We start from the raw sequence: 50,342 nt of genomic DNA on the forward strand, positions 1-50,342 counted from the left end.
TCTAACTCATACTCTAACGATGGTATTACTAATATCAGTGCTTACCGTTCGGGCGGTATCGATTTATTCAATACGCCAAACGTTAACGGTGGTACGCCAGGTTACGAAGTTCCACAAGATATGTATGATGAAGTTGCAAACACAGTTATTGGTTCAGGTGATTCATCTGTAAACGCTGTTGACCCTGATTTCGAAATGCCATCAGAGTGGAAATACTCAGTGGGTGCAACATACACAACTGAAGATGAGTACGTATTCTCACTAGATTACTTATTCACTAAACGTAAAGATGCTGCATTCCTAGAAGATATCGCGTTACAAGATTCTGGTGAAACAACGTTTGATGGTCGTCCAATTCTTGAGTCTAAAGAAGGTCGTCGCGGTGACTTATTACTTACTAATGTAAGTGGCGACAGCGGTGAGTCGCATGTTATCTCTGCTGCGATGAGCAAACGCTTTGATAACGGCATTAGCTTACAACTAGCTTACGCTTACACTGACTCAACAGATGTTAACCCTATGACAAGCTCGGTAGCGAGCTCAAACTATGGTAACTTAGCGACATACGATCCGACTAACCCGGGTGCACACACATCTGATTACGAGATCCCACATCGCTTTACTATGACATTAGGTTACACAACTGAGTTGTTTGATGGATACAACACACGTTTCAACCTATTCAGCGAAACATACAAAGGTCTACCTTACAGCTACACGTTTGATGATAGAGACAATGATGTTTGGGGTGATAACAACTCAAACGGTAGTCGTCAGTTAATGTATATCCCTGAAGTGAATGACCCGAACGTTGTTTACAACATGACACCTGAAGAAGTAACTGAGTTTAACCAATGGATTTCTGCTCAAGGCCTTGAACGCGGTCAAATCTCTGGTCGTAACCGTCAAAATGCAGATTGGTTCACTAAAGTTAACTTCAAGATGACTCAAGAGTTACCTGGTTTCATGCCTGGTCACAAAGGTGAAGTGTTCTTCGTTATCGATAACTTAACAAACATGTTAAACGATGACTGGGGCGTACTTAAGAAAGGTAGCTTTGTTGGTAACAGCATGGTAACTGTAGACCTTGATGACCAAGGTCGTTACGTATATTCAAACTTCAACCCTAACAATGGTAAAACTGCAACACAAAGCAGCGCATCAGTTTGGGAAATGCGTGTAGGTGTACGTTACACATTCTAATAACGAGTTAACCTTGTTATAAAACAAAAGCCCGCCCCTACTGGCGGGCTTTTTACGTTTGGAAGAAAGTGAGCGAGTTACAGGTTACTAGGGGAAAGTTAGCAAGGAACAATAGTAAAGTTAGAAAGTTACTAGTAGCAGCGATTTTATGTCGCGTTTGATGGCTGGGGGCTGATGTTAAAAGCGATCCAGCATTGTTATGTAAGTCGTCATTTATGGCGACAAATCTTTAAACTTGAATGATCACGGACTAATGCCCGAACTACCCTGATATGAAAATGCAGGCCAATTTGACCTGCACACAAAGTTTTATTTAAGCTGCGTAAACCGCAAGTGGATGGGTTGTATTGATTGAAACATGCACAGCATCACCCGGGCGCACTATCACCTCATGGCTCACACGGCTTGTCACCACAGTATCGCATGCAAGTTTAACAGCGCATAATCGGCTGCCACCCTCATAACGTACCCAGGTCACTTCACCGTTATTTGTATTAGCATTATTAATTAGATGAACATCATCAGGGCGCAACAATACATCAACCTTTGCTGCATCATGATCTATTTTGATTGCTGGTGCATTGCCTATATCTGTTGTGGCTGTATCACCTACACAATTACCGGCAATGAAACTTGCCTCACCTAAAAAGCGTGCCACAAAACGATTACTTGGCAAGCTAAAGCAACGCTCAGGAGTATCAATTTGCTGAATTATCCCCTCTTTAAGCACCCCAACACGGTCACCGACAGATAAGGCTTCCTCTTGGTCATGGGTCACCCAAATAGCGGGAACACCTGCAGCCTTTAATGCATTTCTAATATCCCATCGAAGAGTATCTTTTAGAGCTGCATCTAGGTTAGATAATGGTTCATCAAGTAAAACAAAGTCTGGTTCATGAGCAAGAGTTCGAGCGAGTGCGACACGCTGCTTTTGACCACCAGATAAGGTTGCCGGCTTTTTATTTCGAAATGCTTCAAGACCTAGTAGCTTTATCCAATGATCGGCTTTAGAAGTATCGTTAAGTCTAAAGCAAATATTCTGTTCAACAGTTAAATGTGGAAAAAGGGCAAAATCTTGAAACACCATTCCTACTTTACGTTTTTCCGGGGGAACTTTTAGTTTTGGCGTAGCTCGCCATGAACCTAAATTTATTTCGCCTTCGCTAATAGGAATAAGCCCAGCTAACGCTTGTAAAATTGTACTTTTACCACAGCCAGTTGGACCAACTAGCATGAGGATCTCACTTTCCCCAAGTGATAAGTTAAGTTCACTTACCACACGATTGCTACCATAATCGATAGACAGCTTACTAACTGATAGCATTAAACTGATCCTTAATGTTCTAATTGACTGCGCTTTTCACCAGAGAGCATTATAGCCAAGCCGCATGCTGATATCACTACCAACAATAAACCAGGAATAGCAGCACGGCCAAAGTAACCGGCTTCATAAACACGCCACAAATATGTTGAAAGGGTTTCAAAACCCGTTGGGCCAAGTAAAAGTGTTGCTTCAAGTTCACGCATTGATTCTAAAAATACCAAAGCAGCACCAGCGATAATACCACGCATAGTTAGGGGTAAAGTAATTCGCATAAATGCTTCACGAGGGCTGGCACCCAATACTCGTGCTGATTTAATTAAACTTGAATCTAGATGCTCAGTACTGGTTCTTACAGAGCCAACTGCAAGCGGCAAAAAGCGCAGCACATAAGCAATTACTAATAGAGCTAAGGTTTGATAAAAGAGTGGCAACTGTAGACCGCCATATACCAATGCCGTTCCCATCACAATACCCGGAATACCAAATCCAAAATAAGTTACACGCTCCATAATACGCCCTGCTTTACCGCTTAAGGCAGCATGAGCAACAGGTACAGCAACAACAACAGCAACGATAGCAGCAATACCCGATGCATAGGCTGAATGCCAAGCAATACTGAAGTCAAAATCTGCAACTCCATCACGGGCAAGCCAAAGTGAAAAAATTGCCAAAGGTAAACAAATCGCAAGTAGCAATACTGGTAAAAATGTCAGTAACATCGCAACTTTTTGACCATTGGATGGAAATAACATCAATGAACGTCCATGGCGTTCTGAAGCTGTTTTAATTTGTGACTCGATAAACAATAAAAATCCAACGATAACCATGAGTTGTAGCGATAACATTGCCGCACGACTCAAACCAAAAGCGTTGTATTCTACATAAATAACCCGAGTGAACGTATCTAAACGCATCATCGCCGGTGTACCAAAGTCTGATAAGGTATAAAGCGCAACCAGTAAAGAGCCTGCCGCTATACCATTGATAACCCGAGGTAAAATAACTTTAAATACACTCATTGTCATCGACATACCTAAAGTACGTGCAGCATTAACCATGCTGGCATCTAAGCTAAGTAAAGATGATCGAGTTGTTAGCATTACAAAAGGAAACGTATACAGGGTCATTACAATGGCAGCGCCTGTTAGTCCATACATAGGCGGCGTTTCGAAGCCGAGCAGCTGATTTATCTCACCACCGGGGCCAAATGCAGCATACAAAGTAAACGCTCCAATATAACTTGGAATTGCTAGTGGAGCGGCAAACAGAACAAGCCACAGCTTTTTAAAAGGAAGTTGAACATAGGCACTAATAAACGCCAGAGGTACGCCAATTAAAATAGAGCCTATTACCGTTAACACCATAAGTGATAAGGTGTTACCAAGAATTTTTAAGTTATGACTATCAAATACAGCAGTCGCATCACTTGCTAAAGTGATCAGAATATAAACTGGCACTAACGCCAAAAGCGCTGCAAGCAGCGCCATCGGATAAGAAGCAGGTATGCGCATTATAAAACACCGCTACTGCGCATAAGGTCGAGTGTTGGCCTTAAATCTGCCAATTGAGTTAAATCGATTTTCGGCGGTGACACATCCGTTAATGCTGGTAAGCCAGCTGGTTGTTCAATACCTTGGATCAGTGGAATTTCATAGGCTTCACGGGCTAAGTAACTTTGTACTTCAGAACTTAGTAAGTAACGCATAAAATTCATCGCATTAGGGTTATCTGTTAACGATAAAACACCTGATGCATTAACTAAACAACCGGCATCTTGATTGGTAAAAGCAAGATCAAGATTAGCGTCTGGTTTACCTGACTTAAGTCGTAATGTGTAATAATGGTTTGCAAAGCCAATATCGACTTCACCACGTTCAACTGCCATTACTACACCAAGCTCACCAGCATAGGTTTTCGAACGTTTTTGAACCTTTTTAAGCCACTTAGCGGTTTTATCTTCACCTTCAAGAATACGCATAGCCGTTACGAATGATTGAAAAGATGCGTAAGCAGGTGCCCAACCTATTGATAAATCGCTGTCAGCAATTGCCATGATACTGTCGGGGATATCATCTTTGCTCAGACGCTTGGTGTTATAAGGTAGAGTTCGAATACGCCCGGTAACCGGTGCCCAACCAGGGTAACGGAATTGTGGCTGTAACTGTGCTGCTAAATCACTTGGTAATGGTTTAGCCAAACCCGCGTCGGTAATTAAACCAATCGCACCTGAGTCAACAGCCCAAAATAAATCAGCACGTTTAACTCCTGCTTTCGCTTCAGCGACAATCATATTGCCAAGCGCAGCCGTTGGGCCTCTACGAATTGATAAATTCAATTTTGGATTATTCTTTTCGATCGACTGCAGTACGTTTTCGTACAAGCCGCCTTCGCCGCGGCCTAAATATAATGTTAAGTCACCCTCAAGGGCGGGTAAGTCTTTTACAGAAACGGGGCTTGCAGCACTGGCTGCGAAGGCACGAGAAAGAGGTAGTGGCATTGCGCCTACTACCCCGAACGCAGCAAGTCCTTGAATAAAGGTTCTACGCTTCACTAAAATACATCCTTACGAGCTTTTTCGGCTTCTTCTAGTAACACCTTAGCGCGATCTAGCTTTTCTTGCATATCAACAACCACTGCACGTACTTGGTCAACAGACCCTTTATCAGAAATCGCTTTTGGCAGGGTTACATTAAAATCTTTTTCGAGCACTTCGACTAACTTCGCATCTTTTTCGATAAGTGTACCTTCAACACCTTCGAATAAATGCAAGTAAGTATCATGTACGATTTGTGTTGCTTCGTCACTTAAACGCTCTGCGTACTTTGCAACAACACGGTCTAATTTGTGTTTGATTTCATCGATGGTAGCACTTTGCGTCATTTCTTCTGAAGCAGTCGCTTTTACAGCTTTTAACAAGCCTTTTTGCTGGAAATCAGCGGCAAGTTTAACAGCCCCTAAACCTTGCCACAAGGCAGCATTCAACGCCTTTTGATGAGTGCGTACTTCAGCAGCAGGTTTTTTATCATCAATAGCCATTTTGATGCCATAAATACTTTGCCAAATTGATGCATAAACCGGTACATAGTTTGTTTCAATTGCACTATGGAACTTTACTGATTCCCAGTATTCGATTAGGTCATCACTTTTTACAGCTTTAGCACCTTTGCTTTCGTAATCACTCACCATAACATCGACTTTGTTGATCATCCATTCAACGTCATCAGAGTAATCTTTTAAATTTTCTTTTAGATGATTAACGTGCTCACCAATTGGGCCATTTGCCAATACAGGTTGGGCAATAAAAGTAGATGCTAATACTAGGCTTAAACCTAGTGTCTTCACGGTGTTTAACGCTAATTTCATAACAGGAGACATCCAAATTGCTAATTGTAAATGATAGCCATTATCATATACGTATCGATTCCCTAAATCAATTGCTATAATGCATTGATTACAGATTTACACATTTTTATTTAAGTAATTGGAAAGCTTACTAAGAGTGTTCATAAATTGTTTAATTTCTTGGCTATCTAATTCACTCACTAAACTTGCTTGCCATTCGTTTGCTAACGGAACAATTTGTTTATGCAAACCTACTCCTGCCTCTGATAACGATAACAAGTTTGCGCGTTTATCAGTTGGGTTCGCTTTTGCTGCGATCAGGTTTCTTGTTAATAACGACTTTACTGCACGGGACACCGTTGACTTATCCATTTGTGCCATATCACACAACTGTTTAGCAGTGCATTCACCATATTGAGCCAGGTTCGCGATTACTCGCCATTGTGGCACGGTTAAATCAAACTGCTTTTGATATAGCTCACTAAATTGCTCACTCATCTGCATTGCAATATTGGTTAATGAGTAAGGTAAGAACTGCTGTAAATCGAGCGTTGGGTGTTTGTTTGTTGTCATGGCTTCACTACTGTCAAAAATTATTTACACAAGTAAATTCAGTGCAGTTTGAATTTAGTCTCACATGAGAGTATCTTACCTAAAACCTTTCAGGAGTCTAGTGATGAATAACGAATTACAATATATGACAGGCTTTGGTAATGAGTTCGAAACCGAAGCATTACCCGGTGCATTACCTATAGGTCAATTCAGCCCTCAAAAAGTAAAATACGATTTATATGCTGAACAGTTCAGCACAACAGCATTTACAGCGCCGCGTGCTGATAACCGCCGTACTTGGTTTTATCGTATTCGCCCGTCAGTAGTACAAGGTGATTATACACCTATAGACAAAGGCCTTATTCGTACCGCTCCTATTACAGAAGTCCCAACGCCGCCGACAATGCTACGTTGGGATCCAATTGAAATTCCTGAGCAGCCAACAGATTTTATTGATGGTTTGATTACCATGGCAGCTAATGGCAGTGCAAATGCACAAACAGGTATAGGTATTCATATCTATGTAGCCAATAAATCAATGCAACACCGTTACTTTTATAATGCTGATGGTGAAATGCTGTTCGTACCACAACAAGGTGAACTATTACTAAGAACTGAGTGTGGAAAACTAACAGTCCGAGCTGGTGAAATTGCCGTAATTCCTCGCGGGATTAAATTTGCTGTTGATTTATTAACGGACACAGCCCGCGGCTATATTTGTGAAAACTATGGCCATGCCTATATTTTACCAGAGCGCGGTCCTGTAGGAGCTAATGGTTACGCCAATGACCGTGACTTCCACTACCCTGTTGCGGCTTATGAGGATGTAGAGGGAGACTTTGAACTAGTTGCAAAGTTTAATGGCAATATGTTCCGCTGCGATATTGGTCATTCTCCATTAGATGTCGTTGCATGGACAGGTAATAGTGCACCATACAAGTATGACCTTGCTCGATTCAATGTTATGAATACCGTGAGTTATGATCACCCAGATCCTTCAATCTTCACCGTACTAACGTCACCATCGGGTACAGAAGGTGTCGCAAATATCGACTTTGCTATCTTCCCTCCTCGTTGGATGGTGGCTGAAAACACATTCCGTCCACCTTATTACCACCGTAATATTATGAGTGAATTCATGGGGCTTATCGAAGGCGTATACGATGCAAAAGAGCATGGCTTTGTACCTGGGGGTTCAAGTTTACATAATTGTATGTCGCCACATGGTCCAGAAGCAGATGTATTTGAAAAAGCTTCAAATGCCGAACTTAAACCACAACGCTACGAAAACACCTTGGCATTTATGTTCGAATCGCGTTACGTTATTTCACCAACTAAATATGCTCTTGAAGGTAAAGAGCGTCAGCCTAACTATACTGACTGTTGGCGCACTATTAAAAAACATTTCACAGGTAAACAGGACGCATAATGAAACTTTATAGCTATTTTCGTTCATCAGCCGCTTACAGAGTTCGCATTGCTCTTAATTTAAAGAACATTGATCACGAGTTGGTCACCGTTAATTTATTAAAATCAGAGCAGCAAAGCGACCAGTACCTAGCAAAAAACCCACAAGGGTTATTACCGGCACTAGAAACTGATCAAGGTGTGCTTGCACAATCGCTGGCTATTTTAGAGTGGCTTGAAGAAACACACCCAGAAACACCGCTTTTAACAGGTGATGCATGGCAAAAAGCCCAGATCCGCAATTTATGTTATGCCGTAGCGTGCGATATCCACCCTATCGATAATTTGCGAGTATTAAAGTACTTAGCTAATGATCTTGGTGTTGATGAAGAAGCAAAAACGACCTGGTATAAGCATTGGGTAGAAGTTGGCTTTGAGAGTATCGAAAAGTTACTTGATGAAGCGAACACTTTTTGTGTTGGCGACAAACCAACACTTGCTGATGTCTGTTTAGTGCCGCAAGTATTTAATGCCTTACGCTTTAACGTTGATATGAGTAAGTACCCAAAAATCGCCGCAGTTTATGAGCATTGTAATAAGCTAGATGCCTTTATTGATGCGGCTCCTCAGAACCAACCTGACGCAATCTAATTCGTTGTTATTAAAACTAAAGGCCCAATCATTTTGGGCCTTTTTATTATCTAATTTTTATCTCAGTGCTGAATTAATAACACTCACGTGATTGATCAAATCTAGCCCTAAATCCGTTAAATAGCCGCCATCAGGGCTATCAGTAATGCCTTTGTCATAAAGACGTTTTGCAGCATTTTTTACTGTTTCTTCTGCATCAGAGTGGATTTTAATGCCTTGCATTTGTGAGTCGCGGGGAAACTTAGCAAGCAGGGTTAATTCGTCAATCATATTTTTATTAAATTGCATGTGTTCACCTTTTTATTATCACGTCATTGTGCTTTTATAGAATACAGTCATAAGCTTAGTGTAGATACAAAAAACTGCACAATGAGAGGTGTATTTTGTTTAGAAAGATTTTAATCTTAACTACCTTGTTTATTTTATTGTTTTCACAATTCGTTTTAGCAAAGGATAAAGCATTAGTTGTGCTAGATGGCCAAGAAGCACTTAACAACCACAAAGTGTGTTGGTATGAAAATAAGCGTTACACCGAAGGCGCTTATATTGCTGTTGGCGATATAACGTTAATTTGTGCAGCCAAACAGCCAAATTTTTCAAACAGCGACTTAGCGTGGTTAAGACTGGATAAAAACGGCGATATTGTCTATCCAAAACGAGGCAAGAGTATAAACGTCAATTAGCTTAAAGACGCTAGATACGTTACTATTACTCAGTTTAGAAATAACCAAAGATTAAGCATGGACAATCAACCAAATAACCCTTTGCACGGTATCAAGCTTGCCGACATCGTAACCCAACTTGAAGAAAAACTTGGCTGGGAAGGACTAGCTGAGCATGTTGATGTGCGCTGTTTTCAAAATGACCCAAGTGTTAAATCAAGCTTAAAATTTTTACGTAAAACACCTTGGGCCCGTGAAAAAGTTGAACAACTATACATTGATACTTTCTCCTCTCAAAAGGCCGATGATGACGCACCTTTTGAATGGAAAAGTATTAAAAAATAACTGTTAGGTTTCGGCCATTATCACCGAAAGTGACTTCGGTGATACCTCTACCACCAGCTTTTCTGCTGTTTTAACCTCACCATCAATCACATAACTTATGTCTTTTTCTGCACTTACAGAAACTCGTTTAGCATTTGTATGATGGCTATTAATGGCAAAGCTTGTTTGCGTTATGCTTGAAAATACTAATTCAGCAATACTTAATGTACTGGCTTTAGCCTCTGAGTTAGGCGTTAACCAATTAACATCAAGTAAACCATCATTATGATCTGGCTGACCTGCTGATTGAGCCAACAATGTAGTAAACGGCGCTGCATTTGCAATGATTAAACTATTGGTATTTATAGACTGAGGTTCATTGTCGTCTAATGTAACTGTATAATCTTGCGCTTCATGTTCGCTTAGTGCCTGCCAAAATCCTTGTAAATAAGCTAGTTGGCCGGACTCATTTTTAGCATCTCGATGCGCCTTTTCAATCATTTTCTGTTCAAACCCAATTCCTGCTAATAACAGCATTCGCTCGCCATTACACAAAGCGGTATCGATCCGACTTGCCTGTCCCTCAATAATAAGTTCACAAGCTTGTTCAACTGGGATTAACTTAGATTGGATCCCCATTAATACATGAGCTAATGCATTAGCAGTGCCTAAAGGAATAATGCCTAACTTACAGTCGGTATTGACTAATACACTGGCTACTTCTGTCACTGTACCGTCACCACCACATGCGATAACAACATCGGGATTTGTTTCTATAGCCTCTTTAGCTAATTGAATACCGTCCACTTCTTCTGTTGTAGTGTGTACAGTTAAATCATAATATTCACTTAACCTTGCGGTTATCTGCTTTTTCTTTTCTTGCCACAGCTTTGTACCAGAGACTGGATTAGCAATTAATACAGCTTTGTTTTTAATTAGTAAATCGCCTCGACGATGACGTTTTATTAAGTGACGAAGTTGGCGCTTGTTTAAATTAGCAGTTTCTCGAGTTTCTTTGATTTGCTCCAAAACAGTATGAACATCTGCATCTTTATCTTGGCTTAGTAAGTATGCAGCCATAACAAACACTGAACGTCCGCGACCTAATGCGCAATGTACAACAACACGTCTATCAGCCTTTACTTGATGGTGGATCCAGTTAATTGCTTGATGTAATTGCGCACGAGTTGGCACACTGTGGTCTAAAACGGGGATATTCAAATAGCGAATATTTTCTTGGGTCGATGACCATTCAAGGCCATCAAACTCACAGGTAACATCTAAGATTGCTGTAATCCCTAACTCTTTCATGGTGTCAATATCTGATGGAAAGAGCCTGCAAGCTAAAAACAGATGTTCATTTATTTGTTGTAAGGGAGGCACTTTATCATGCTTACGAGACCAAGCATTGTATATTTGAGCCCCTAGTAAAAAGGGAATAAACGCCCAACGAATATAAATTGGTATTACACCGTTTTCACGCTTTCTGAAAATTCGCGCAATGTTAAAAAAATAAGCGCCACTGACTAGTAGTAGCGACAATGCAGCCCAATAAAAAAATAGCGCAAAATAAACGAGCTCAACTCGAATAGCCACGATTATAAAAATAATTGCCAGCGCAAGATAGCTAATTGCTGCCCACATAGTCACTCCTTGTTATTTTAATCATATACATTAATGCAAGTTTCTTTCCACACAGCAGATAAGCCCTAAACAGGCACTTTAGATGAAAAAATAAGCTCTTACCTTTATTTCCTATCAATAAGTTTAGGACATTTTTTCATTATGCTATGAATAACTTACACATTTTTGTACTTAACTTGATTTTCTGAGCTTGAGAAAACAGATTTCTATTTAAAGTGCTATATGTTGAACTTGCAAACACAACTAGTTGGCAAAAATGATTAAATATCAACGCGGATTGCTATCAATGTGATGAAAGTGAATGCGTAATAAAAAACTTCACAGAATCACTTTAACTGAACAGGAGTAACGGAATAAATTACCTTGCAGAGCTTAATCTATTCCCTTATCAAATGGTAATAGAAGCGTTTTCATCGCTGGACGAAGTGCTTTTAAAAGCTCACTGATGTTTAAAGAAGGATTAAGCATTTTACGTAGTAGTAAGCCCCCCATCACAGAAAACATCACTTCAATACGGGCATTCACTTCTTCAAGTGCGGTACCTTGTAACGGCCCTCTTTCACCAACTAACAATTCGCGCATTGAGTCACGGGCGTGGCTATCTGACTCACGCAGTAAGTTAGCGACTTTTTCATTGCGCGCAGCTTCTGCGAGCATTTCTAAATCAAGCGCACCTTGATTTAAATCGGTATGGCGCTCAACACCTCTATCGAGTCCATCTAGCAACACGGTGACACGATCGCCCGGCTTATCTGCAAACTCTTTAAAGATTGAGAACATTTCTTCCATATCACGTTCAACAATCGATTCTATAATCGCTTCTTTACTAGCGAAATAATTATAGATATGGCCTGCACTCATGCCTGCTGTTTTAGAAATTTCAGCCATTCCCGCGCCATGATAGCCCTTACGTCGAAAACAATCCGCTGCAGCACAAAGCACTTGATTACGTCTTGCCTCAGCAAGCGCAGGGTCATTGTGTCTTTTCGTTTTTTGCGTCATGGTTTCTCCAAGCTCTTTTGAAATGGTTAACTTTTACTTAAACAAGGTTTACAGGATCTTAATATCACAGGAGAGTCAAAACAACTAAGATCCTGCAAAACCTTAAATAAATTATGCTTTTGCTGTTTTAATGCACATTTTTTTGCGCATTCCAGCCACCACCAAGTGCTTTATACAAATTAATTTGGCTAGCAAGATACGCTTGTTTACCCAAAATTAACTGTTGCCCAGCACTGTACCAATTTCGTTGCGCATCCAATACTTGCAAGTAACTGTCTGCTCCTTTTTGAAAACGCGCATCTGATAAAGTAAAAGATAACTCATTACTTTGGTACAAATCGTTGAGTGCATCTAGCTGATGCATATAACCTTCACGGTCAGCAAGGGCATCAGATACTTCTCTAAATGCTTGTTGTATGGTTTGCTCATAGTTAGTAAGCGCCATTTCTTGTTGTGCCTTTGCAACATCGAGATTGGCTTGATTACGACCCATATTAAAGATAGGTAAGTTAATCGATGGTACAAAACTCCATGTACCTGAGCCCGAATCAAAAAGATTACTCAAATCAGCAGAGGCCGTCCCGGCATTGGCGGTTAAACTTATACTCGGATAGAATGCCGCTTTTGCCACACCAATATTTGCATTAGCTGCCAGTAAATCATGCTCAGCGGCCTTAATGTCTGGTCGTTGCGTCAGTAACTCTGACGGCAACCCCACTGGCACATCCGGCAAGTTCAGTACATCATCTATATTTTGATTAGGTAGTAAATCAGCAGTGACGGTTTTACCCACTAGAAAATCGAGAGCATTTTTATCACGCTTTAGTAAGCGCTGATAGTTTGCAATATCGACCTTAGCGGTTGCTACTGTACTTTCCAGTTGCGATAGCGTTAACTGAGACGCAGCACCAAGAGCAAATGTTTTACGGGTTAGTTCTAAAGACTCCTGCTGAGACTTTAAAGTCTCGTTTGCAAGCGCCAAAAGCTCTTTGTCCGTCGCATAGTTAAGCCACGCATTCACTAATTCCGAAATCAAGCTAATGCGCACACTGGTTAAACTGTATTCAGCGGCATAGAGGTTTTGTAAAGCTTGCTCTGATTGGTTGCGCACTTTGCCCCAAAGATCAATTTCGTAAGCAGTTAAACCAACAGTCGCTGAATAGTTTTCAGAAATAGTCGCTTGACCAGTACCAGATAAATCTGCCGGAAGACGCTGACGGGTTCCCGCTGCATTTAAATCAATGCTTGGGTAAAGCGCAGAATCTTCAATCTGATACATTGCTCTTACCTGCTGCACATTAAGTGCAGCAGTTTTAATGTCTTTGTTGTTTTCAAGCGTTAGCGCAATCAGCTGTTGCAGCTGAGCATTAGTGAAAAATGACTGCCAATTAAGTGCATTGATATCACCTGCAGTACCTTGAACATCATAGTTTTGAGCAACGGGTAATTCACGTTGCTCCATATCTGGCGCCATATTACAGGCAGATAGCATAAGTGCAGCAACAGACACTGAGATAAGTTTAGCTTTCATTATGCCTGCTCCTCTTTGGTTGACTTTGTTTTGCCAGGGAATACACGGCGCACCAATACAAAGAACAATGGCACAAACAACACCACAATGGTCGATGACGCAAGAGTACCGCCAATAACAGCAATACCTAGTGCGTTTTGTGCACCCGATCCCGCACTTGATGCAATTGCAAGTGGTAGTACACCACACACAAATGCCATTGATGTCATAAAGATTGGACGTAAACGAAGGCGAATAGCAGCAACAGCAGCATCGACAAGTTTCATACCCTCATCCATTTTATGAATCGCAAACTCTACAATTAAGATGGCATTTTTTGATGCCAGACCAATAGTGGTTAATAGACCCACTTGTAGATAAATATCGTTTGATAAGTTAAATACAAATGACGCAATCGACGCACCAAATACCCCAAGCGGTACAATGAGCATAACCGCTGCAGGAACTGACCAGCTCTCATATAACGCCGCTAAACATAGGAATACAACCAATAATGAAAGTGCATAAAGTAATGGTGCTTGACCACCGCTTAAACGCTCTTCATATGAAATACCTGTCCATTCGAACGCCACACCTGGCGGTAACTTCTTAACCATTTTCTCAACTTCGGCCATCGCTTGACCTGTACTATAACCCGGTGCAGCAGCACCTTGGATTTCCATCGCTGAAAAACCGTTATAACGCTCAAGACGCGGTGAGCCATAAGTCCAATAAGATTGAGCAAACGCAGTGAATGGCACCATATCGCCATTGGCATTGCGCACGTACCATTTGTCTAAATCTTCTGGCACCATGCGTGATTCAGGCGTACCTTGTAAATACACTTTTTTAACACGACCACGGTCAATAAAGTCATTTACATAGCGACTACCCCAAGCCGTTGATAACGTATTATTGATATCTGCTTGAGTCAGACCTAATGCTTCAGCTTTGGCTAAGTCAATATCAAGCTCCAGCTCTGGTTTATCTTCTTGACCATTTGGGCGCACACCCGATAACACAGGGTTTTGTGCCGCCATACCTAAAAACATGTTTCGAGCTTCAAGTAGTTTGTCATGTCCTAAACCAACACGGTCTTGTAGGTATAAAGTAAAACCATTTGCAGTACCGAGCTCAACAACCGCTGGCGGTGGGAAAGCAAACACAAATGCTTCTTTAATGGTTGAGAAGTATCCCATGGCTTTACCAGCAACAGCGCCTACTGATAAATCAGGGCGTTGACGTTCATCCCAGTGTTTCAAGCCAACAAAGCCGATTGCTGCGTTTTGCCCAGAACCTGCAAAGCTGAAACCTGTTACCGTAAAGATAGATTTAACCGCTTCTGATTGATCTTCTAAGAAGTGGTGTTCCATCTTTTCAACAACTTTTAAGGTTTGTTCTGTTGTTGCTCCAGCAGGTAGGCTTACTTGGTTAAACAAAATCCCTTGGTCTTCATCTGGTAAGAATGCCGATGGTAACTGTGAGAAAATAAACACCATGCCACCCACGATTAAACCGTAAATAAGTAAATAGCGTTTACTGTGTTTGATCATACGAGACACAAAACCTTGTGTACCCGAGTTTGTTTTATCAAAACCACGGTTAAAACCAAGGAAGAAACGACCAAATAAAGATTTATCGTTATGTACATGACTTGGTTTTAGCATTGTTGCACAAAGGGCCGGTGTTAGAATTAACGCAACCAGCACTGATAAACTCATTGCCGTTACCAAGGTGATTGAGAACTGCCGATAAATAACACCTGTAGAGCCCGGGAAGAACGCCATAGGCACAAATACTGCCGAGAGCACCATGGCAATACCCACAAGCGCGCCTTTGATTTCATCCATTGATTTACGTGTCGCTTCAAGAGGAGACAAGTTCTCTTCTGTCATAACACGTTCAACGTTTTCAACAACAACGATCGCATCATCAACCAGTAGACCAATGGCAAGGACCATAGCAAACATGGTGAGAGTATTAATTGAGAAGCCAAACACTTGTAAGATGGCAAACGTACCTAGCAATACAACAGGTACTGCAATGGTTGGAATAAGTGTTGCTCTGAAGTTCTGTAAGAATAAGTACATTACCAAGAATACCAGCACAACAGCTTCAATTAGAGTGCTAACTACTTTCTCAATTGAAAGTGATACGAACGGCGTTGTATCGTAAGGTACAACCGTAGTTAAACCTTCAGGGAAGAAAGGCTCAAGTTCAGCAAGTGCCGCTTTTACGCCATCAGCTGTATCAAGTGCATTAGCACCACTGGCAAGCTTAACACCTAAACCTGATGCCGGTTTGCCGTTAAAACGAGCGACAACACCATAGTTTTCACCGCCTAATTCAACATCGGCAACGTCACTTAAACGAACAACCGAGCCATCAGCATTGGTTTTTACAAAGATATTTCTAAATTGCTCAGGTGTTTGTAAGCGGCTTTGCGCAGTCACTGTTGCATTCAGTTGTTGGCCACTCACTGCTGGCAAGGCACCAAGTTGACCTGCTGACACCTGTGCATTTTGGGCACTGATTGCAGCGCTAATATCAGCAGGAGTTAATGAGTACTTAAGTAATTTAGCTGGATCTAACCAAATACGCATTGCATATTGAGAGCCAAAAAGTTGTACTTCACCCACCCCGTTAACACGAGAAATAATATCAAGTACGTTAGATGAAACATAATCACCGATATCGATGTTGTTCATGCTACCGTCTTCAGATACAAAGCCTACAACCATTAAGAAGTTACGAGCCGATTTTGCAACCGAGACACCTTGACGTTGTACTTCTTCTGGTAATAAAGGTGTTGCAAGCGACAATTTGTTTTGCACTTGAACCTGTGCGATATCAGGGTCGGTATCTGCACTAAAAGTTAACGTTAAAGTCGCAGAGCCGTTCGATTCAGAGGTTGACGACATGTAGAGCAAGCCATCGAGCCCTTTCATTTTTTGTTCAATAACCTGTGTAACCGTATCTTCTAATGTACGGGCCGACGCACCAGGGTATGAGGCTTGAATACTAATTGCAGGCGGTGCAATTGATGGATACTGCGCAACCGGCAAACTTCTAATTGCTAAGATACCTGCCAGCATAACAACGATAGCAAGTACCCATGCAAATATGGGCCGATCAATAAAAAATCGTGACATTAAGTTTCTCCGTTACTGGCTGTTAGCTACTGATTCTGCTGGCATTGCGTTTACTGGGGCACCTGGGCGGATTTTCTGTAAACCTTCAACAATCAGCTTATCGCCATTATTTAGGCCATCTGTCACTAACCAGTTTGAGCCTACAGTACGGTCAGTTTTCAGCACACGTGCTTCAACGGTGTTATCTTTACTTACGACCATGGCAGTAGGTTCACCTTTGGTGTTTCTGCTCACACCACGTTGTGGTGCTAAAATCGCATCACTTTTCACACCTTCAACAATCACTGCGCGAACATACATACCCGGTAGAAGTAATTTTTCAGGGTTAGGAAATTCAGCACGTAAAGTCACAGAGCCTGTACTTGGATCAACGGTTACTTCAGAAAATTGTAATGTGCCTTTGTGTTGATAAGTGCTGCCATCTTCCATTATTAATTCAACTTTTGAATGTAAAGCGGCATCTTTATCAAGCTCACCTGCGGCGATAGCTTTTTTCAAACGTGTTAGTTCACTGCTTGACTGTGTTAAATCAACATAGATTGGATCAAGCTGAGTGATAGTAGCTAATGCTGTTGCTTGATTAGCGCTAACAAGGGCACCGGCAGTGACATCCGATTTACCAATTTGACCACTAATTGGTGCTAACACTTTGCTGTAGTTTAAATTAATTTCAGCGGTTTTAAGCTGTGCTTGAGCAGTCAATAAGTCGGCTTTTGCACTTTTGTATGCCGCATCCGCTTCATCATAATCTTGCTGACTGACAGCTTTGATATTCAATAGCTCTTTATAGCGTTCAGCTTTTGCTTTGGCATTAGCAATACTTGCTTGAGCTTTAGTAATAGCGGCTTTGCTGGTAGCGACCTCTGCTTCAAATGTAGATGGGTCAATTTGATATAAGGCTTGGCCCTTTTCTACTTCAGCACCTTCAACGAACATACGAGACTGAATAATACCGTTAACCTGTGGACGAATTTGCGCGATACGTGAAGCAGCCACACGACCTGGCAATTCTTTAGTTAGCGTAAGTGGTTTGCTTTGCATCTCAATAACACCAACAGGTACAGCTTGAGCTGCCTGCGATTGCCCTTGAGCCGATTCTGATTGGCCGCAGCCTGATAATAAAACAGCACCAGCCAAAGCTGACACTGCAAAAAATGGAATGCGAGAGCGCTGCATGTGTAGTTCCTTAATTTAGAGTGAACGATCATTCTAAACTAAAAAAGGCACAGATCAACCACCTTTAAGTATCTTTACATTAAATATTTTGCTTGCTTTGCAGTGTGTTTTTTGTGCAACAAATAAATTGCTAATTGAATAATTTAGCAGCTAGTTAAGAAAATCATTTTAAAACTATCAGTTAGAACTGCTTATTAGTCACCTAAGCACATCCCCATAGCCCGGGCACTGCTTATTAACGAATGCTCTAAAGGGATAACACGATATTCAGAAGTTGCGGCTTTTAAACTGATTGGTTTAATTTCACCCTCTTTACTTACGGGGATAAAACCAAACTGGCCTTTCTTAACAAGTTCGAATGCTTGCACCCCAAACTCTGCTGCAAGCACCCTATCAAACGCATTGGGTGTGCCACCACGTTGAATATGCCCTAACACAGTGACCCTTACATCAAGGTCAAGTGCAATACGGATCTGTGAGGCTAGTTGCTCAGCAATTCCACCTAGCACTGGGTTTTCGTAGCCAAACTCACTTGATTGTTTACTTACAACACTTCCTGCAACAGGTTTAGCTCCCTCTGAAATAACGATATTTGCAAATCCATGGCCATTATAAAAACGTGATTTAAGTTTTGCTTTAATCGCTTCAATATCGTAGGGAATTTCAGGAATAAGTGCTACTTCAGCGCCTGCTGCAATTGCTGAATGTAAACAAATCCAACCCGCATCACGACCCATAACTTCCGTCACAATCACGCGATTATGACTTTGCGCAGTTGGTATTAATCGATCAATGGCTTCTGTTGCAGTGTCAACGGCAGTTTGAAAACCAATTGTGTAATCAGTGCCATATAAATCATTATCAATGGTTTTTGGCACGCCTACGATATTTAAGCCATGCTCAAATAAATGCTGAGAAATTCTGTGAGAACCATCGCCCCCGATATTAATGACTGCATCAAAACCCAATTGTTTAACAATACTTATTAACTCATCTGAACGGTCAATAAATACTTGCTCGCCTGCTATCTCTGCAGGAAATGCGGTAGGATTCCCTTTATTAACTGTTTCTAGAATTGTGCCGCCACGAACATGAATACCGGCCACTACTTCACTAGTTAAGTGAATAATATCATTTGGCTTTTCAAGAACACCACAATAAGCTCTTCGGCTTCCATATACCTGCCAATTGCCATCATGTTCGGCTGCTTTAACCACAGCTCTGATCACCCCATTTAGCCCAGGGCAATCACCCCCACTTGTTAATAGCAGTAATTTTTTCATTCTATGACCAACTTCGTTCACTGATTAATTAGAGATTAGCTTATATGTTGAACTTTCGCGTATGACTTACATCAACTAAAGTTCGGTTTTTTATTATTAGAAAACAGCGCCACAAAAATTATTAATAATAGATACTTAGGCAAACTTGCAAGCAAAGTCGTATTATCAAAAATTGCAGAAAAGGTATTAAAAGCAAAATATAAATGCAGTGCTAAAAAAGGTATCAGTAATATAAAATATGAATACGCTTTGTCTTTTAGGTAGAGCCATTTACTTAATAATAAGAACACAAAAAGTAATGCTATTAGTGGGATACCTAACGTAACAATATCAATCACTGTTAAAGCAAATTTAGGTGACAAATCATAAAGAGGTGTAAGAATTTCGCTAGGGATCGCTAAAGCTGAGCCAACCCCTACTACTGGAATAGATAAATAAGCAAACAAACAGCCAAAAATAAATAAAAGTAGTAGATTATATTTCATTAACTCATTCCATGATTTGTTCGTTATTAGTGTTACGCTAACTAATAACGAACAAATAATCTACTACTTTTTCAGTGCTTTATAGTGTTAAAAGGATTTAACACTAAAGGCTAGATTCTCTACAGCACAGCCCGTACTACTTTTATTAACACGGTAGTAATGCGTATCTTCAGTAGCATTTAAATCGAGTAGAAACTCATCATGCTGGGCTACAGCTTGTTGTTCTTGAGTTAAACACATAGCTTGCACAAGCGAGCGCAATTTAGCATCAGAGAAAATAGTGCCAAAACGCTGCATCGGTAATCGCGGAATTTTAATACTAGGCAGTGCATTATCAACAGTTCGCTTCGCAAGACTAAAACCATCCTTTGTTACATCAATAACCGCACCTGCAGGCCAATAACTGATTGCTCCTTTGTTTTTAGCGTCTGATTGAACATGTACTACACCACTTTTACCAATCACCGTCATTAATGCGGTTTCACCTGCTCGAATTGATACAAGCGCCGTAGTTTCATCAATGCCAAAACCATGTTTTTGCCCTGAATCTGCCAGTAATCTAGCCAAACGCATGGTTCTGTTGCGCTCGCTAAAATGAGTATCTAAAACCCCATAAGTAAAGCTACCTAGACCGCCTTGTTTTTCATAGGTTAATGAATCTGCTGAAAGGCTATTATCACATTCATTTTTACAGCGCTCACTCGGTGGTGAAACAGCAAATGCTCCAGCTCTTAATGCTGCTAAACTAGTCCCATTAGAAATCATAGGCACCGAACCATAAGCATTCATACCACCACTTTGCACGGCTGTTCCTGCACTTGTGCCAACAAGTAATGGCCTTTGTAAAATTGCATGGGTCCAAGGGTATTGCTTGCCGTTATCATCAAAAAGCACCTGTCTGGTTAAGCTCTGATCACCACCGTTAAACATAATGCCCGTTGCGTTTTCAATCTGTTTAACTAAATGCTCTACCCCTTGATCACAAAGCGCTTTTTCGGCCTTAATTCGGTCAGGGTAAATAGTCTCACGGTTAAAAACAGCCATTGTCTCAGTACGTAATGCATCTAAATTCTCACATTGCTTACTGGTAATCGCTCTTGCTAAAGCGGGTGTTAAAGGTAACCACTTTGATTCGACACCATTAAAGCTTAATAATCCTTCATAAAAATCTGCTGATTCATAAGGGTCTCTGCTTGAAGCTGTAACCGCTAAAATGGTTGGTGATTCATCCGTTGTTTTTAACGAAGCAGACACAAAGTCTAAAATATCACTTGCTGCACTTTCATTGTTATCCGGTACACTAACTTGCTCTTTTTGTCTTGTAGAATCGGCTGTTAACACAGGAACTTCGAGACTATCTAGCACTAAGTTATACTCTTTATCTGTTAACGCGTTCAATAACGTATTATCTAAATCACGCCATGCCCATAAAAGATCACTTTTAGTGTTCACATCAGACTGTTGACGTGCAATCTGTGCTAATACCTTAAGCGTTTGCTGGCGATTTTTTTCATTATTTGTTGGCCAGTTTGTCTTTATTGCAGATAAAGCATCATTATTTAATCGAAATTGATTAGTTTGTTTACCACTAATCTGTTTATTGGAAAGGCAGTTTTTAGGGCTCATACTTGAGCAGGTTGTCAATGCCCCACCAATTAAAACTAACGTTTGCTGTTGCTCACTTGCATTAACTTTACTGCCAAATGACGCGAAAACAACACTAAATACCCCAAAAATAAACCCAATGTGGTATTTAGCACTTTGCTCCTTAAGGATGTTCATATTGTTACACTCTTGTAAAAAAATATTAGAAAATTACTTGCACAGCTTTTTGTTGCTTGCTATAAAAAAAAGGAACATTTAAAACGCGAGTAAGCTAGCACTGTATTACTAGCTTTGTCAAAAGACCTTACGGATTGGAATTATGTTGAAAAACGCATTATCGCTTTGCACATATTTCTACTCTCCACACTACCTTTCGGAGTGGTTTGACGAGTAGCCACACCTCACTTCCTGTGAGGGGCTAGTTGTGTCTATAACCCACTGCCCTGTCTAAAAAATTATAACAATTATTCAAAACGACACGGTTTTGCCGTGTGTTTTTTAAGACAAAGGTAAATCAATATGTTTCGTCAGTTATCAATTGCTGTAGCAATCAGTGCTGCGCTGTGCCCAGTACAAGCTGTGTATGCTCAAAACGACCAACAATCAGAAAAAATTGAACGAGTAGAAGTAACAGGATCACGAATTAAAGGGGTTGATTTAGAAGGAACCATCCCGCTTACAGTGCTTGACCAAGATGCAATCAAGCGCTCAGGAGCGAACACTATTCATGAATTATTAAAAGATTTATCCGTTTTTAAAGGCGGATCCGGTACCTTTTCAACATCTGAAAGTGGTGGTACATCAACCTCAACGCCTGCGGGTCAATCTGCTGCCAGCCTTCGTGGTATGGGGCCCTCAGCTACATTAACACTGATTAATGGCCGTCGTGTTGCGCCGAGCTCGTTCGCATCAGGCACTGAAAATTTTGTTGATGTGAACTCAATTCCACTTGCCGCAATCGAGCGCATTGATATTCTCGCCACTGGTGCATCGGCAATATATGGGGCTGATGCTGTCGCTGGTGTTATTAATTATATTCTCAAAGATGACTTTCAAGGAGCTGAAGTAAACACTTCTTACACTAATAGTTTTGACAGTCATGACGAAGGTAAGAAACAACTTAACTTAGTTTACGGCACGAATATAGGTGAGAGTAACTTAACGGTATTTGCTGATATTTACGACCGCAATGCCTTTAAAGCGACCGACAGAAGCTATACCGCAACCCCAAATTTAGTGAATGGTTACTCATACTTACCCAAACTTGAGAACTCGCCAAACATTTATTACTACAGTAGTCGAGATGGCAATGAGCTACCTGCGCCAAACTGTAAAACAGAACTTGTTACGACTGAGTATGGGGAGCAAATTTGTGCTTACTATGCTAACCAAGATGATTACCTAGAAACCCCATTTGAAAGCCTATCAACTGGCTTTATGTTTAACAGCAACTTAGGTGATTTAGATTGGCATACCGATTTCTTCTATAGCCAAACTAAATCAAAAGCGTATTCATCACCAGCCCCTATCAATCAAATAAGCGACGAAGACGGCCCTTATATTATTGAAGATGCGTTATTTATTTATGATAACGCTGACGGCAGTAACGAGCTGATAGACCAGCTTTATATTGATCCATTTACCACTCAAGCGGGTCGAGATGTGTATGGCTTTGCATTTGATGCGCGCTTTAATTCACCGCGAACGGTTGAAGTCGAAACCAAAAACTTTCGCTTAGTCAGTAGCCTTGCCGGTTATATTGGTGATTGGAGTTGGGAGTCAGGTGTAACATTTTCTCGTTCTAAGTCAGAGCAACAAGCAATTGATGGTATTTATAACCGCTACCAATTTCATGCAGCTATCACTGGTGAATTATGCTCTGACGGATCATTAGCTACATACGATGGAACACAGCTCAATTGTGCACAAGGTCAGTTAATGCCGTTCTACAACCCGTTTTTACAGGGGGATAGTAATAACGATGCAGTGCTTGATCTTGCAAAGGCAAACCCAAGTAGAAGCGGTGAAAGTACAGTATACGGTTGGGATTTAAACTTTAATGGCGATTTATTTACGTTTAATGAGTTACCCATTTATGCTGCATTTGGTATTGAAGCTCGACGAGAAGAATTAAAAGATATTCCATCGTTAGACTCACAAGCCCGTCCTGAAAATGGTTATTTGGTAGATGTATTTGGTTTCGGCTCTAGCTTGTCTGAAGCCGATCGTACTCAGTACGCTGCATTTTTAGAGTTGAATGTGCCACTCACTGAGCAGCTAGAGCTGCAAGTCGCTGGTCGTTACGATCATTACGATGATTTTGGTGGAACGTTTAACCCTAAAGTTGGTTTAAGCTATCGTCCTTTAGATTCTCTGATCATTAGAAGTTCTTGGTCAACGTCGTTTAGAGCACCTTCATTAACTCAAGCTGGCGTAAAATTACGTACCACACAATCACGCTTCGATTGCGGTGCTAATCAGGCTGTTGCAGATTTATATTGTATGGGTGATGGCACCGAGGTCAGTGTTAACAGCCTAGAACTCGGTAATCAAGCACTCAAAGCCGAAGAGTCTGAAGCGCTCAGCATTGGCTTTGCATGGAGCCCATCTATAAATACTAACTTAACGGTTGATTATTGGCATTTTGATCACGAACAAGTTATCGATACCAATATGACTGCAGTGCTAGATAGAGCTATAACAGATGCTTCTCTTCGTCACTGTGGGCTAGTACCACAAGGTCAAGAAGGTATTTCGTACGAGGAGCAGCTGTGTGAAGTAACCGATAATGCTGGACTCAATATCGAAAGTGATGGCGCTAACCTTTCAGAGATCCTCACAAACTATATTAGTGAGTTTAACCCGCGAGAAGATGAGCTATTCCTGCCATTATTTAGAGACCATATTATTCCTCTTGAAAATACCGGCACCCAGACATTAGCAGGTATCGATTTTAAATTTGATCATCGATTTAATTTTGCAAAAGGCAATTTAACACTCGCTTTCGATGGTACACACTATTTAGAGTTTGAGCGAAATAAACCTGGCTCAGATGCAATCGAAAAATTAATCGGTACTTATCGCTACCCTGAAAATGTAGGCAGATTTTCTATTGATTGGGAAGCTGAGAGTTATTACTTAAATCTCGGTGCCAATTATACCAGTAGTTATGAGGATGATATCGAAGGGCTGCGTGGTCGTGAAATAGACGAACTAGAAGAGCTTGGAGAGCTTAACGAGGAGTTAAAACGTGACGTTGATGACTGGTTAGTATGGGATTTATCAGCTGGCTATTTTGTCAATGATGCATTATCAATCCGCGCTCGTATTGATAATATCTTCGATAAAGAACCCCCTAAGCTATATGGCTCAAGCCGCGGGTTTGATTCAATCAATCATAATGCATATGGCACTCGCTATACGTTGAGTCTGAGCTATCGCTTTTAACATTAATGTGGGCGGCTCTATGTCGCCCACATTGCTAAGTTTGTGTTATTAATAACTCAAACTCGCGGCTCTCAGTGTTAATCTTTCTCAGCAAGGGCTACAATACCTTGCTTTTCTCACATTCTTCGAACAATCGTTAAGTGACTTTATGAAAAACAAACAGTTTGCGATGCCTGATGCGAGCATCATTTTGTTATGCGTCGCAGTCATCGCCTATTTAGCCAGTTTATTTATAACACCCGGTGTGTTTAATGCCGAACAAGATAGTCACAGTGTTGAATTATCACAGTATCAAAAAGCAACAGAACATACACCACCTGCCCTTTTTGCAGAAGGAGGAGGCATTGGTCTAGCCAATGTATTGTTTGAAGGCTTAGTCTCTGGTGACAAATATGGTGCAGCCATCGGGGTAATGGCATTTATTTTAATCACAGGTGGCGCCTTTGGCGTTATTTTAAAAACGGGTGCGATTAATAACGGCATTATGGCGCTGATTAATAAAACACAACACGTAGAGTGGATATTCATTCCTTTGCTATTTGTGCTTTTTTCATTAGGAGGCGCAGTATTTGGTATGGGTGAAGAAGCCATCGCCTTTTGTATTGTGTTATTCCCCATTATGAAACAACTTGGTTATGATGCAAAAGTAACTGTATTAACAACTTATGTTGCGACACAGATTGGCTTTGCTACCTCTTGGATGAACCCATTTAGTATCGCAATTGCTCAATCAATTGCAGAGATCCCGGTGTTTTCTGGTGCAGGATTCAGAATGGTTGCGTGGCTGGTTTTTACCTCATTTGGCCTTCTATTTACTATCCGATATGCTAATTCAATCAGATCGGCAAAGAACCTAAGTGCTCAAGAAAATAACAAGTCAATTAGCTTAGACAGCGCAGATAAACTTATCTTAATAACCTTTATTGCAGGTATTATTTGGGTTATTTGGGGTGTTATGGCAAGGCAGTATTATATTCCTGAATTAGCTGCGCAGTTCTTCTGCTTAGGTGTAGCTTCTGCTGTTATTGCTAGTCTATTTAAAAAACAAACAGCAAATGAAAGCGCAAATGCATTTAAAGAGGGTGCCAAGAACTCCTGCCAGCAGCGCTTTTGGTTGCTTTAGCAAAAGGCGTTATTTTAATACTTGGCGGTAGCGATTTAACATCGCCTTCAACTCTAAATACTTTGCTTTACTATAGTGCCACCAGCATCTCAGTTGTGCCAGATTATATCGCCGCTTGGGGTATGCTATTATTTCAAAGCGTGTTTAACTTTTTTGTATCTTCAGGTTCAGGACAGGCAGCAATCACAATGCCGCTAATGTCACCACTGGGTGATCTATTAAATATCTCACGGCAGATTGTAGTGCTGGCATTTCAATTAGGTGATGGACTAACCAATATATTTATTCCCACCTCAGCAAGCCTTATCGGCTGTTTAGGCATTGTTAAACTTGATTGGAGTGAGTGGGCAAGCTTTATTTGGCGTTTTACCTTAGCGCTATTTGGCCTTGCTAGTTGCTTTATTTTTCTCGCACATTTTATTAACTATCAGTAAAAGATTTAATTATGTTAACACTTATAAAAGGCGCAGATATTTTCGCTCCTTCGCCGCTTGGAAACCAAGATGTTTTAATCGCGGGCGGAAAAATCGTAGATATACAGCCTGAAATTAATATCGAAAATTATCATGGTGTTACCATCGTTGATGGATCTAATTGCATTTTAACTCCGGGGTTTGTTGACTCTTTAGTCCATATAACAGGTGGTGGCGGTGAGGCTGGTTTTGCTAGCAGAACACCTGAAATGAACCTAACAGATGCAACATTGCATGGTACAACAACGGTTATCGCTGCCCTTGGTACTGACTCAAGTAGTCGAACCCATAGTAATTTAATTGCAAAAGCAAAAGCACTTAAAGAACGAGGATTGAATGTTTTTTGCCATACAGGTTCATATCACTTACCTGCTAAAACACTGACTGGTTCAATAACGAATGACATTATGTATATTGAGGAGTTTATTGGTGTCGGTGAAGTCGCCATTTCTGATCATCGCAGTAGTCAGCCTACGGCTCAGCAACTTGCTGAACTAGCCGCTGAAGCAAAAGTGGCTGGCATGTTAAGTGGCAAAAAAGGCACGGTTAGTATTCATGTAGGTCCAGTAGATAGTCACTTATCTTTATTACATGAGATAGATAGCTTAACTGATATTTCGCTTAGCCAGTTTTATCCTACGCATATGAATCGTAATCTAGCTTTACTCAATGCGGGCGTGGCGTTTTGCAAAGCGGGTGGCACTATCGACTTTACCACAAGCACGACAGAGTATGATCTTGCCCATGGTGAATATTCAGCCGCGCAGGCACTGGCTTACTGCCTTAAAAATAATGTACAACCGACTAAGCTCACCATGAGCTCTGATGGGCATGCAAGCTTACCTATTTTTGATGATAACTTTAATCTATTAGGTCTTGAAGTTGGTAAAGAATCAACATTGCATAGCTCGTTTGTAGAAGCCGTTCAAGAATATGGTGTATCGGTTGAACACGCATTAATGGCTATTACCTCAAATCCAGCTGATGTGCTTGGTATTAATAAAGGTAGAGTGACTATCAATGCAGATGCAGATCTGGTGTTACTTGATAATGCATCACTGCAGCCCATTGAGTGTTGGTCAAATGGCGTACACATGGTGCATCAAGCTAAGGCAATAGTGAAAGATACTTTTGAATAAAGGCTGCATGAGCAGCCTTAATTGCTTTCTTCTGAAATTCGAGTAACTAATAGTTGCTCGACCTTCACTCCTTCAACATCAACCACTTCAAATTTAAACCCGCCAAAGTGTATAAACTCGGCGCGCTTCGGAAGTCGCTTCATCGTATAAATAAGGAATCCGGCAACAGTTTCATAATGTGATTGATCAGGAAACTCTTCTATCTCTAGCACTTTAGCAAGCTCAACCACAGGTGTCAGGCCATCCACTAACCAAGAAGTGTTATCACGTTGAATAATTAACTCTTCGCCCTGATGACTGATCAAATCACCCATAAAGCCTTTCATTAAATCTTTAACAGTGACAATGCCAACCATTAGTGCATATTCATTAACAACAACAGCAAATGGCTCAGCTGCTTTTTTAAAGGTATTTAACGCTTCAGAAAGACTGAGTGTTTCTGGTAAGTAAAAAATATCACGGCTGATTAACTCACTATCTATCTCAGCAGTTTGCCCTTTAAGTACTTTACGAAGGATATCTTTTGATTCAACCGAACCAATTAATTTGTCTAAGCTACCATCACACACTAAAAAGTGATTATGCGGGTGCTCAATAATTTTGGTAGCGACTTCTTGGGCATCAGCTTTTACATCAAAAAATACAATTTGATCACGTGGAGTCATCACACTCGATAAAAACCGGGCCTCCAAATCAAACACATTGCCTATTAACTCATATTCCTGTTGCTGCAGGCTGCCATATTCAGCCCCAGCATCCATCATAGCAACGATGTCTTCAGTGGTAACAATATCTTCTCGTTCAGCCGGAACTTTAAAGGCGCGTAAAATTAAGTTTGTAGTGCCATTAAAGAACACAACAAATGGCGTTAATGCAAAGGTAACCCAGCGCATTATAGACACCACATTGACAGCAACAGCCTCTGGCATAATCATCGCTAGGCGTTTAGGCAGTAAATCTGCAAATAAAATGAATAATGAGGTTATGCTAAAAAACGAAATCAAAAAGCTAATTTGACTTAGTAACGGGCCTTGATAAATCATCCCTAAAATTTGTTCAATATAAGGTGATAAAGCTTGCTCACCGACAATACCACCTAAAATAGCAATCGCATTCAAGGCAATTTGTATCATCGCAAAAAATGCCCCTGGCTGCTCTTGCAACGTTAATACTGCCTGGGCTTTTTTATTGCCTTCGTCGACCATGACCCTTAATTTTATCTTACGTGATGCAGCAATAGCTATTTCGCTCATTGCAAACAACGCACTGATCAAAATTAATATCATAATAACGAGTAAGTCACTCATTGTGGCTCCTAGTAAAAAGCATTCAGACTGTTGAATGCAAACAACTTTTTGCTCACTTATGCTGTTTAGAGTTTAGCGAGAATGGTCAAAAAGCAGCTGATTATAACTGCTTTATAGCAATCAACAAGTGCTATTTTAAATCACTGGAAACAAAGGCTTTATTGAGCTTATCTAAAGTCACTGGGTCGATATTTCCGTTACAAGCAAAGTATAAATCAGCGCGTGCAACAGGTAGCTGATAAACAGGCTCTAGAAAAGAAAGGCTTTGATCATTTTTACTTTCAAATTGATATTGTTGGTCACTTAATACCACTAAATCAACAGTTGTACGACGACTCTTAAGAATGTCGTAAATATTTTCAAAGCTATCAAGCAGGATTAACTGTTTATTTTCATTAAAACCCTGCTCTTTTAAATAAACATGGGAGTAGTTATTTTTTAGAACTGCAGTACGATATTTTTTCGCATCATCGAGGTTATTGATACTCAGCCGATTTGATTTAAATGCATAAAAAGATGCTGAAAAGCCTTCAAGTTTATGTATCCACTTAAATTTTTTCTCTCTGGAAGGAATACGTGCTAATGAAAAAATACACGTGTTTGCGTCACGTAAAGCAGCATTGTATGTAATTGACCAAGTATTAATTGATATGTCGTACTGCATCCCTGATTTTTCGAGGGCAGCTTTAACTTTGCCCACGACAGAGCCAACTAACTCACCTTGTTCGTTCTGATATTGGAAGTTTGGAAAGTTTTCAGTTACCACTGTTATTGCTGCAAAACTAGGTTTAGCAATAATAAGCAATAATAAGCAATAACAAGGCTAGAGATTTCCACATCGCAGACAAACCAAATTTATAATTATTTTTTATAATAATATAGCGTGTAGTTAGGAATAATGGAATGTTTTTAAGACTAAGGAATGACTAAGGGGAGTAACACACTCCCCTGTTGCATCAAGGCAAATTACTTGTTCATCGCAGCAATTAAAAAGGCAGAAATTTTTGCACCTTCTTTAAGCGTTGTTTCAGAACTCGTTTGACCAATCAAAGAGCTGTCTGTAAATGGTGCAATTTCCATCATATCAGCCCCAGTAATTGGAAACTCATCAGCTAAAGCAACCAAAATGTCTAATGCATGCTGTGGTGTTAAACCACCGGCTTCAGGTGTGCCTGTCGCAGAAGCAAATGCTTCGTCTAGTGCATCAATATCAAAGCTCACATAAAGCTCATCAACCTTATCTGCTTTAAGCTGAGCAATTACTTCTTCAGCAACAGCTTTAGCACCGCGCTCAATAATTTCATGTGCCCAGTGCTGCTTAACACCAAAAGTCTCTTCCCAGTGCTGTTTCGGTTTACCACTTGAACGAATACCAAATTGAATAAGGTTACGCGGTGCAGGTAGATACTCAAGGATATGTGTACACCATGAACCAAAACATAAATCGATACCTAAGCGCTCTACAAGTAAATCAGTGTGGGCGTCAAAATGGATAATTGCAGTGCGTTTACCTGCATCACGCTTTGCTTTTAAATACGCTTTAGTTAGCGGATAACTGATTGAATGGTCACCGCCAATCCCGAAAATACCTTTATCTGGGTAGTTGGCATAAAACCCATCACAGACATCTTCAGTGATAGACAATGGTGATACATGGTATTCGCTGTTTTCATCAGCATAGAGTGCTTTTTGACAGTTTGTGATTGTAGCTTCGTTTAGGTATTTATCATGCAATAAATGCGGAATAACACGAACGTCACCTAAGTCGAACGCACGAGCCTGTGGCTGTTGATCAATTAAGGTAGAACGTAAAAATAACGGGCCCCAGTTAGCACCACGTAAAATACCCCCACCACAATCAGAGCTGATCCCAAGAATCACAGCTTTATGTTCTGAGTCGGCTAGTGTCTCTAATGACTCTTTCCAAAGAACGTCTACGTTCTCTGTCTGACCGTATAATTTTGTTCGTAAGGCATCTTTACGTTCTTTCGCTGTATTTACCGTAAAAACACCATCGCCTGGTGGGCAAAGACATTGACTTAGTTTTTCGTGAAATGCTTTTTGTGTGTTACTCATTTCTACTCCGCTGCTAAATAACTGCATATTCATTCGTAATCGTTAAAATTACGCTTTCTCATAATCTAGAAACCGCGATGCAAGCATCACATTTATCATGAGAAGAAGGAAAAATTAACCTCTTGAAATTTATAGTTTATTATTTCTAAAGAGACTCATTATGGGTGCTCAATAACTCAATGAGCGTGGTATTTTGGCAGGTATAACATGCACGGAGGGAAAGTCAAATTTTGCAGCAACCTATTAGATTGCTGCAATAGATTTATATTCAAGCTAGGTGAATACTCATTATTCGTAACCCCTTGGCTTCTTAGTTTTTATTACCGCAATGTAAGCATGCCAACTCGCGTAGCTTAATAATGGCATAATAACAATGAAACCTGCCGTTCCAGTTACAAATCCCAGAAATACCATGAATATTATTAAAGCAGCCCAAACAACCATTGCGCCTACATTGGTTTTTACTGCATTCATCGATGAGATAACCGCCGTCATTATATCTACGCGTCTTTCCATCATTATCTGCGGGGTAAATGCTGAAATAGCAAAGACTGTTACCAGCAAAATGCCGCCAACTATCGAGCCAAGCGTAAGAAACGCAGATAGCTGTTCAAAGCTAGGATCTACAACATTCGGATACAGTGCGTGGATCAATGCAGCAAGTCTCATCCACACAATCATAATCACCATTAATAATACTGCAAATCCCCATTCACCAGCGGGGTTTCTAAACATTGATTTTAAACTGTGCATTAAGGTCGGTTTATGCCCTTTTTCTAGCTCCCAAGCAACATCGTAAAGCCCAGCCGCAAATGCAGGGCCAATAAGAGCAAAGCCAACAACCGCTGGCAAAATGACAAGGTGTGTATCAAATTGATACACAAAGTACATTATTGCTGCAGGTATTAGTGTAAAAACTAAACCGTACACTAAGCTTAGGATTGGCGCATTGGCAATATCTTTAAACGCTAAAGCAAGCCAATGAAACGGAGCAGCCATAGAAACATGAGCACTCTCTAAACAGCGAGCAAATTCATGATGTTTACTCATAGATGATGAAGCAGGCATAATAGGTCCTCTTTTATCGTTACATCTTTAGGTTTAGGTTATCTGTGCAAATCTTGCAACATTCGTAATCTAATAGGACATCTGTCCTGTACTTTAAACACGTATGATTAAAGTATTACGCTTTAGACAAAAATAAGGTTTAATAATGGAAAAGGTATTTCATTTAGGGCTCACTCGTGAGGACTTAAACGGTGCAACACTGGCAATCGTCCCTGGTGATCCTGATCGCTCTGCCCGCATTTCAACGCTTCTCGATAACCCAAAGTGCTTAGCAAAGACCCGTGAATTTCATGTATATCGTGGTGAGTTAAACGGCCACAGCGTGGTAGTTTGTTCAACTGGTATTGGTGGGCCATCTACATCAATTGCTGTTGAAGAGCTTGCCCAGCTAGGTATTGATACCTTTTTACGCATTGGTACAACAGGTGCTATTCAACCACACATTAATGAAGGCGACATTTTAATTAGCCAAGCATCTGTTCGTTTAGATGGTGCAAGTCAGCACTTCGCGCCATTGAGCTACCCTGCGGTATCTGACTTTTTTGCAACACAAGCTATGGTTAATGCTTGTGATAATTTAGGCATTAATTTCCATATTGGTATTACAGCTTCAAGTGACACCTTCTATCCAGGTCAAGAACGTTACGATACCTATTCAGGTTATGTTCCTCGCTCATTACAAGGTAGCTGTGAAGAGTGGCAAAAGCTTGGTGTGATGAACTATGAAATGGAATCAGCAACACTTTTCACTATGTGTGCAGCACTTGGCTTACGCGCAGCGTGTGTTGCAGGTGTATTAGTAAACCGTACTAAGCAAGAAATTCCTAATGTTGACCACGGCGAGATTGAGAAAAAGTCAGTCGCCGTAGTCATTGAAGCTGCAAAACTATTGCTAAACTAATCTTTAACTAGCTTAGCAATACAGTGCTCGAATGCTGGTGGGTTATCAAAACTTGCCAGCACACTTTTAGCCACCTCATACTGATTTTCGGCCCCTTGTGTTTCTAACAAGGTGATCGACTTAACCGTCTTATCATCAAACTTTAACCCAGCAAGATAAAACTGACTTAAAGCACTTTGAAGCGGTGATAAACTTGGGCTGTAAGCCGCATTTTCAGCATAGCTTCCGTAAAAATTACCGTTTTCAAAAGTCGTGATTTTAACGCTACAGTAGTTCGCGGTATAAGGTACGTAAGCTTTTAGCGCTGTTTCAGCTAATTTCTGATCGAGCTCATTAACACTATCGAAATGACCGTCGTTTTTTTCCTGTGAGAATAAGCTTTCGTTATTCCCTAAGTCTGTTGGCCCAAACGAATACGGCAAAAGCTCATGTAAAGTAAAGTGTCTTTCAGGAAGTAATATTTCAAGTGATTGCGCTGTGCTGAGCTCATTCATAAACTGGCGACAGTATCCACAAGGGGCATCACTGATCGCAATTTTATCTATTGATTGAGCACCGTTTAACCATGCATTATTTATCGCAGATTGTTCTGCGTGAACAACTAAACTTAGCGCTTGATGAGAAAACTCCACATTAGCACCAAAATAGAATGTCGTTTCACCTTGCTGATTGTTACCTTGTGCAATAGCACCGACATAGAATTTTGAAATTGGTGCGATAGAAAACAAACTCGCAACAGGTACACACGCTTTTAAGAGTTGTGACTCTGTTAACTGATGTTGCTCACAAAGTAATAAAATATCAGCTTGAGATAAGATGCCACGTTGGCTTTTCAACTGACTAAAAAGAGATTGCTTTTGCTCATCACTGAAGTCAAAAGGTGTTGTTCTTGACACAGAATTAGATACGTCTTTCCTAGTTACTGTCATAACAAATTATAATTATTAATTGGCTAAACAGTTTAAAAGGTTATGCATTTAAATACTAGGTTTCAACGCGCTGCGTCTCGAAATTTACAACAAAAAAAGTGTTAAATAGGCATTTTTTGTAAGCGCAAATATACACAGAAAATGAATTTCAGCTAGTTTCTCTGTTTATTGATGAACTAGCCAATTTTTAGCTTTACTAAAACACTCAAAATTCTCGGCTTGAAGGTTGTAACGTTTAGCTTTTTGCACAAATAAGTCATGCATAAAGCCATCGAAACTCACCACAATAGCTAATACAGCTCGCTTTAACGAGTTAGCAATCACTGGCATTATAGTAAACAAGTCTGCTGGTGCGAAGTCATGGGTTAACTCAGATACATCTACAAGAATTTTTTCTGACCCATATAATACTGAATATTGATGGGCTATTTGGTAAAAATTAATCACATCCTGTGCACTTGCAGTCCCTCTTAACGTCATCATCACTAAAGACGTCGATGCATCATAAGTGATGCACGTTGACACGTTCGACATAGGTTACTCTAAAATGCGTGGGTAAAGGTAAAATTAATGGTTGCTGAATAAAAGCCGGGCTATTTTATGGATCTGCCTTGCTTAGTCAATACCTAGCAATAAAATAGGTATGACCAGCTGCAAAGTTCACACTTAAGGATTGGATTTATACCCGCAAATGTTACCTACTTTCATAATCTATTTACCTTTTGAACATGTATGAGTTTTCTAATCCATTATTAAGCTTTTTCGTATAACTCTATTTCTAATTAAAATCCATAATAAATAACCTCACATATGTAGACGAAAGGATTATGCACTTTCCATCCTTACTCTGGTTTGTATAAAGGATTATTTGTAATGAAAATTCGTTTTCTGTTTTATCTATGCTTGATGCTGTTCACAAGCACTGCTCTGTCACAAGCAATCACAGAAACTGAATTTAAGGAAATAGAAACCTCAATTACTAAAACCTATGCCAGCTCCCCTACCAATGCCCTACAGCTAGTCAATTCATTATTATCCTCTGACACATTAATATTTTCATTAGAACAACGAGCAATAATCACAAATTATAAGGCTTGGTTTTTACTTGAAAACGATGAATTAGAGCAAGCCATGAAAACACTAGTTCATTTCATGGATATAGCATTACAGTCGAGTAATAAGGATTTAATGTATGGCTACTTAAACATATCTGGCGGTATTTATGCCCGATTAGGCATGTATCAAGATGCATTACACTATTATAGCGATGCATTACCTGTGGCAAAAACAATCGGAAAGCACCTTTTACAACAAACCGAAATCAATATTGCTCTGATTAACCTCAATTTAAAACGTTACCGTGACGCTACCATCGCTTTTGAACAATACAGAGATACCGCAAAAATAGAGAATCAGCCCCTAGATGAGTCGTTTGCAAGTACCCACCTTGCAATGGCACTAATTGGTTTAGGTGATTTTGATCATGCATTAGATGTATTAAATGACGCGATAATATTACAACAACGCCACGGCTTTACTGCTCATCTAAGTAAAAGTTTTGTATTGAAGGGAAAGGTATTACGTTTAAAAGGTATGTTAAATGAATCAGAAGAATTTCTAACTGATGCTGTAGAGCTTATAAAAACTCAAGCTTACAGCGGTGATTACTTAAGTGTGGTTTTATGTTTAGCGCAAACATACGATGCACAAGATTCAGCGAACAAAGCTCTAAATTTACTTGCTTCGATTGAAACAGATACTTTTAAGTTCTCTGATATCACGACTCAGCTTGAAGTAACCAAGTTGACTGCACAACTACTTGAAAAGCAAGAACAGTATGCTGAAGCACTGATTGCATACAAACACTATGCACAGATCAATGCGGAAATTTTAAAACGCCAAGCAAATGTTAATTTAGCTAAAGCGTTAGCGCAGGCTGATGCAAAAGCCAAAGAGCTCAAAATTGCAGAACTTACACGGGCAGAGCAAGTAAAAGCAACAAAAGCGCAGGCGTTTAAAGATCTTACTATCGTCATATCAATATGCTTGGTAATAATCTTGTTTGGTTCTTTTATCGCGATAAATAATATTGATAAGCGAAAACAAGAACTTGAAAAGATACTAGTACAATTAAATGAAACACAGGATCATTTAATTGAAATCGAGAAGATAGCCTCTTTAACCTCATTAGTCTCTGGCATGGCCCATCAATTAAATACACCAATAGGCACAATTGTCACAGCAAGCTCACTCATCGACGAATATTTAGAGTCTTTGTCAGATAAATTTAAACAACAAAACTTATCAAGCAAATACTTCCATGAATTTATTACCAACACCGACAAGGCCAAGGATCTTGTTATTTCTGCTATTAACCGCTTAGCAGGTATTGTTGAGGAATTTAAAGCACTTAATGTGTCTATTAACTTAGACAAACCCTTATCAAGTATTCCATTAAAAAACTTTATTCATCATAAACTAGAGCCTATGAGTAAATATTTGGGTAAGAAAATTACTTATCATGTTGATGGAGACAGTGTAGCCATTACTTCCTGCCCTTCAATTTTAGAGGATATTCTAAAAACTCTGATTATTAATTCCTATGAACATGGTTTTACACATACAGCAGAAGGAAAGGTAGACATTACCATCCGCGCAGGTAATGACTATGTCAAAATTATCTATCAAGACAACGGCGTAGGCATTAAGGAATCAATCCTGCAAGAAATTTTTACCCCATTCTATACCACTAATTTAGGTGGCCATCACTTAGGGCTTGGTTTGAACGTGGTTTTTAATGCTGTGAAATATAACTTGAAAGGCAATATATGCGCCGTACCATCAAAGCACGGCGCACGGTTTGTGATTACATTACCAATCGATGCACGATTAGTTGACGACATCAATTAACCTGTATTGCGCATACCTGCAGCAATACCAGTCATTGTAATCATTAGGGCATTATCGATATCACCTTCAGAGTTTTCATCTGCTGCACGTGAACGACGTAATAACTCCACTTGTAGTAAGTTAAGTGGATCAGTGTACGGGTTACGCAGTGCAATCGACTCTTTGATCCAAGGTTGGTCAGCAAGTAAACTTTTTTGTGGGCTTAATGACTGCACCAGCTCAATTGCCTCACTCAATTCTTGGCGAAGCTTCACACCAAGTGGTTTATATTGCTCAGTTACCAATGCATCATCGTAATGAGCACTTAACCAACTATCGGCTTTACTAAATACCATTTCTAGCATCTCTAATCGAGCACGGAAGAAAGGCCATTTTAAGCTCATTTCGTGAAGTGTCTCGATGCCATATTTATCTAAAGCAGCTTTAAGACCTGTTAACGCACCTAACCAAGCAGGCAGCATTAAACGGTTTTGGCTCCAAGCAAAAATCCATGGAATTGCACGAAGGCTTTCTACACCCCCATTTGGGTTACGCTTCGCAGGGCGAGAACCCAGTGGTAATTTAGAAAGCTCTTGCTCTGGCGTTGCCATTCTAAAGTAAGGTACAAAGTTTTCATCATGACGCACAACTTGACGGTAATGCTCACACGAGTCAGCACTGATAAGTTCCATCACCTCACGCCACTCGCTTTTCGGCTCTGGCGGTGGTAGCAGGTTACTTTCAAGTACTGCACCGGCGTAAATATTTAAACTTTGTAGTGCTACAGCTGGCAAACCAAACTTAAAGCGGATCATTTCACCCTGCTCTGTTACACGCAGGCCACCTTTTAATGAACCAGGAGGTTGTGAGCGAAGTGCTTGCGCAGCTGGCGCGCCACCGCGACCAACCGTACCACCACGGCCGTGGAATAAAATCAATTCAATGCCGCGATTCTCGGCTAATTGAACCAGCTTATCCATTGCTTCATATTGTGCCCAGCCTGCAGCCATCATACCTGCATCTTTTGCAGAATCTGAGTAGCCAATCATGACATTTTGTTGGTTTTGAATATGACCACGGTACCAGGTGTTATCAAGTAAACATTCAATAACATCTTTACCATTATTTAAGTCGTCTAACGTTTCAAATAATGGTGCAACCGGTAAGTTAAACTTACAGCCGCTTTCTTTAAGCAATAACTGCACTGCCAGTACATCAGATGCAGTACGAGCCATCGAAATAATATACAGGCCGAATGTTTGTGCATCTTGCGCTGCTATTACATCAAATGTATCAAGCACTTCTTGTACTTCAGGGCTCGGTTGCCAATGTTTTGGAATAAGCGGACGACGCGAATTTAGCTCAGCAAGTAAGAATGCTTGTTTGTCTTCTTCTTGCCATTGATGATAATCACCTAAGCCTAAATAACGTGTTAACTCAGAGAAAACATCACCATGACGCGACGAATCCTGACGAACATCTAATTTAGCAAGGCGTAGACCAAAGCTGTTAATACGACGCAGTACATCAAGCAGTAAACCATCGGCAACTACCTTCATATTGGTTTTAATCAGCGAGCGATAACACACTTCGATTGGGTGTTTAATTTGCGCTATATCTGTAATTAAATCTTCAGAATCAGTACGCTTTTTCTTAATTTTAGCGCCTAAATGCGTCACAGTTTCGGCAATTTGATTCTTGAGTTTTTTAAGTACCGCACGATATGGTTCAAAGTCTTGGCCTGCAAGTTCAATAAGCTCATCACTTGCATCTGACATTGATAACTCATTGCTTAGCGTTTCGATATCACGCGAATACAAATCAAGCGCCATCCAGCGGCCATGATCAAGTACTTGCTGTGTCACTTCAGCAGTTACAAACGGGTTACCATCACGGTCTCCGCCCATCCAAGAAGTGAACTCAATTGGGCTGTAATCAATCGGCAACTCTAAATCGAGCTCAGTTTTTACATCTTCGCTAAATTCACGTAAGAAACGCGGTACGGCATGCCATAAGCTATTTTCAATAACAGCAAAGCCCCATTTTGCTTCGTCAATTGGCGTTGGGCGCGAACGGCGAATATCGTCAGTATGCCATGCTTGGCTAATTAGCTGAGCAATACGGTTTAATAGGTCAGCACGTTCGCTTGGCAAATTGTCTTTACGCTCTAAAGATGCAAGACAATCACTAAGTTCAACGTGTTTATTAATCATAGTACGACGCGTCACCTCTGTTGGGTGTGCGGTTAGTACAAGGTTTATGTGGAGTTTTGAGAGTGTTTGTGCCAAGTGATTTGGATCTACTTGACCTTGTTTTGCCGCTGTTGCTAACGCTTTTAATGTTTGAGTGAGAGGGTTTAATTGGCAAAAGCCAACATCATTAAAACGCGATACGGTATGAAATTGTTCAGCAACATTAGCAAGATTCAAAAAATGATTAAATGAGCGTGCAACCGGTAATAGTTCTTCATCTGTGAGAGCGTGTAGTACATCGATAAGCGCTTGTCTGTCGGCTTCGTTACCACTACGTGACGATTTAGATAAAGCGCGAATTTCTTCTACCTTATCTAAAATGGCTTGTCCTTGTGCATCTTTAATGGTTTGACCCAGCATTTGTCCAAGCATACTAACATTACCGCGAAGTGCAGCATATTGTTCACTCATTCTCATACTCCTTTCTTTAGCTAAGTTGAAAGTACTTACTGCGCAGTATTTAACCAAGCACGAACGCAGCTAAATACTGATCCTTTCTATTAATATCATTGTCGGCGTTAATTTAATAGATCGAATTTTCTAACAAACTCGTAAAAAAGAATAACCAATCTATCAACATAAAAGTGTAATAAATACGCAGTTTGTTTTGATAGAAGGGTTAGCGACACACACAATTGGTAAAATGGACTTACCAATTAAATTGTCAAAATACGCGTAAATTAAGGCATTCTTAATATCAGTTTGGTCAAATTTTTACCGAGCCTTTTTATCTACTTTAGTTTAGGTAAATTAGATTCTAAATCGCTATCGCAATACTTATTGATGATAGATTGAGCTAAAAAAGTTTTTTAAATATTTTATAACAGGTCAAAAATGCAACTCTTTATTCTGTGCGGTGCAAGCAGTGAAATCGCTAAAGCCTATTTCACAACATTAAAAAAACAAATCAGTCGTGGTCATATCGTCACCATCAGCCGTAATAAATTTAATGCTAATTTTGATGAGGTATCGAACAATGAAATCAGCCACCATCATTTTACAACTGATTACTCAGAGCAAAGCTTAGGTGAAATTGCCAAAGAACTTGCCAACAGCCAATATGACTTAGCTCAACTGATGATATTTAATGGCCTATTACATGATCCAGATAATGCGCCTGAACGTAAACTTGAACAAATATCTGAGCAGCACTTTATCAATAGCATGCATACAAACGCCCTACTGCCAATTCGCTGTGTGACTTTATTCTCAACGCTTTTAAAGCCGCAAGTAGCAACAGTGATTTGCGCTCTTAGTGCGCGGGTTGGCAGCATTAGTGATAATAATCTAGGCGGTTGGTATAGCTACCGTGCCTCGAAGGCAGCTTTAAATATGTTATTTAAATCTGCAGCGATCGAACTTAGCAGGCGCTATAAACAATGCCACTGCGTGTTATTTCACCCAGGTACCACTGATACTCCGCTATCAAAGCCGTTTCAGGCAAATGTACCCGAAGGAAAGTTATTTACCCCTGAGTTTGTAGCCGAGCAGCTGTATTCATTGATAAGTGATGCTGATTATTTACAACAATCACCCAGCCCAGCCTACTTTGACTGGCAAGGAAAACCCATAGACTGGTAACAGGACAATTATGCATTTAACAAAGCAAGCCATTGTAGATCTAGAAAGCCGCTACCGCGCCCATTTAATTAATAGTTTGTCGGGATTTAAAAGTGCTAACCTAGTCGGCACACAAGATAGTAACGGCCAAACTAATTTAGCCATTGTTAGTTCAGTATTTCATCTTGGCGCACATCCCCCTTTAGTGGGTATGATAATTCGCCCTCATTCAGTGCCTCGCCACACCCTAGAGAACTTATTAGCGACTAAGCAATATACGATTAAACACGTGAACAAAGACATTTATAGCAAAGCGCACCAAACATCGGCACGCTACGATAAAGACGAGTCTGAATTTGATGCTACAGGGCTTACTACTCAATACCTAAATAACTTTACGGCGCCTTTTGTTAAAGAAAGTAAGCTTAAATATGCCCTTGAACTCAAAGAACACCACCACCTTGCCATCAATGGCACGGAACTTATCATAGGTGAAATAACTGATATCTACTTAGATGAGGCGTGTCTGCAAGAAGACGGCTTTGTCGATATTGAAGCCATTGGCACAGTGGCCGTTAGCGGGCTTGATAGTTACCACGTAACTGATCGTTTAGCCCGCTTGGCCTATGCTAAAAAATGAATCTTAGATTATGAATGGCTTAGGCGCATGGGTTAACACCTCAAAGCCAGATTCGGTGACAACTATGTCATCTTCAAGGCGCACACCACCGTAGCCTGGTATATAAATGCCAGGCTCAATGGTGATCACATTTCCTACTTCAAGGTTGTAGTCTGTCAGTGTGTTGATAAATGGCACTTCATGTAAAAATAACCCTAAACCATGGCCAAGACCTTTACCTGCGTACTCGCCAAAGCCCGCATCAGCAATCACCTTGTTTGATATGGCATTTAAATCTAAACAATTAACACCCGGTTTAACCATTTCAAGTGCTGTATTTTGTGCATCTAGAACAGTATTATAAATACGGGTTTGTTTTTCTGATGCTTCGCCAATAATGTAACTACGAGTCATATCAGAGCGATAGCCATTTACAACTGCACCAAAATCAAGGGTTACAAAGTCACCTTGCTTTAAAACCTGATCTGACGGGTTACCATGCGGCAAGGCTGAGCGTTCTGCAAATAGCATGATAGTGGCAAACGACATACCCTCTGATCCTAGCTTTTGCATTCTAAATTCAAGCTCTAAGGCAAGGTCACGCTCAGTTACACCCGGTTTAAAATAAGGCAGCGTTTGTGCTAATGCTTCATCAGCAATGGCTGCGGCAGCCTTTATTTGCGCCACTTCCCAGCTATCTTTAACGCGTCTTAGTTTTTCTATTAAGCCGTTTACTGCTGTTAAAGTATGGCCGCTAAGATCATCTGCCACACCTTGCCAAATTGCTACTGTGACATAACTTGCATCAAATGCGACATGGCTGTTTGGGCTAAGGTGCCTGTTAATACAATGACCAAGAGTTTCGTTGTCTCTGTCTCGGCAAACAACTTCAAATCCTGTTGTTTCTGCAATTGCACGTTGGTGGTATCGGTAATCAGTGATCAACACACAATCATTTTGAGTAATTAATGCATAAGCGGCATTACCACTAAAACCACTTAAGTAACGAATATTTTCATGACCTAGTACTAACATGGCGCTGTAACCTTGTTGTTCTAGCAAGGCTTTAAATTCAGCTTGTCTTTTTAAGTAATTAACTTGCATTGTCGCTCCTTATTTTTTGCGCATGCTAACAATAATCGCCACAAATACGAATATTATGCGATTAGTCGCAGTGAGTTTGCATCAGCTGTTTACTCAAGCCACAATGCACAAAAAACCAAGGAGTACACAATGACAACATATGGTATTGGCACACAAACGCCAGAGCAGGCGCTTGACTCTTTGTCAGATATGACAACAGATTTAACCCCTATTCAAAACGACGAATTTCATGCGCGTATCGCAAAAGCACAAGCGTATATGCAAGCAAACAATATTGACGCAATTTACTTAAATGCAGGTACTAACCTTGCCTATTTTACGGGTATGCGTTGGTACGCAAGTGAGCGTTTAGTTGGCGCGATTTTACCTGCTAAAGGTGATGTGCAATACATAGCACCATTTTTTGAAATCGGCAGCTTAAACGATTTTATGGTGATTGATGGCCCAATTCGAGGTTGGCAAGAGCACGAAAATCCTTACCAACTGTGTGTAGATGTACTTTCAGAAATGGGCATTAGCAAAAACGGCACCCTTGGTATTGATGAAAGCGCACAGTTTTTCATCTACGACGGCATTAATAAAGCTAATAGCAATTACAACATTGTTAACGCACAGTGCGTAACGGCTCACTGCCGCATGCATAAATCACCCAGCGAACTTGCCCTAATGCAACGCGCTATGGACATGACCCTAGAAGTACACAAAGCAACGGCAAGTATGCTTTATGAAGGCATCACCACCACTGAAGTGGAAGCATTTATTAAAAAAGCCCACCAAAAGGTCGGCGCACCGGGTAACTATTTTTGTATTGTATTATTTGGTGTTGCGTCATCTTTCCCGCACGGCGTTAAAAACCCGCAAACCCTTAAAAAAGGTGACGTGGTACTGATTGATACTGGCTGTAAAGTGCATGATTACCTCTCAGACATTACCCGTACTTATGTATTTGGTGAAGCAACCGAACGTCAACGTATGTTTTGGCAGCACGAGAAAAATGCCCAACTTGCTGCTTTTGCTGCTGCAAAAAATGGTGAGCCATGTGGCAAAGTAGATGATGCTGCAAGACAGTACCTAGCCGAAAATGGCATGGGGCCAGAATATCAAACACCGGGCTGTCCACACAGAACAGGTCATGGCATTGGTTTAGATATTCATGAATGGCCATACTTAGTTGGTGGAAACCCTACCCCACTCGCAACAGGTATGTGTTTTAGTAATGAACCTATGATTGTCGTACCTGATGAGTTTGGTATTCGCTTAGAAGATCACTTTTATGTGACAGACGAAGGCCCGCGCTGGTTTACCGAGCCGGCTCATAGCATTGATGACCCATTTGGTTTAGCTAAATAAAATTTCAATCATTATCAAAAGGCCAGATTTCTGGCCTTTTTTGTATCTAAATTATTACAATCTTTAACAGTGTGTTTAGTTAAGAGACAACCTATCAGCTTTTATCATGTTATGATTTTAAGAATTTAACTTAAATACCTAACATAATTACGGAGAATAAATGGGTTTACGTTTTAAAGTTCCACATACCTTGATACTTCTGCTTAGCATGATGGTCGTTGCGCTTATTGCTACATGGTTAGTACCACAAGGTTTTTTCACTACCACATTAAGTGAATCTGGCCGCGAAATGGTCGTTGCGGGTACCTATCAAACGGTTGCTGAGCGACATTACTTAACCCCATGGGATTTATTACAAGCCATACCTCGTGCTTTTGCTGCTGCTCAAGATGTTATTTTCTTTGTGTTAATTGTTGGTGGCGTATTAGCTATTGCACGTGCGACAGGCACTGTCGATGCACTCATTGGTAGGCTTTTAGAGCGCCACGGTAAAAAGCCGCAGCGGTTAATTTTTATGGTGGTGTTTTGCTTTGCCTTGGCATCAAGCAGTATTGGTACCGCCGGTGAATATATTCCTTTTGTTATTATTTTAGTAGCCCTTTGTAAAGCAATGCGCTTAGACGCAATGACCGCCGTGGGTATGATAGTCGCAGGTTATGGTATTGGTTATGGTGTTTCGGCATTTAACCCATTTACCGTATTAATCGCACAGCAAATTGCAGGTATTCCTGTTTACTCTGGCCTGTGGTTACGTTTAGCCATTTTTATTCCATTCGTGCTCATTGGTTTTCATCATGTTTGGCAATACACCAAAAAGGTAGCTAACGACCCATCTAAGTCAATGATGATTGGCGTGCCTTGCCCACTAGAAAATCAAACAGCAACAAGTTACCCAGCACTTGCCATGCGCCATAAACTTATTTTAGGCAGCTTTATTATTACCCTTGCAATTGCAGTATGGGGCATCGCTACAAAGGGCTGGTACTTATACGAGCTAGGTGGTGTTTTTATTGCGTGGGGTGTGGTTGTAGCCATCTTAGGCAAACTATCTGCTGATGAAGCAGCAAACAAATTTATAGAAGGCGTATCTGATCTTGTTACTACCGCAGTGTTAATTGGTGTTGCACGCGGTATTGCCCTTATTTTAGAAGACGGCCAAATCCTGCATAGCCTTGTACATGGCATGTCGTTACCGCTTTCTTATGTATCAGCTGAAATATCTGCAATTGGCATGTTGGTTATTCAAACCCTACTCAATACCTTTATCCCTTCAGGTTCTGGGCAGGCTTATGTCACCATGCCACTGATGGCACCACTAGGTGATTTAGTGGGTGTACCAAGACAAGTTGCCGTACTTGCTTACCAATTTGGTGATGGCTTTTCAAATATGATCATTCCTACCAATGCCGTACTCATGGGTATTTTAGGCATGGCAGGTGTACCTTACGGCCATTGGTTTAGATTCTGTTTACCACTACTAATTAAACTAATGGTCGCAGCATCGGTTGTATTAGTTTTAGCAGTAATGTTTGGCTATGGCTTAGATGTGCAGCCCACACTTAATTAAGTTAGTTGTGTGAGCTAATTGGCTCCACATTGAATGAATGATGCACGCTAACACCTGTGTGTTAGCGTGACTCTGTGCATTACTTGCCACAAAATATTGTCAGATGAAAAAGCTAATTATAAAAACTTCTGTACGAAAGCTTTTAACTCATCTTTTTCAGCTTAACTAGCAAATGAATTTGCCGGAATGATCAATGCTGACAATTTATCGACAAAGATATACACGTTACCTTTATGTTCTTCAATTTCCTCTACTGCTTCCCATTTATAGAAGCAATGTCCTAGACTATTTATTTCAGTTATTCCGTCAGCTTGAAACTCTAAGCTTTTCTTTCCAATCACTAAACCACTATCATTTGGAATTGATAGTATTTTGAATTTATTAATGTTGTATAGAAAAACAATAAGTAATATCGAAAAAGGAATTGCTGTGATCAGCGCAGATTGCCAATGAAAATCATTAAAACGAATAGACTTTAATTGGAACACAGACATAAAAGTTACAGCCAATACAAACCAGATGATCATATTCTTAAGAAAACTAGAGCTTGCTTTACTTTTTGCATTACACAGCCTACTCACTGCAAATTTGGAATACTCTAAGTAATCTTGCTTTGTAATGGTTATGTTTTTAATCATGAATTGAAAATGTCCTTATAAATGACTTTCACTAGGTATATTCGATAATTTATACAATATTGGTAACTCATAACCTCTTTTTTTTACATCTTGATGTGCGTCTGAAATTTTCAAGAAACCTATAACCTGTAGAAAAGATAAAAAGTCAACGGCATCATCTTCTGAAATATCTGGAATGTTTGCCCTGATCCATTTGTAATCGAACTTTGTTTTATTCCCTCTTTTCGCCAAAAACACATTTACATTTTTAGTCCATTTTGAGTCGATTTTCTCAATGTTTTTTATATATATATCCTTAGCTGAAAGGTATGCTTGATAAACACAATACTTTTTAAATAAATCCCACTCAAAGTCTTTCTCTATAAGGACTAACTCTGAGACCTGATCAGGGTTATCATCATAGTAAGAGGCAACCTTCGTTACTACTTCCTTCAGAAAAATAAGCATATACCTTGGAGTGCAAATACCATTTCCATCTAAAAAATGCGATTTAATAAAATCAAAAACATCCATTTCTATATACTTATTATCGTTAGAGCAAAAATGGATAGTGGAACGTGGAAAGACTTTAGTTATAATTGCTTTATCAAACTTTGCGTATAAGCTGGTAGCGCGCTCAGACTTTTCTTTTTTGTTAACAAAACTTTTAATATATTCGGGGACTTTTGAACTTAAAAGAATTTTCTCTCTCCAGGTTAAATCAAACTCACTTAAATCTGTAGCTTTATAAATGTCTTCTGACCGGCAGATTTTAGCTTTTGTCAACGCCACCATAATTCTTGAACTTAAAAATCGTAAAGTCTCGTCATGGCTCCACTTAAGCCTTATCACATTATCGTTTACTTTATCATATCCCAGTGCTGCAAAGTCTAAACGATCAAATAAATCTGCTCTTATGAATATTTTTAAATTAATATTAGTAATAGCAGCCAGATCATCATCCACTTCAAGCAAAGCGTTTATATACTGCCTTTGTATATAGTATTCGGTCCCTGCTACAAATCGATCTATTTTATCTATAATAACCCTTGCACAGTCATAACTCCGTGCACTAATTGACTCAGATATTGCCCTCTGCACTTCCTCAAGGTTAATCTTCTTTTCTGGTTTTGGAGATTTCTGTGATAATCCAGCTTCAAAGCTAATTGGATTATCACCTACCTTTGCTTCAAACTTGACATTAGCATTCGAAATTATATTGTTTAATTTGTGAAGAATATTTGAATATTTATCTGAGCTATTTGAATCATTTAAGAAGTTATTAACTACTTTTTCAGAATCATTTTTAGGGAAACCCTCTTGTTTTGAAAGCGTAATTGATACTTTCAACAAAATATTAAATTTCCATAATAGTTGGTACAATGTACTTTCATCCTTGCCAGCATAGTGTTTATTTACGAATTCAGAAAGTTCATTAAAGGATAGAGCCTCTTCCAATGGTACAATTAAATCATTTTTATATGACTCGATTTTTTTGGCATTATTTTTTATAAGAGTAAATAGAGTGCTTTTACCTGTACCTATTGCCCCCACTATTATTGAATGTTGATTAGTATAGAACTGTTTTACCGATGACGTCTCTATAATACCAAACTCCTCAACTTTATCTCTATGTCCATCAGCGCTTCCGAATTGTAGTGTTCTTAATTTATCTACCGGGAAAGGATCTGGAAGTGATGGGGTTGATTTCCTCTGACTCATTTAAAATAATTCCTTCTACCTACAATATGACTAAGAGCTTTTAATTATAACTTTAAAGAACCCTACCATATTAAAAATAAAAAACTCCTAAAAATTAGAAAATTTAAGAAGAAACTTTTTAAAATAAACCAATTATTACTACAGCAACTTTAAATTATAAGACATTATCACTCCTTTGATTTAGTATTTATTCACTCTTCGTCTAACATTCAGTATTAATCAAAACAAATTAATAATTTACGGTAGGTATTTATTGGTATGACAGGTTTTTCTTTCGGACATTGGTTTAGATTCTGTTTACCACTGTTGATTAAACTAATGGTCGCAGCATCGGTTGTATTAGTTTTAGCTGTAATGTTTGGCTATGGCTTAGATGTGCAGCCCACAGTAAATTAAGTTAGTTGAGTGAGCTAATTGGCTCCTAAGTTAATGATGCCCGCTAACACCTGTGTGTTAGCGTGGCTCTGTGCATTACATGCCACGAAATATTGTCAGATGAAAAAGCTAATTATAAAAACTTCTGTACGAAAGCTTTTAATTCGTCTTTTTCAGCTTCACTAGCAAATGAATTTGCCGGAATGATCAAGATTGTGTATTAACAATATACGTTATGGGTTCTTTAAATAGTTTGTGATGTACTTAGTGAAGATTCTTGAGCAGAAAGCAAAGGTTTTACAGATTTAGCTTCTTCTTGATAACGATTTCTCGTATCCCATAAATCTACAGAGTGCTGGATATTAAGCCAAAACTCTGGGGTATTCCCTAACGCTGCAGCAAGTTTAATTGCAAGGGGCGCTGTTAAGCTACCGCCATTAATCAAATTACTAACTGTATTTCTATGTACACCCATTGCTTCAGCTAAAATTTTTGATGTAATGCCCATAGGCTCCAAAAACTCTAGCTTGAGCATTTCACCTACACTCACAGGACGACGCTTTGTTATACGCATAACTCTTACCTCAATACTTATGAGGGTCTAAATAGGTGTTTTCTGCTACACCATCAACCCACTTAAAAATCAATCGATACTGTTTGTTCACTCGTATTGAACACCAATCTTTCAAGTTACCTTCAAGATGCTCAAACCGATTACCTGGTGGTACTCTTAAGTCAGCTTCAGCCTTTGCTGCATCTAATATTTCTAGCTTACGATATAAAGCATTCTCTATAACCTTAGGGATTAATCGATGTCGTTTATCCTCTTCATAGAATGCTTCGAGCCACTCATCCTTAAAATTTACAGCCATATCCCTGCACTGTCCTATTGTGCATCAGTACAGAAATAATAGCGCACAGTAGCAATGTGCACAACATATACGTTTAAAAATCACTCTGGGCACTTTTGTCGTGTATAAACTTATTCGTAGAAAACCATTTTTGGATATAAATGGGTTGGTGCTGAAGGACAGTTCTGTGCCAAAATCAGAAAATAAGCCATACCTTGATTATGCCCCAAAATAAGTTAGGTTAAATGCTCTAACTGCTGCTTTGAGCAATCAAGAAACGGTCCAATCCCTACACATTGAATGATAAGTTAACGCATCTTTAATAATAGCTAGAAAATTTTGCTTAATGGGCTTACAACACCGTTTGCTCCTTGTTGTAAAACATGGGTGTAAATCTGTGTGGTTTTGACATCAGAATGGCCCAATTGTGCTTGAACGATGCGAATATCGGCGCCACTTTGCAATAGGTGCGTTGCAAATGAATGGCGCAAGGTATGAGGCGTAATAACCTTTGTAATATTGGTTTGCTTTAATGCTTTTTTAATCGCTTTTCTAACACATGTAGGGTGGAAATGGTTGCGACGTATCTCGCCAGTTTCTGGGTCATCACTTAATTTGTAGGAAGGAAATAAGTATTGCCACGCTAGTGATTTATTAGCTGAGGGATATTTACGAGTTAAAGCGTTAGGCATCCACACACCTGCGTATCGCTCGTTTTGTAAATCAAATCTTAAATATTCTTCAACTTGCAAAATTTGATTTCTAAGTAATGGGAGCAACTCCGTTGCAAGAGTAACTATACGATGCTTGTTGCCTTTTCCGTTCCAAATTTGAATGCATTTGTAATCAAAATCAATGTCTTTTACTCGCAATTGCACCGCTTCCATCACACGCAAACCACTTCCATACATTAACCCCGTGATTAAGTAATATCGCTTGGAAAGATGACTCATCAATTGCTTTACTTCATCAGGCGTCATCACTACAGGCAGCTTGGGTTGTCGATTACTTCGTGCAAAATTCAAGTTTAAAGAAAGCTCATTTTTGACAATATGTTTATATAAAAAAGCGAGCGCATTTAAAGCTGCACTTTGTGTTCTAGGTGACATATTACGTTTTAATACAATATGGTCTAAAAACGCTTTGACTTCTGCATCTCCCATTGAGCTTGGGTGACGTTTGTTGTGAAAGTGAATAAATTTTGCGATCCAACCTAAATAAGCATTAATTGTTCTTAATGAATACTGACGAGTGAGCATATAGTCTGCAATGTAGTTTAAATAAGGAGAGCGAGTTTTCATTTTCATTCCTTTGAAATGAAGCTGTATATATATACAGTTTTAGCTCAGTCGCTCGTATAGTCAAGAAAACGACCCAATCGCTCGTTTTTATCCTGAGGTAAAAGCGAGAACTCCTAAATTTTAATAACACTGGTAATTAGTTAACAAGTTTGTTAGAAATAATCTAATAAGAAAAACGAGCTACGCTGTGGTAGAAAAACGCGCGATTAGCTCGCTATAAACATGTTGAACTAAGCCGCTACGCGGAGATCCTATTCTTATCATTTGAGCCACACTTACCTTGGGGTTATCCCATAACTTGGAGGTAAGTCATGAATACACTCATTGAACAAGTCAAAACTGAAATAGCC

General features: G+C 40.0%; 40 protein-coding genes and 1 pseudogene (1 of these 41 cut by a window edge). 14 read left to right on the top strand and 27 right to left on the bottom strand.

Annotated features, from left to right (window positions below; genetic code table 11):
• Positions 1 to 1,203, top strand: partial view of a TonB-dependent receptor gene (locus NH454_RS10190; RefSeq protein WP_253038963.1) — the end only. 1,920 nt of this gene lie to the left of the window's left edge; 1,203 of the gene's 3,123 nt are visible here — the last part of the coding sequence; the start codon falls outside the window, past its left edge; it ends in the stop codon at positions 1,201 to 1,203.
• 313 nt (positions 1,204 to 1,516) lie between these two features.
• Here the strand turns inward: NH454_RS10190 and NH454_RS10195 are convergent, their stop codons facing one another.
• The 5 genes from NH454_RS10195 to NH454_RS10215 all read right to left on the bottom strand — a co-directional run bounded on the left by NH454_RS10195 (position 1,517) and on the right by NH454_RS10215 (position 6,442).
• Positions 1,517 to 2,527: an ABC transporter ATP-binding protein gene (locus tag NH454_RS10195; protein ID WP_199526886.1), complete on the bottom strand. Its 1,011-nt coding sequence runs from the start codon at positions 2,525 to 2,527 to the stop codon at positions 1,517 to 1,519.
• Between the two features lie 11 nt (positions 2,528 to 2,538).
• Positions 2,539 to 4,038, bottom strand: a complete 1,500-nt coding sequence (locus NH454_RS10200; RefSeq protein ID WP_199526887.1) for an iron ABC transporter permease — start codon at positions 4,036 to 4,038, stop codon at positions 2,539 to 2,541.
• Positions 4,038 to 5,078, bottom strand: a complete 1,041-nt coding sequence (locus tag NH454_RS10205) for an extracellular solute-binding protein (RefSeq protein WP_135926578.1) — start codon at positions 5,076 to 5,078, stop codon at positions 4,038 to 4,040. Before NH454_RS10205 ends, NH454_RS10200 begins: the two co-directional genes overlap by 1 nt.
• On the bottom strand, positions 5,078 to 5,890 hold the full coding sequence (locus NH454_RS10210) for a hypothetical protein (RefSeq protein WP_253038964.1): 813 nt from the start codon (positions 5,888 to 5,890) through the stop codon (positions 5,078 to 5,080). The genes NH454_RS10205 and NH454_RS10210 overlap by 1 nt, the downstream gene beginning before the upstream one ends.
• 96 nt (positions 5,891 to 5,986) lie before the next feature.
• Positions 5,987 to 6,442 (bottom strand): MarR family winged helix-turn-helix transcriptional regulator, encoded by a 456-nt coding sequence (locus NH454_RS10215; protein ID WP_138556561.1) that lies wholly within the window; start codon positions 6,440 to 6,442, stop codon positions 5,987 to 5,989.
• A 103-nt stretch (positions 6,443 to 6,545) separates the two neighbouring features.
• On the opposite strand from NH454_RS10215, the gene hmgA reads away from it, so the two are divergent.
• Both hmgA and maiA read left to right on the top strand, forming a co-directional pair.
• Positions 6,546 to 7,850 (top strand): homogentisate 1,2-dioxygenase, encoded by a 1,305-nt coding sequence (hmgA, locus tag NH454_RS10220; protein ID WP_253038965.1) that lies wholly within the window; start codon positions 6,546 to 6,548, stop codon positions 7,848 to 7,850.
• Positions 7,850 to 8,479, top strand: a complete 630-nt coding sequence (gene maiA / locus NH454_RS10225; protein ID WP_235381930.1) for a maleylacetoacetate isomerase — start codon at positions 7,850 to 7,852, stop codon at positions 8,477 to 8,479. Before hmgA ends, maiA begins: the two co-directional genes overlap by 1 nt.
• A 57-nt stretch (positions 8,480 to 8,536) precedes the next feature.
• Here the strand turns inward: maiA and NH454_RS10230 are convergent, their stop codons facing one another.
• Positions 8,537 to 8,767 (bottom strand): TIGR02647 family protein, encoded by a 231-nt coding sequence (locus NH454_RS10230; protein WP_105180290.1) that lies wholly within the window; start codon positions 8,765 to 8,767, stop codon positions 8,537 to 8,539.
• A 95-nt stretch (positions 8,768 to 8,862) separates the two neighbouring features.
• On the opposite strand from NH454_RS10230, the gene NH454_RS10235 reads away from it, so the two are divergent.
• Both NH454_RS10235 and NH454_RS10240 read left to right on the top strand, forming a co-directional pair.
• Positions 8,863 to 9,162, top strand: a complete 300-nt coding sequence (locus tag NH454_RS10235) for a DUF1496 domain-containing protein (RefSeq protein ID WP_135926573.1) — start codon at positions 8,863 to 8,865, stop codon at positions 9,160 to 9,162.
• Positions 9,163 to 9,219: 57 nt separating this feature from the next.
• Complete coding sequence (locus tag NH454_RS10240) at positions 9,220 to 9,486, top strand: VF530 family protein (protein ID WP_105180288.1); 267 nt, start codon at positions 9,220 to 9,222, stop codon at positions 9,484 to 9,486.
• 3 nt (positions 9,487 to 9,489) lie between these two features.
• Here NH454_RS10240 and NH454_RS10245 read toward each other — a convergent pair whose 3' ends face one another.
• The 8 genes from NH454_RS10245 to NH454_RS10280 form a co-directional block, all read right to left on the bottom strand.
• Positions 9,490 to 11,109 carry a diacylglycerol kinase family protein gene (locus tag NH454_RS10245; RefSeq protein WP_199526893.1) on the bottom strand — a complete coding sequence of 540 codons (1,620 nt, stop codon included), beginning with the start codon at positions 11,107 to 11,109 and terminating at the stop codon, positions 9,490 to 9,492.
• A 372-nt stretch (positions 11,110 to 11,481) separates the two neighbouring features.
• Positions 11,482 to 12,111 (bottom strand): TetR/AcrR family transcriptional regulator, encoded by a 630-nt coding sequence (locus tag NH454_RS10250; RefSeq protein ID WP_199526894.1) that lies wholly within the window; start codon positions 12,109 to 12,111, stop codon positions 11,482 to 11,484.
• 127 nt (positions 12,112 to 12,238) lie between these two features.
• Positions 12,239 to 13,642 (bottom strand): efflux transporter outer membrane subunit, encoded by a 1,404-nt coding sequence (locus NH454_RS10255; RefSeq protein WP_253038966.1) that lies wholly within the window; start codon positions 13,640 to 13,642, stop codon positions 12,239 to 12,241.
• A complete protein-coding gene (locus tag NH454_RS10260; protein WP_253038967.1) occupies positions 13,642 to 16,773 on the bottom strand; it encodes an efflux RND transporter permease subunit in 3,132 nt (1,043 codons plus the stop codon). The genes NH454_RS10255 and NH454_RS10260 overlap by 1 nt, the downstream gene beginning before the upstream one ends.
• Positions 16,774 to 16,785: 12 nt before the next feature.
• Positions 16,786 to 17,949, bottom strand: coding sequence for an efflux RND transporter periplasmic adaptor subunit (locus NH454_RS10265; RefSeq protein WP_135926564.1), 1,164 nt, complete (start codon positions 17,947 to 17,949; stop codon positions 16,786 to 16,788).
• A gap of 194 nt (positions 17,950 to 18,143) precedes the next feature.
• Complete coding sequence (locus NH454_RS10270) at positions 18,144 to 19,232, bottom strand: ATP-dependent 6-phosphofructokinase (RefSeq protein WP_253038969.1); 1,089 nt, start codon at positions 19,230 to 19,232, stop codon at positions 18,144 to 18,146.
• A 71-nt stretch (positions 19,233 to 19,303) separates the two neighbouring features.
• Positions 19,304 to 19,717: a hypothetical protein gene (locus NH454_RS10275; protein ID WP_253038970.1), complete on the bottom strand. Its 414-nt coding sequence runs from the start codon at positions 19,715 to 19,717 to the stop codon at positions 19,304 to 19,306.
• An 87-nt stretch (positions 19,718 to 19,804) separates the two neighbouring features.
• The gene (locus tag NH454_RS10280; RefSeq protein WP_253038971.1) at positions 19,805 to 21,499 is read right to left on the bottom strand and encodes a cyanophycinase; all 1,695 of its coding nucleotides are present in this window, start codon (positions 21,497 to 21,499) and stop codon (positions 19,805 to 19,807) included.
• Positions 21,500 to 21,841: 342 nt separating this feature from the next.
• Between NH454_RS10280 and NH454_RS10285 the strand changes: the two genes are divergently transcribed.
• From NH454_RS10285 to iadA, 3 genes and pseudogenes are all read left to right on the top strand, one after another.
• The gene (locus NH454_RS10285; RefSeq protein ID WP_253038972.1) at positions 21,842 to 24,769 is read left to right on the top strand and encodes a TonB-dependent receptor; all 2,928 of its coding nucleotides are present in this window, start codon (positions 21,842 to 21,844) and stop codon (positions 24,767 to 24,769) included.
• A 148-nt stretch (positions 24,770 to 24,917) separates the two neighbouring features.
• Positions 24,918 to 26,326 (top strand): annotated as a pseudogene (gene yfcC, locus NH454_RS10290) (putative basic amino acid antiporter YfcC).
• 11 nt (positions 26,327 to 26,337) lie between these two features.
• Entirely contained in the window at positions 26,338 to 27,504 is a 1,167-nt protein-coding gene (gene iadA / locus NH454_RS10295) for a beta-aspartyl-peptidase (RefSeq protein WP_135926558.1), read from the top strand.
• 17 nt (positions 27,505 to 27,521) lie between these two features.
• Here the strand turns inward: iadA and NH454_RS10300 are convergent, their stop codons facing one another.
• From NH454_RS10300 to NH454_RS10315, 4 genes are all read right to left on the bottom strand, one after another.
• Complete coding sequence (locus NH454_RS10300) at positions 27,522 to 28,811, bottom strand: hemolysin family protein (RefSeq protein ID WP_199526902.1); 1,290 nt, start codon at positions 28,809 to 28,811, stop codon at positions 27,522 to 27,524.
• 130 nt (positions 28,812 to 28,941) lie between these two features.
• Positions 28,942 to 29,577, bottom strand: a complete 636-nt coding sequence (locus tag NH454_RS10305) for a transporter substrate-binding domain-containing protein (RefSeq protein WP_253038973.1) — start codon at positions 29,575 to 29,577, stop codon at positions 28,942 to 28,944.
• 200 nt (positions 29,578 to 29,777) lie between these two features.
• Positions 29,778 to 30,887, bottom strand: coding sequence for an arginase family protein (locus tag NH454_RS10310; RefSeq protein WP_135926555.1), 1,110 nt, complete (start codon positions 30,885 to 30,887; stop codon positions 29,778 to 29,780).
• Between the two features lie 288 nt (positions 30,888 to 31,175).
• Complete coding sequence (locus tag NH454_RS10315; RefSeq protein ID WP_199526905.1) at positions 31,176 to 31,955, bottom strand: DUF2189 domain-containing protein; 780 nt, start codon at positions 31,953 to 31,955, stop codon at positions 31,176 to 31,178.
• Positions 31,956 to 32,100: 145 nt separating this feature from the next.
• Between NH454_RS10315 and udp the strand changes: the two genes are divergently transcribed.
• A complete protein-coding gene (gene udp / locus NH454_RS10320) occupies positions 32,101 to 32,856 on the top strand; it encodes a uridine phosphorylase (protein ID WP_135926553.1) in 756 nt (251 codons plus the stop codon).
• Here the strand turns inward: udp and cdd are convergent.
• Both cdd and NH454_RS10330 read right to left on the bottom strand, forming a co-directional pair.
• Positions 32,853 to 33,752 carry a cytidine deaminase gene (cdd, locus tag NH454_RS10325; protein WP_253038974.1) on the bottom strand — a complete coding sequence of 300 codons (900 nt, stop codon included), beginning with the start codon at positions 33,750 to 33,752 and terminating at the stop codon, positions 32,853 to 32,855. The two genes, udp and cdd, sit on opposite strands and share 4 nt — an antisense overlap.
• A 198-nt stretch (positions 33,753 to 33,950) precedes the next feature.
• Positions 33,951 to 34,319 (bottom strand): hypothetical protein, encoded by a 369-nt coding sequence (locus NH454_RS10330; protein ID WP_135926551.1) that lies wholly within the window; start codon positions 34,317 to 34,319, stop codon positions 33,951 to 33,953.
• A gap of 339 nt (positions 34,320 to 34,658) precedes the next feature.
• On the opposite strand from NH454_RS10330, the gene NH454_RS10335 reads away from it, so the two are divergent.
• Positions 34,659 to 36,695 (top strand): ATP-binding protein, encoded by a 2,037-nt coding sequence (locus NH454_RS10335; RefSeq protein ID WP_253038975.1) that lies wholly within the window; start codon positions 34,659 to 34,661, stop codon positions 36,693 to 36,695.
• Here NH454_RS10335 and ppc read toward each other — a convergent pair.
• Positions 36,692 to 39,337: a phosphoenolpyruvate carboxylase gene (gene ppc / locus NH454_RS10340; RefSeq protein WP_135926549.1), complete on the bottom strand. Its 2,646-nt coding sequence runs from the start codon at positions 39,335 to 39,337 to the stop codon at positions 36,692 to 36,694. The two genes, NH454_RS10335 and ppc, sit on opposite strands and share 4 nt — an antisense overlap.
• 423 nt (positions 39,338 to 39,760) lie before the next feature.
• Between ppc and NH454_RS10345 the strand changes: the two genes are divergently transcribed.
• Positions 39,761 to 40,507, top strand: coding sequence for an SDR family NAD(P)-dependent oxidoreductase (locus NH454_RS10345; RefSeq protein WP_253038976.1), 747 nt, complete (start codon positions 39,761 to 39,763; stop codon positions 40,505 to 40,507).
• 10 nt (positions 40,508 to 40,517) lie between these two features.
• The gene (locus tag NH454_RS10350) at positions 40,518 to 41,126 is read left to right on the top strand and encodes a flavin reductase (RefSeq protein WP_253038977.1); all 609 of its coding nucleotides are present in this window, start codon (positions 40,518 to 40,520) and stop codon (positions 41,124 to 41,126) included.
• Positions 41,127 to 41,129: 3 nt separating this feature from the next.
• Here NH454_RS10350 and NH454_RS10355 read toward each other — a convergent pair whose 3' ends face one another.
• Positions 41,130 to 42,209, bottom strand: a complete 1,080-nt coding sequence (locus NH454_RS10355; RefSeq protein WP_253038978.1) for a Xaa-Pro peptidase family protein — start codon at positions 42,207 to 42,209, stop codon at positions 41,130 to 41,132.
• Positions 42,210 to 42,338: 129 nt separating this feature from the next.
• Between NH454_RS10355 and NH454_RS10360 the strand changes: the two genes are divergently transcribed.
• Positions 42,339 to 43,559: a Xaa-Pro peptidase family protein gene (locus NH454_RS10360; RefSeq protein WP_253038980.1), complete on the top strand. Its 1,221-nt coding sequence runs from the start codon at positions 42,339 to 42,341 to the stop codon at positions 43,557 to 43,559.
• Between the two features lie 160 nt (positions 43,560 to 43,719).
• Positions 43,720 to 45,126, top strand: coding sequence for a TIGR00366 family protein (locus tag NH454_RS10365; RefSeq protein WP_253038982.1), 1,407 nt, complete (start codon positions 43,720 to 43,722; stop codon positions 45,124 to 45,126).
• Between the two features lie 161 nt (positions 45,127 to 45,287).
• On the opposite strand, the gene NH454_RS10370 is transcribed toward NH454_RS10365, so the two are convergent.
• The 5 genes from NH454_RS10370 to NH454_RS10390 all read right to left on the bottom strand — a co-directional run bounded on the left by NH454_RS10370 (position 45,288) and on the right by NH454_RS10390 (position 49,992).
• On the bottom strand, positions 45,288 to 45,764 hold the full coding sequence (locus NH454_RS10370) for a YcxB family protein (protein ID WP_253038984.1): 477 nt from the start codon (positions 45,762 to 45,764) through the stop codon (positions 45,288 to 45,290).
• Positions 45,765 to 45,779: 15 nt separating this feature from the next.
• Positions 45,780 to 47,465, bottom strand: coding sequence for a hypothetical protein (locus tag NH454_RS10375; protein ID WP_253038986.1), 1,686 nt, complete (start codon positions 47,463 to 47,465; stop codon positions 45,780 to 45,782).
• 619 nt (positions 47,466 to 48,084) lie between these two features.
• Complete coding sequence (locus tag NH454_RS10380) at positions 48,085 to 48,414, bottom strand: HigA family addiction module antitoxin (RefSeq protein ID WP_253038988.1); 330 nt, start codon at positions 48,412 to 48,414, stop codon at positions 48,085 to 48,087.
• A 10-nt stretch (positions 48,415 to 48,424) separates the two neighbouring features.
• The gene (locus NH454_RS10385; protein WP_135926542.1) at positions 48,425 to 48,712 is read right to left on the bottom strand and encodes a type II toxin-antitoxin system RelE/ParE family toxin; all 288 of its coding nucleotides are present in this window, start codon (positions 48,710 to 48,712) and stop codon (positions 48,425 to 48,427) included.
• Between the two features lie 308 nt (positions 48,713 to 49,020).
• A complete protein-coding gene (locus NH454_RS10390) occupies positions 49,021 to 49,992 on the bottom strand; it encodes an integron integrase (protein WP_253038989.1) in 972 nt (323 codons plus the stop codon).
• Positions 49,993 to 50,342 lie beyond the last annotated feature (350 nt).

Origin of the sequence: Pseudoalteromonas sp. Ps84H-4 (assembly GCF_024124645.1) — a bacterium.
Lineage (GTDB): Bacteria > Pseudomonadota > Gammaproteobacteria > Enterobacterales > Alteromonadaceae > Pseudoalteromonas > Pseudoalteromonas lipolytica_C.

Coding starts and splice junctions, on each gene's coding strand:
- NH454_RS10195 (WP_199526886.1), bottom strand. CDS start 2,527: ATGCTATCAGTTAGTAAGCTGTCTATCGATTATGGTAGCAATCGTGTG.
- NH454_RS10200 (WP_199526887.1), bottom strand. CDS start 4,038: ATGCGCATACCTGCTTCTTATCCGATGGCGCTGCTTGCAGCGCTTTTG.
- NH454_RS10210 (WP_253038964.1), bottom strand. CDS start 5,890: ATGAAATTAGCGTTAAACACCGTGAAGACACTAGGTTTAAGCCTAGTA.
- NH454_RS10215 (WP_138556561.1), bottom strand. CDS start 6,442: ATGACAACAAACAAACACCCAACGCTCGATTTACAGCAGTTCTTACCT.
- hmgA (WP_253038965.1), top strand. CDS start 6,546: ATGAATAACGAATTACAATATATGACAGGCTTTGGTAATGAGTTCGAA.
- maiA (WP_235381930.1), top strand. CDS start 7,850: ATGAAACTTTATAGCTATTTTCGTTCATCAGCCGCTTACAGAGTTCGC.
- NH454_RS10230 (WP_105180290.1), bottom strand. CDS start 8,767: ATGCAATTTAATAAAAATATGATTGACGAATTAACCCTGCTTGCTAAG.
- NH454_RS10240 (WP_105180288.1), top strand. CDS start 9,220: ATGGACAATCAACCAAATAACCCTTTGCACGGTATCAAGCTTGCCGAC.
- NH454_RS10245 (WP_199526893.1), bottom strand. CDS start 11,109: ATGTGGGCAGCAATTAGCTATCTTGCGCTGGCAATTATTTTTATAATC.
- NH454_RS10250 (WP_199526894.1), bottom strand. CDS start 12,111: ATGACGCAAAAAACGAAAAGACACAATGACCCTGCGCTTGCTGAGGCA.
- NH454_RS10255 (WP_253038966.1), bottom strand. CDS start 13,642: ATGAAAGCTAAACTTATCTCAGTGTCTGTTGCTGCACTTATGCTATCT.
- NH454_RS10260 (WP_253038967.1), bottom strand. CDS start 16,773: ATGTCACGATTTTTTATTGATCGGCCCATATTTGCATGGGTACTTGCT.
- NH454_RS10265 (WP_135926564.1), bottom strand. CDS start 17,949: ATGCAGCGCTCTCGCATTCCATTTTTTGCAGTGTCAGCTTTGGCTGGT.
- NH454_RS10270 (WP_253038969.1), bottom strand. CDS start 19,232: ATGAAAAAATTACTGCTATTAACAAGTGGGGGTGATTGCCCTGGGCTA.
- NH454_RS10275 (WP_253038970.1), bottom strand. CDS start 19,717: ATGAAATATAATCTACTACTTTTATTTATTTTTGGCTGTTTGTTTGCT.
- NH454_RS10280 (WP_253038971.1), bottom strand. CDS start 21,499: ATGAACATCCTTAAGGAGCAAAGTGCTAAATACCACATTGGGTTTATT.
- NH454_RS10285 (WP_253038972.1), top strand. CDS start 21,842: ATGTTTCGTCAGTTATCAATTGCTGTAGCAATCAGTGCTGCGCTGTGC.
- iadA (WP_135926558.1), top strand. CDS start 26,338: ATGTTAACACTTATAAAAGGCGCAGATATTTTCGCTCCTTCGCCGCTT.
- NH454_RS10300 (WP_199526902.1), bottom strand. CDS start 28,811: ATGAGTGACTTACTCGTTATTATGATATTAATTTTGATCAGTGCGTTG.
- NH454_RS10310 (WP_135926555.1), bottom strand. CDS start 30,887: ATGAGTAACACACAAAAAGCATTTCACGAAAAACTAAGTCAATGTCTT.
- NH454_RS10315 (WP_199526905.1), bottom strand. CDS start 31,955: ATGCCTGCTTCATCATCTATGAGTAAACATCATGAATTTGCTCGCTGT.
- udp (WP_135926553.1), top strand. CDS start 32,101: ATGGAAAAGGTATTTCATTTAGGGCTCACTCGTGAGGACTTAAACGGT.
- NH454_RS10330 (WP_135926551.1), bottom strand. CDS start 34,319: ATGTCGAACGTGTCAACGTGCATCACTTATGATGCATCGACGTCTTTA.
- NH454_RS10335 (WP_253038975.1), top strand. CDS start 34,659: ATGAAAATTCGTTTTCTGTTTTATCTATGCTTGATGCTGTTCACAAGC.
- ppc (WP_135926549.1), bottom strand. CDS start 39,337: ATGAGTGAACAATATGCTGCACTTCGCGGTAATGTTAGTATGCTTGGA.
- NH454_RS10345 (WP_253038976.1), top strand. CDS start 39,761: ATGCAACTCTTTATTCTGTGCGGTGCAAGCAGTGAAATCGCTAAAGCC.
- NH454_RS10350 (WP_253038977.1), top strand. CDS start 40,518: ATGCATTTAACAAAGCAAGCCATTGTAGATCTAGAAAGCCGCTACCGC.
- NH454_RS10355 (WP_253038978.1), bottom strand. CDS start 42,209: ATGCAAGTTAATTACTTAAAAAGACAAGCTGAATTTAAAGCCTTGCTA.
- NH454_RS10360 (WP_253038980.1), top strand. CDS start 42,339: ATGACAACATATGGTATTGGCACACAAACGCCAGAGCAGGCGCTTGAC.
- NH454_RS10365 (WP_253038982.1), top strand. CDS start 43,720: ATGGGTTTACGTTTTAAAGTTCCACATACCTTGATACTTCTGCTTAGC.
- NH454_RS10370 (WP_253038984.1), bottom strand. CDS start 45,764: ATGATTAAAAACATAACCATTACAAAGCAAGATTACTTAGAGTATTCC.
- NH454_RS10375 (WP_253038986.1), bottom strand. CDS start 47,465: ATGAGTCAGAGGAAATCAACCCCATCACTTCCAGATCCTTTCCCGGTA.
- NH454_RS10380 (WP_253038988.1), bottom strand. CDS start 48,414: ATGCGTATAACAAAGCGTCGTCCTGTGAGTGTAGGTGAAATGCTCAAG.
- NH454_RS10385 (WP_135926542.1), bottom strand. CDS start 48,712: ATGGCTGTAAATTTTAAGGATGAGTGGCTCGAAGCATTCTATGAAGAG.
- NH454_RS10390 (WP_253038989.1), bottom strand. CDS start 49,992: ATGAAAACTCGCTCTCCTTATTTAAACTACATTGCAGACTATATGCTC.